The organism is Stenotrophomonas sp. Ste96, from assembly GCF_024519495.1.
GTDB classification, from domain to species: Bacteria; Pseudomonadota; Gammaproteobacteria; order Xanthomonadales; family Xanthomonadaceae; genus Stenotrophomonas; species Stenotrophomonas bentonitica_A.
Map to the genome: position 1 here is coordinate 1 of NZ_JALJRX010000010.1, position 57,671 is coordinate 57,671.

The window sequence follows — 57,671 nt, forward strand, 5'->3', positions numbered from 1 at the left end:
TCCTGCGCCGGCTGGGCACCTACAGCCGGAAGAACAAGCTGTACTTCGCATTCCGAGAACTTGGCAAGGCCGTCCGAACGCTGTTCTTGCTGCGCTACATTGATGACAACGAGATCCGCAAAACGATCCATGCTGCGACCAACAAGAGCGAGGAATACAACGGCTTCGTGAAATGGGTGTTCTTTGGCAGCCAGGGGATCATCGCTGAGAACGTCCAACACGAGCAGCGCAAGATCATCAAGTACAGCCAGCTGGTGGCCAACATGATCATCCTCCACAACGTGGAAGGCATGAGCCGGACCTTGGCCGAGATGAGGAAGGAGGGGATTGAACTGACGCCCGAGATCCTGGCCGGCCTGTCGCCTTATCGGACCAGCCACATCAATCGCTTCGGCGATTACCACCTGGATCTTGAAAGGGAAGTGGCGCCGCTGAGCTACACAGCCAAGGTGCTTGAACAGACCCCATAGATGGGGAGAGCCTGCCCGAGAGACGAGCAATCAACCTTGAAATTCAGTCGCTTAGGCAGCTTTTGGCCCTGTACGTAATGATTCCCTGCCGACCCTCTACAGGGCGCGCTCTGCCTTGTACGCTGCCGGAATGATCGAACGCCGGGCCACGCACTTGGAAGACTGGGTGAAGGCAGCCGATTACCTGCAGGTCTGTTTCGAAATGGTTGCCACGGAGGATCCTCATCAGCTGCGGGATGACTGCCTGGATGCCTGCAAGCGGATCGTTTGTCGAGCTCGAGACCTGATCAGGCAGGCCGACCCGGGCGCCCTGGAAACTTGGCATTTGCACACGCTCTGCCTCTTCGACAGACACTGCGTCCCCGTCACAGATCGATCTGCGCGATTTGACCAGATCCAGTCACAGGTCGTGCGGTCGACGGAACGTAGTGCTGTAATCACCAACACCCTCATGATGTGTCGGGAGGCTTGCATTGATCCGCCTGCACGAACCGCGGCACCGCAGGTAGCGGTGACCCGCCCCTTGAGGGCGGTGGAGACACCCGGCCGCAACGACGCGTGCGGGTGCGGATCGGGTAACAAGTACAAGAAGTGCCATGGGGCTGCCAACCCGCCATCCGCGCAGTAACAGAACCGGCGTGGTCTTCCCGGCCATCACTCGGCCCTTGCCGTCCCGACTTCATCTGGGCGACGATCCACTCGCCAAGGGGGCGCCCATGATCAGCCGAGTTCGCCGTGCACCACGCGAGGCAGCGAGGCTGCCGAAAAAGCAACGCCATTACCCCATTGAATGGCGTTCGGTTCTGGGCAGGGCATGGTCCAGATCGGGCAGGGGGGGGCGGCGGTGTTCGCGCTCCTGTACCAGGCCTGCCTGCTGTTGGATCTGCTGGACAGCGGGGATTTCTTCTATCTGGTCGTGATGGTGACGCTACCGTTCTCTCTGGTGGCCTTCGCAGCCGCCGACGCCCTGCAGGCTCCGCTTGGGCTCTCGTTCGAGACGCTCAACTTGGTAGCCTGGGCGTTTCTGGGCGTCTTCGGGCTTGTTGAGTTCTATGTGATCGCGACCTGTCTGATCAAGGCATTCTGGCATTGCTGCACCGGCACGGTGCAACGGCGCAGGAAGCTCTCAAAGGCCCGGCGCTTCGCCACTTCGTGCTGACGATCATGCGTAGCGACCTGCAACGGCTGGAGCAGCTTGAGCGATGTCCCCGGCATCGACTGCGGTGCGGAGCCCACCTGGTCGGTAGTGATCGCGTTGTCGATGTCAACGACACGCTTGGCGGATGGCGCCCGCTGTTCAGCGCCTGCGCTGCCCCCTCGCTCCCCACTTCGTTCCGTGGTTGGAATCGCGCGCACTTGCACTGACAGATTTCGCCGCCTCGTACACACAAGGAAGCACCCACAGTGACTGAATTCTCAACGACGGTCGTGCAGTACTGGGTAGCTGCTGCTGCACAGCGGGCAGCAGCTACCCAGTGCGCCGGGGCTTACCGCCTTCGTCAATCCCGGGCTGGATGTGCAGCGGCGCGCGATGATCCTGGAGACCGGCGACGGCAGCGTACATGCGGCGCTCACCCCGGAAGTTGCCGCGGCTGCGAAGCTCACGCCGCATCCCGCCACCCCCGTTTCGCCAGCAACCCTGCGCGAGGCCCTGCACAGTGGCGGCATCCGCCTGCATGCGCCCGATCTGGTGTACTACGCCAGCCCCGGCGCCGTGGCAAAGATGATGCTGAAGCCCGGCATTGAGGTGCGTCAGCTGGGTCCCGACGACGCGAAGGCGTTCGAGCACTTCACACGCCAGGCCTCCGAGCAGGACCAGGAAGATGCCTACGTGGAGCTCGATCACTGGTCTGTATTCGGAGCCTTCGGTGGGGGAGAACTGCTGGCAGCTGCCAGCATGTATCCGTGGGGCGGCGCGGCGATTGCGGACATGGGGGTGCTGACCTTGCCACGCGCACGCGGCACGGGCTTGGGGCGCGCATTGGTGGGTGCGCTGCGCGCCAACGCGGAGGAGCGTGATCACCAGCTGCAGTATCGCTGCCAGCATGACAATCACGCCTCCATCGCGCTGGCCCGCTCGAGCGGCTTGGTGCGCTATGGCACCTGGGAAGTCGCCCACGAATCGTGAGCACGTTGTTGGCCGCGCCCATCCGCGGCCAGTTCATGTGAATGCGTTAGCTGCCTGTTGGGTAATGGAAGACTTCATGACTGTATTGAACGTAGCGGTGATTGGCGGTGGCAACATCGGTGCGAGCCTGGCGTATGACTGCGCGCTCCGTGACTGCCTTGGGAAGGGAAGCGGAACTACGTCGAGAGGCAGACCAGCAAAAGACGGCGTATCATCGATTTCGCATAATGTATATTATGTAAAACAGCTGGCGGCTGCGGCGAGGTACCACGCGGGCCTCCTCAATCTACCGCTGGCCGTGCTCTAAATTGATGTCCTCTTGTTCCCACATAGGTCCCCTATTTGAATTCAAAGGCTTTTGCTCGCCACAACGTTACCAGTTCCAACGCACGCCCACCTTGCCGTCCCAAGCATCAAACGCACGGTCAAAGCTGCGCTGGTAGCCGATGTTCGCGTAGAGGCTGGTCGAAGCGCCCAACTGCCAGGTCGCCCCGGCGTTGAGCTGCCACCACGTGCCTTTCAGATTGGCTTCGAATGGCACGTAGCCCTCCGCCGAGGAGAACTCGGTCACCGGTTGGCCACGGAACTCATGCCAGCCATTGAGCCGCAGCCATCCGGTGAACAACCGCCGGATGCCGTCATGCGTGGGCTCCAGGGTCCAGGTGTTGGCCCATCGCAGGCCCAGACGGGCAGCGAGCGAGTCCATATTGCTGAACCGGATCAGCGCGGCGGGGTCGCGGTTGTGGTCCCGGTCGATCCGCTGATAAATCACCTGCAGCTGCGGCTCGATGATTTCATCTTCATCCTCCTTATCGATCTGGAACGGATAGCCTCCTTCCAGCGATGCCCCCCAGCCGAAACTGTCGCGCTCCAGCAGAATGCCGTTGCTCGACCTGGATTTGCCTTTGCCCCACGTCCCCTGCCAGACCGCATCCAGATACTGGCCTTCGTCCCAGTAGCGCGTCCAATAGAGGCCAAGTGAAGTGCCCTTGACCTGGTTGCGGCCGGCCAGCGTGCCATCGAAATGCGTCACATCGCTGCGCATCCTGCCCTGCCCCAGATACAGGCCAGCGTGGTCGCGCTTTCCGTCGTCATGCTCCACCGCATAGACATCCGCGCCGGCCTGGATGGCCAGAATGTCGTAGTCGTAGCGCGGGCTGCCACCGTAGATGCCGCGTCGGCTGCCTTCCACGTCACCGTTCTCGCCGATCACGCGCACCCAGCCGCCGTTGAAATACGCATCCCCGCGCAGGTCGGCGCGTTGACGCAGCTGCTCCTGCTCCCCTACCCGCTCGTGCAGGTTGCCGAGCGTGGCCCAGCCGTAGCGCAGGCCCATCGCCGGCAACGCGGTGTAGAGCGACACCTCGCTGCGGTACTCCGGTATGGGTGCCGGCTGCGGCACATACGGGTCCGGCTCTGGCGGCGCCGGTGACGGCGTCGGCAGCGGAGGTGGCTCGGGCGGTGTCGGATCCGGATCCGGCGGGGTCGGTCCCGGCGGCGGATCCGGGGGTGGAGGTGGCGGCGGAGGTGGAGGCGGCGGTGCGGGACACGGGGGCGAAGGCGCAACCGGACCGTTGCAGTCAATCGACGAACGCAGGAACCAGTCCTGCCCGTCGCCGGCGGCATAGCCGCCGCGGTGCAGCCGATACGCATACGGACCGGCCAGCACCGGCGCGCCGGTGAAGAAGGTATCCGGTGCGGTGGTTCCACCATCGAGCGCGGTCACCACGCGGATGCCGTCACCAAAGGTCAGCGCACCAGGGCCATCGGTATTGTGGATGTCCAGGCGGGTGCTGCCACTGGCGCTGCCGCCCTGTATGACCAGTTGGTCACTGGGCGAGCCATCGCTGTCCAGATAGGTGTTGAGTGCGATCACGCTGCCTGCGCCGCCGGCATACGAGGTGGTGTAAAGGAACTTGTAGTCGTTCGCACCGGCAGGCGGCAGGAACTCGATGCGCCCGTCATTGCGCACCCACTGCGACACCGTCGAGTTCTGCGGGATGCTCCAGGTGCTGCTGGCTTCAATGCCGGCATTACTCAGGTTCCAGGCAGCCCCGGTCCAGTGGCTGGCGGCCTGCAGCGTGATGTTGGCCTGTGCCGCAGAGTCCGCGCCGGCATCGCCCTGGAGCGTGCTGTTGGACGCGACCAGGTCCAGCAGGGTTGCTTCACCGGTGGCGCCGATGTCGGCAGCCCACAGCAGGTAGTCGTCCCCGCGGACCGTGGCGTCCTGCACGGTGGCACTCAACGGCCCATAAGCATAAAAGGCCGTTTGTTCGGTCATGAGCGAGCCACCGCGCATGCTGAACACGTTTTCCCAGCCATTGGACTGGTTCGCGGAGAGGACGCCATAAGCGGCGCCGGTGGCGATCACACTGGTGTTGGTGAGATGGACCTCGTTGTTGTCGGTGACCTGGGTGGGGCTGCCAAAATTGCGCATATAGATGGCGTCAGCGCCGCCGCTGTTGCGGACGGTCGAGTCGACAACGAAAACCTGCGCATTCCCATACGTGCCGATACCCACCGACCCCGCGCCGGACGTTTCGATGGTGTCGCCGGTCAGGTTGACCACACTGGCCAATGCACTGTTGGCGCCGGCATAGATGCCATAGCTCCCGGCCACCGGGTTGCTCCAGAGGGTGCCCGTGCTGTTGAGGGTGCCCGTGCCAACCACCGCCCCGCCTCTGACGGAGGTGCCCGAGGCAGTGCCGAAGATGGCATCCACACCCGCCATGCTGGTGCCAACCGTAAATGCATAGCGCTGAGCGTTGGTTGGCGAGGTAATGCTAATGCGGCTTGCGCCGGTCAGGTTGACGGTAGAGTTTTCGGCGACCCACACGCCGATGCCCACGCGAGGCCCGGTGACCAGGAAATTGCTCAGGCTCGCGCTGCCGCCCCGCTGCGCAACCAGACCGGTACCTGCCGTGCCGGTGGTGGCGGTGAAGTTCGCCGTAATGCCGTCCAGCACCTGGGTATTGCTGCCGCTATCCACTGTGACGCCGATGGAGTTGGCGCCATTGAAGGTCAGCGAGAGCGGGCTGTTGATCTCCAGCTGCCCGCCGCCGTACAGATAAACGCCCATGGCCCCAGACTGCTGGAAGGTGAACTGGTTGGTGCCGCTGAGCACCGCCTTGGCCGTCGGGCCTTGGACGCCCAGCCCGAACGAGTTGCCTGTCCTGCCGATATACAGGCGATTGAATCCGCTCAACTCTACCCGCGCGGTACCGTCGACGCCGATGCCGTTGCCCTGCGTGCCCGAGGAGAGCGCAGGATCGTTGTAGCGCATGTTGGCCATCTGGATCAGGCCCGCCGTGCCACCGGCCAGCTTGCCGATGCCCGCGCTGGTGACATTCCCAGCAAAGACAGACACCGTGCCACCGTCGGCATACAGCGCCTGCCCTCTTCCGCTGACCCGCAGGTTGATGCCGCGGGGCGCAGAAATCACGCCGCTGGTCGCGTGCAGGGAGAGCGCATTGGACAGGACCGAAATCGCGCCCGGGGTGGCAAGCGGCGAGTTCATGTCCAGCAGCACGTCACCGCCATTGGCCCGCACGCCATCATTGTTGCCGGTATCGATCGTGGTGTTCCCCACGACCGTAGTCGTGCCGGACGTCGCGGTAACCGTGCTGTTGACCGTGCCGGGGCCGACCACCGCCTGAGCAATCGCGACAGCCGGAGCGACGAGGACGCCAGCCAACACTGCCCCGATGGACTGATACAGACGTCGCCTGCGCGTGTTCATGGTGACTTCTTGTCCCGTGAGCGGGGCGCCTGGCTCACGGGCGCCTGGGCAACTGCGGCCAGCCTTTTCTTGTGGGGAACTCGGACGGACCTACCGCCCGGGCCCTTTTGATGCGCCATCCATGATCTTCTCGACCATCGCGTCAATATTGAAGCTGGCCGACGGCTGCCGCGGCGGGATGAGCAATAGTCGCGCGGGCCAAATGCGGGCGAAACCGCAAATGTACTTAGATTCGCTCGGTATTTTCAGCGGACGCTAATGCGATTGTTCGGCACGACCGCCAATCTTGAGCCGCTTTACGGCGAACACCCCACCTATCATCAGGTCACCATTCTCCATGATGGTGGTGATCCCACCCAGGGCATTCCAACGACGACTGTCATCAGGGAACGCCCAACGCGACTTGATCTCGCCCGTCGACCAGTCCAGGCCGACATACTGATAAACGCCCTTGTCCTTGTCCTTGTGCGCTGCGTACAGCAGCCCTGTGGGTGCCGAGACGACCGGCACCATGATGTCGGTGTTGTCGACCTCATGGTTGATCCAGCCCTTCTCGAACGCGTCTTTGTCCGGGTTCCAGATGAACTTCTGTATGCCCATCGGCGCCGGCCGGGTGATGCCCCCGGTAAACGCATTGCCTGGGCCGGCCGGAAGCGGCTTTGGATATGTGCTGTTGAGGAATGCAACGCCGTAGCCGAGCACATTCGGGGACGGCTCGATGGTCATCTGGCTGATGTCAATCCGGATCTGGTCGGCGATGCGGTTGGATTGCGTTCCGGGCTTCTGCTTGAAGCCTGCCGGAATCGCGTCCCGCCAGAACGCCACCGCGTTGCTGCCGGTTTCAGCGGCATCGGCAATCACGATGAGCTTGTCCGGGTCGCTGCCGAACCCCATCAACGTCGGGGTGGTGCCCGAACCCCGGGAAATCGCGCCCATCGCCAATGCCTTTTCGCCGGGCATGGAATCGTAGGGAGACGACCATGCCCCGTCCTTCTCATCGGTGGACAGCGTCGTTCCGTTCCAGATCACCTTGTTCATGTGCTTCTCGGTGACCACATAGATGCCGTTGTTTTCATCGATCACGATGCTGTTGTCTACCGCCTCGCCATTGAACGTCACCGACGCCTTCACATTCAGATCCCGGTCCAGCACGATCAAGGCACCCGGGGCGGCTGCAGCCAGGAAGCCGTCGTAGGTCATGTTCAACCCGATGATGCGGGTCACCGACTTGGCGACGTCTGCGGGCAGGCCCTTGGCGACATCGGCGGTCTTGACGATCCGCGGCGGGTCACCGACCACGTTGCCATCGGTTGTCTTCAGCACGTGGGTGCCACCGTAGACGCAGTAGTGATTGCCGTCTCGATCAAACAGGTTGTAGACCCCGTTGATGCCACTTTCCATATTGAGACCAGCGGCGCCGAGGCCCTTCAGTGCGCCGAGGATCTTAGTCTCGTCCTTGGTACGGTAAGCGGCATCGAGCTGCGTCAGTGCGGCATCAAGCGCGGCCGGTGTCGCCATCGCGGCGGACGCTTCAAATCCCGGGTAAGGAAGCAGCCCTCCCACGGCCTCGAAGGCATCACCGGTCACCCGGATCTTCTGCACTCCCACCGCACCGCTGGCAAAGGCGATCACCTCCCCGCCTACGCGCTTCAGGGTGGGATTGGAGGTCACCAGGGTGGGCACGGTCGCCACATCCGCCGCGGTGAGGTTTCGGCTACCCACAGGCCCGGCGATCAGCACGGAATCGGTGGCCGCTGGATTGAAGTGGGAGGTCGGGTAGACACTGTCCGCCAGCCACGGATTCGGCGGAGGCATATTGGGCGGTGTTGCCGCCGGCTTGACGGCTGGGGGGGAGGCCTCGGCCGCCGAGGTACGGTTCTCGCTCGTGGTCTCTCGGCTGCACGCAGGAAGCACCAGTGAAATCACCACAGCGAAATACACAGTCGGAGCTACATCCCAGATCCTGGTCGCCATCTGCGATTCCCTGAACGGCCTCGGTGGATGCCAGTCTCTGCGCGCCAAACCGCCACCACCACCGCAAAGGCACTGTGGGCCGACCGGTACTTCTACTTAGCAAAGCCCAGGGGGGGGCTAAGCGGACCGCTTTCGGCCAGAAGCTGACCTCCGCACTACCCCTGGTAACGAGCCCTAATCCCCTGCCCCCCATGTCCGCTCTCTGCCAAGAGCAGTCGTTGCGAAACGTAAACCGAAGGTGGGCCTAGTCGAGCTTTGTCGAGAAATCCAGATCACCCTTTGACACTTCAGCAATGGCAGTCTCGGTTCCAGCCGGTAGTGACACTCTCATCCCGAACCTAAGCTGCCTCTACTTCGCTGAATATCTGGAGCGGAATCCGCACCAGTAGCAAATTGCAAAGCGGGCACCCGCTGCATCCGGCGATACCGCCCGGGCAGTGGCGTTATCTGCTGGTCGGCGAGAAGTTCTGAGCTCCGCGCGTCTTTCGCCACTGGATCCACGCGACCGCGGCGACGAAGAAGACGCTGCACAGGTAACTGCCTTCTGGCCCTTGCGCGCCACCGGTCAGGGTGTCGAGGCCTTGCGGGCGCAGCGCCACCAGCAGCGCCGGCAAGTGCGTATCGATGCCGGTGACGGGCAGTTCGAAGCCGGTGGCGAGCAACCAGTTCCACCCCGCGTGCCAGCCCATCACGCCCCAGATATTGCCGGTCCGCAGCGCCCAGGCGCAGGCGAACAGCGAGAACAGGAACGTGCCGAGCATGACCCGGAGCGGCTGGTGCGGACTGAAATGCAGGAAGCAGAAAACGAGCGATACCAGCAGCACTGCCACCGTGACATTGGTCTTGCGCGCCACCACGGACAGCATCCAACCGCGGAAGATGACTTCCTCCACGCTCGCCTGGAACATGAAACCCAATAGCAGTAGACCGATGTGCAGCAGGCTGACGGGCGACCGCCAGGCCTGCCCCAAGCCCGCCGCCTGCATGCCGCCAGCCATCCAGATCGCGACTACGACCAGCGCGATCGTGCCGAATCCAACGGCCAGTCCGCGCAGGAAGGTTTTCAGCGGTGCCGGACCGGTCAGTCCGATACTCGCCAGCGAGCGCCCTTCAACGAAGCGTACCCAGGCGAGCACGGCCGCCAGCGTCGGCGCGAAGCCGATCCACAGCAGCGCATACAAGCCAGCGAGACCGATCGGATCGCCGCCCGGCGTCGACCAATGCTGTGACTGCATCCACCCGTCCAGCGCGATCACCGGCACCGCGTTGAACAGGATCATCAGGATCGGCGTCAGCCAGGCCCAGGGCAGCCAGCCGCGGGCCGGATCGGGCGAATACAGCGCAACGGAGGTCATGCAGGGCACCAGGTCGACGTGATCGTCGCTGCAAGGTGCCGTCCGCGCGCGGGCGTGGCAACCGGTTTGCGACCAAGCCACAGAAGCCGCCGACGAATCTCCCGGATCGCCGACGAAATGGCGCTGAGTCGTCGCCCGTGGTGTCCGCTTTTGAAAAAGCTGAGAGCGGCGGCCCGTGTGAACTACCGCACCCATCCCAACTGGGAAGACGAACTCCTCAAGCTCACAGGGACCAAGGCGTCGACATCACGCTGGACGTGGCTGGCGATGACGGCATCAACCGGTCCGTGCTCGCCACGAAGGCTGGGGGCAAGATCGCCCAGATTGGTTTCCTTGGGCGCTTTCGGGAGGCGGGTGATCAGGGTTTCCTGATTTGGAACAGTTCCGCGCGGGTCACTCTCTTCCCGCGCCTTTCGGCGAACCTGGACTGGCCTGGTCACGCCATATCCGCTTCCAGCCACAAGCAGACAAAGACGGCAGCCTGGGATTACTTCCGGCATTCGTCTCGACTCCGCAGCCGGATCATCCTAGCTGCTCAATCACGCTAGAGGATAGCCGATGTGTCGCAGTGCGCTGTGGGCGGTGTTGCTTCTGGTCGTACCGTTGGGTGCCTACGCGTCTGCACCGAAGGCGCAGGCCTGCGAGGACGACGCATCACCCGCTTTACGCGGATCGCAGTGCGCCTCTGTCGATGTGCCACTGCGCCATGCTGACCCATCAGGCGAGCACATATCGTTGTTTCTGCGGCGCATACCGGCCAGCGCCGATCATGCCAGACGAGGCGAAGTCTGGCTGCTCTCCGGCGGTCCTAGTGAGTCAGGGGCATCCCTGTATCCCTTGATCCAGACCTACCAGCGTGCATTTCCCGGATTCGATCTTGTGATTCCCGACCACCGGGGCACAGGCCGATCTTCGCGGATCTGTCCCGTCCAGGAATCACCTGAAAGCCCGGAAGGCAGGGGGCTGGCAGGAACGGAATGGGGACCCTGCATCGGCACTATGTACGCCAACCTGCAGCGGACGTCGGCCTTCTCCATTACCGAGGCCGCGCAGGACCTTGGCGTCCTGATGTCAGACGCGGATCGCGGCGGCCAGGTGCTGCTGTATGGCGTTTCTTACGGCACCCAACTGGCGCTGCGCGCGCTCCAGGTCAACGACCTTCAGGTGGATGGCCTCATTCTTGACGGACTGGTGCCGCCGGAAACCACTGAAAGGTTCGATCTCAGCCGGCGCACAGCGCTTGTTGACCAGGTAGGCCGGGAGAGCATGGATGAAGGCAGCCTCGAGCGCTATCGAACGCTGCTGGCGGCGAAGGATGCTGCTTGGCAGAAAGAGGTGCCGGGCGGCGATGTGCGTCGATTTTTCGCCGCGCTGCTGAGCTTCCCTTCGCTGCGCGATCGAATCCCGAGGATCGTGCAGCATCTTTCCGCTGGTGATGACCGCTCGCTGGTCGCCACGGCAAAAGACTGGAACATTGCGCTGGCGCAACTGGGACAGGGTGGAAACAACCAACCGGCCTTGCCGCTGGTGATGCTCATAGCCGCCTCGGAGAACAACGCTCGTCCGGAGCTGAGCCTGGCCACTGTCAATGAAGAGGCCAAGCACGCGCTGTTCGTCAGCCCCATTCCCGGCCTGCTGGTGAATGGCAGTGTTCCGCGCTACCCACGTGATGCATGGTTCGGAAAGAGTCCGCGCACCCTTCCGCGAACCCTGGTGATGCAGGGGAGCCTTGACCCGAATACCGCGTACGCCGGCGCCGTAGAACACGCTGCCACGCTGGCTGGGTCGGGGCCTGTCACGTTCCACACGGTGGACCGCGGCGCCCATCTGCTCGCATTGGTGGCTCCACGTTGCTTTGTAGCGGCTGTCGACAGCTTCATTGACGGTGCCAGGGTGAGCGAACACTGTGCAGAACCCGCGTCAGAGTGATGGCCAGGCAGACCAATGTGCCTGGACAGGAGCGCTGCCGCGGAAGCGCTCCCGGTAGTCGCCCGGCGCCACTCCCAGCAGACGAAGGAAGGCACGAAGGGGCTGCAGGTCCTCGTAGCCGTCACGATCCTTTGCGTCTCGTGTTCATGGATTTCGTTGCCCAAGCGTTCGCAGAGATTCCGCAGCTCAACAAGTAGTCATCCCGCGACGCGGTACGGTCGCCAGTCCCCTGCCCGCCTTGTGGCACGGGCCCACCAAACGGCCGCTGACCGAATCGCCCACATCACGATCCAGCAGGCCGTCCATGAGAGCCGGCAATCGGGGCCGCAATCGCCCCGGGAAGCTCATCCTCGGTCACTACCCCTTCAAAGCGCGGACGAGCAAACCAGTATCCCTGCATCAGCTCGATGCCGAGATCGGAAAGGCAGCGCGCCTCGTCAGCGGTTTCTATCCCCTCGGCGATCACGTCAATTGCCAGGGCTGCACACATGGACACCACACCGGCAACGATGGCGCGCCGTGAGGCGCTCTGGTCGATGCCGCGGATCAAGCCCATGTCCAGCTTGACCATGTCGGGCTGGAAGTCGGCCAGCAGGTTCAGGCCGGCAAAGCCGGCGCCAAAATCATCGATGGCCGTCTTGAAGCCGATGCGTTTGTACTCGGTGAGGATCTCGGCCAGCCACTTGCCGTCGTTGATCTGCTCGCCTTCAACGGTTTCGAAGATGATCCGCTCGACCGGAAAGTCGTGTCGTCGCGCAGCCTCCAGGGTGGAGCGGATGCACAGTTCGGGCCGGTAAATGGCGTTGGGCAGGAAGTTGATCGACAGATGCGAGGGCATCTTCAACCGGGCGGCGATCTCGATAGCCTTGGCACGGCATGCCTGGTCGAACACGTAACAGTTATCGGCGGTCACCCGGGACAGCACCGAGTTGGCCGGCTCGCCTGCCGGGCCGCGCACCAAGGCCTCATGGGCGAAGACCCGTCTTGTGCGCATATTGACGATGGGCTGGAACGCATAGCTGAACGCGAACGACAGCGGCTCGGCGTCACGACACAGCGCACATTGGGTACGCTTTTGGGCGGAGGGCATGCGCTGGGTTCCTGCACGCGATGGCGGGCGAGCATAGCCGATGCGTGTCAGGACGGCGTTGACGCCTGGGCGGTCACCCCACCGCGCTGCCGACTCCTGTGGGAAGTGTGGCCTTCACAGCTACCACGGCACCCCCAATGCAACTATGAGGGCCGCGACCTGCCCCCCATCGGTAACCTATGCCCCACCTTCGTCGTCTTTTTGGCCGTTGGCTGCGTCTGCGTCGTCTTGTCCGTTGGCGCTGGCGTGAGCGCCAGGCCTCGGCGCCGGCCATCGAGGCCACCGAGGGCCCCCTGCGCGCCGCGCTTTACAGCGTTGAACAGATGGAGGTGTACGGCCGCGCCCTTGCGCGCCAGCACCGGGTGCGGATGCGGCCTGGCGCAGAGCGCCTGCTCGATCGCCTGCAGGCCAACGAGCGTGTCCTGGAAGACGCCAACACGCTGCTCAGCAGCGTGGTGCGTGAACAGCGGCCGGTCACCCCCGCCGGGGAATGGCTGCTCGACAACTACTACCTGATCGAAGAACAGATCCAGACCGCGCGACGCCATCTGCCGCGCGGCTACAGCCGTCAGTTGCCTTCACTTGTCGCCGGCCCCTCGGCCGGCCTGCCCCGTGTGTATGAACTCTCGATGCAGGCCATCGCACACGGCGACGGTCGCATCGATGCCGATACCCTGGGCCGTTTCATCGCTTCCTACCAGTCGCTTGCTCCCCTGAGCCTGGGCGAACTCTGGGCCGTCCCCATCATGCTGCGCCTGGCCCTGCTCGAGAATCTGCGGCGCATGGCCGCCCGGGTGATGCGCGATGGCACGGACCGCAGCCTGGCGGCGCAATGGGCTGAGAACCTCAATCGCGCGGCGTCCGACACCCCGACCGAGGTGGTTCTGGTGGTGGCCGACATGGCCCGGTCCGAGCCGCCGTTGACCGGTGCGTTCATCGCCGAGCTGACCCGCTCGCTGCAGGGACGCGGCGGCGCGTGGGCGATGCCGGTCGCCTGGCTGGAACAGTGGGCCGCCGCGGCTGGCCAGCGCATCGATGAACTGGTCGCCGCCGAGGGGCAGCAGCAGGCGGCCGACCAGGTCTCCATCGGCAACAGCATCGGCAGCCTGCGCTTCCTCTCCACCATGGACTGGCGCACGTTCGTCGAAGAGATGAGTGTGGTCGAGCAGCGGCTGCGGGAAGACCCCATGGGGGTCTATGCGCAGATGGATTTCGGCACCCGCGACGCCTACCGCCACGTCGTGGAGAAGATCGCCCGCGGCAGCCGTGTCGCGGAAGAGCGCGTTGCCACGATTGCGCTGGACCTGGCACGGGCGGCTGTGCCGGTTGAAGGGCCGCGCACGCACGTAGGCTACTGGCTGGTCGGCGAAGGCCTGCCCGCCACCGTTGACGCCGTGGCCCAGGCAGCGCCGCGGCACCGCAAGGCACGGCAACTGGCGCATCGCGTGCCGCTTGCGCTGTACCTGCTGCCGATCATCCTGCTGGCGGTGCTGGCCACGGGTGGCCTCCTGGCCACCGGCGTTGGCTCGGCGCCCGTCTGGCTGGCCGCGCTGCTCGGGCTGCTGGTCTTCAGTGAGCTGGGCATCGTCCTGGTGAACTGGACCGCGACAGTGCTGGTCACGCCCAGGCCACTGCCCAAGCTCGATTTCAGCGAAGGCATCCCGGCCGCCTGCGCCACGGTCGTCGCGGTTCCGTCCATGCTCTCCAGCATCGATGGCATCGACGTGCTGGTCGAAGCGCTGGAGGTCCGCTTCCAGGCCAACCGCGATCCCCAGCTGCGCTTTGTGCTGCTGACGGACTTCCTCGACGCCGCAGAAGCCGAGATGCCGACGGACCACACTCTGGTTGCACACGCGGTGGAGCGGATCGAGGAGTTGAACGCTCGCTACGCGTCCGAACGCGGCGATCGCTTCTACCTGCTGCATCGCCCCCGGCAATGGAATCCGGGCGAAGGGGTGTGGATGGGCCACGAGCGCAAGCGCGGCAAGCTGGCCGCGCTCAATGCCCTGCTCCGCCATGGCGATGCGGCCGCGTTCATGCGCACCGTCGGTGACGTTGCGGCCCTGATCGGCGTCCGCTACGTCATTACCCTGGATGCGGACACCCAACTCCCGCGGGATGCGGCACGCGCGTTCGTCGCCACGCTGGCGCACCCGCTCAACCGCCCGCGCTTCGATCCTACGCTGCAACGCGTGGTGGAGGGTTACGGGATCCTGCAGCCCAGCGTCGGCACCAGCCTGGGCACGCGCCGCACCTCGCGCTTTGCCAGGATGTTCGGCAGCGAGCCGGGGATCGATCCGTACACGCGCATGGTGTCGGACGTCTATCAGGACCTGTTCGACGAAGGCTCGTTCGTGGGCAAGGGCATCTATGACGTTGAAGCCTTCGAGCATGCGCTCGAGGGACGCCTGCCCGAGAATCGCATCCTCAGCCATGACCTGCTGGAAGGGTGCTATGCACGCGCTGGCCTGGTCAGCGATGTGCGCCTGTACGAGGATTACCCCGAGCGTTACGTCGCCGACGCCAAGCGCCGTGCGCGCTGGATCCGTGGCGACTGGCAGCTGCTGCCATGGTTGCTGCCGTGGACACCGCGCCCGGGCTCGGCATGGGAACGCAACCGGCTGAGCCTGCTGTCGCGCGGCAAGTTGCTGGACAATCTGCGCCGGAGCCTGGTGCCGGTCGCCGCCCTGGCCTTGCTGGTCGCAGGCTGGCTGTATGCCGAAAACCCGGCGGCATGGACGGCGTGGGTGCTCGCGCTGTGGTTCGCGCCGCCGCTGATCGGCATGCTGCGCGATGCCCTGAGCGTTCCGGATGACACACCGCTCGAGGCGCACTACATCATGGTCGGCCGTGGCACGCTGCAGTCGTTGCTGCGCGCGTCCACCCAGATCGCCTGCCTGCCCTACGAGGCGCTGCTGGCCGGTGGCGCGATACTGCGCACGCTCTGGCGCATGGCCGTTACCCGCCGCCACCTGCTGCAATGGAACCCCTCCAGCGAGGTCGAGCGCCGCCTTGGCGGCGACCGCGGCGCGGAATGGCGGGTGATGGCACCGGGGTCGCTGCTGGCGCTCGTGCTGGTGGGGCTCGTGGCCAGCGTGCATCCGCAGGCACTGCCTGTCGCCCTGCCCTTGCTGCTGGCGTGGACCTTCGCGCCCGCATTGATGGCATGGCTGGGCCGGCCGCCGGCCGCGAGCGTGGCCGAGCTTTCCGTGACGCAGCGGGCCTTCCTGGGCCGGCTGGCCCGGCGTACCTGGTCCTTCTTCCAGGCCTGGGTACGCGAGCAGGATCATTGGCTGCCGCCGGACAACATCCAGGAGCATCCCTCGCTGGTGGTGGCGCGGCGCACCTCGCCGACCAACATCGGCCTGTCGCTGTTGGCCAACCTGTCGGCGTGGGATTTCGGCTGGCTGCAGCAGGATGCGGTCGCCGAACGTACCGCCCTCACGTTCGATACGCTGGACAAGCTGCCGCGCCACCGCGGCCACTTCCTGAACTGGTATGACACCGAAACCCTGGCGCCGCTGCCGCCGCGCTACGTCTCCACCGTGGACAGCGGCAACCTTGCCGGCCACCTGCTGACGCTGCGCCAGGGCCTGCTCGCGCTGGTGGACGCGCCGGTGCTGGCGCCGCACACGTTCGATGGCCTGGCCGATACGCTGGGCGTGCTGGAAGAGGAACGCCAGCGCCATCGTCCCGACGACGCGCACGTGGGCCAGGCACTCAACCACCTTCGCCAGCGCCTGGCATCAACGCGTACCGACCGCCCACGTGGCACGGCCCAGCTGCTCGCCCGGTTGCAGGAGCTGGCCGGCCTGGCCGATGCCGTACTGGCACAGTGGCCGGCACCGCCATCGCCCGAACAGGGTGAGCTGCACTGGCCGGCGCTGTTCGCCGCCGAATGCCATGCTGCCCGGGCATCGCTCGCCAGCATCCCTGCCGATGCCAACGCAGCCGACGAGACGCCGGTACCCAGCCTGCGCCAGCTCGCCGAGCTGACCGGCACGGTCGGCGCGGAGGCGCGCGCGCGCATCGAGCAGCTGCAGGCCCTCGCGCACCGCGCCGGGCAGTTCTCGCTGATGGAATACGGGTTCCTGTTCTACCGTACCCGCAACCTGCTCTCGATCGGGTACAACGTCGACGACCACCGCCTCGACAACAGCTTCTACGACCTGCTGGCCTCCGAAGCGCGTCTGTGCGCCTTCGTCGCCATCGCCCAGGGCCAGCTGGCGCAGGAGAGCTGGTTCGCGCTCGGCCGGATGCTCACCGAGGTCAACGGCACCCCGACGCTGCTGTCATGGAGTGGCTCGATGTTCGAGTACCTCATGCCGCAACTGGTGATGCCCAGCTATCCGGACACGCTGCTCGACCAGACCGCGCGGCATGCGGTGGAGGCGCAGATCGTCTACGGCCGTACGTTGAACCTGCCGTGGGGCGTGTCAGAGTCCGGCTACAACGCCGTCGATGCACGCCTGAACTACCAGTACCGCGCGTTCGGCGTGCCGGGGCTAGGTCTCAAGCGCGGCCTGGGCCAGGATCGGGTCATCGCGCCCTATGCCAGCATGATGGCGCTGATGGTGGCGCCGGAGGCGGCGTGCCAGAACCTCCAGGCCATGGAAGAACTGGGCTTCTCCGGGCGCTTTGGCATGTACGAAGCAGTCGACTACACCCCCGCCCGCGTGCCACCGGGGCAGGATCACGTTCTGCTGCGTTCGTTCATGGCCCACCACCAGGGCATGGGCCTGCTCTCGCTGGATTACCTGTTGCGCGACCAGCCGATGCAGCGCCGCTTCGTGGCCGATGTCGAGTTCCAGGCCACCTTGTTGCTGCTGCAGGAGCGCATACCGCGCATCGGCGTGTTCCATCCCCATGAGGTGGAAGCCCTGGGCGAGCACTCGGCCATGGCCGAGCACGAGACGGCCCTGCGCGTCCTGCGCGACCCGGGTGGCCCGCGCCCGGAGGTGCAGCTGCTCTCCAACGGGCGCTACCACGGCATGCTCACCCATGCCGGCGGCGGCTACAGTCGCCATGGCGACCTCTCGCTCACCCGTTGGCGCGAAGACGGCACCACCGATGCCTGGGGGTCGTTCTGCTACCTGCGCGACGTGGACAGCGGCGAGTTCTGGTCTGCCGCCTATCAGCCCACCTGCGTGCCGGTGGACAATTACGAGGCGATCTTCTCTGACGCCAAGGCCGAATTCCGCGGTGCGCGCCGCGGTTGCGAGAGCCACCTGCAGGTGGCCATCTCCGCCGAGGACGACATCGAGCTCAGGCGCCTGCGCCTGACCAACCGCAGCCGTCGCCAGCGCACGGTGGAGATCACCACCTACGCCGAAGTGGTGCTGGCACCCGCAGCCTCCGACGACGCACACCCGGCCTTCAGCAATCTCTTCGTCCAGAGCGAGATCCTGGCTGCCAAGCAGGCCCTGCTATGCACGCGCCGCCCACGTTCGCACGACGAAGTGCCGCCGTGGATGTTCCATCTGGTTGCGGTGCATGACGCAGAGGTAGTGTCGATCTCCTACGAAACCGACCGTGCGCGCTTCCTGGGTCGTGGCAACACGCCGCGGACGCCGCAGGCCTTGACCATCGATACCGACCTCTCCGGTACGGACGGCTCCGTGCTCGACCCGATCGTGGCCATCCGCGTCCGCGTCGTGCTTGAGCCCGAACAGACCGTCCAGCTGGACATGGTCTATGGCATCGGCGCCGACCGCGCCGGTTGCGAGGCACTCGTGGACAAATACCGTGATCGCCGGCTGGCCGACCGCGTCTTCGATCTGGCCTGGACGCACAGCCAGGTGGTGCGCCGGCAGATCAATGCGAGCCAGGCCGAGGCGTCGCTGTACGAGCGCCTGGCCAGCCACGTGCTGTATTCCAATGCGCTCCTGCGCGCAGGTGCCAGCGTCCTGCAACAGAACCAGCGAGGCCAATCCGGGCTGTGGGGGCATGCCATCTCGGGCGATCTGCCGATCGTCCTGCTCAAGGTCACCGACGCGGAGAACGTTGAACTGGTCAGGCAACTGGTGCAGGCCCATGCCTATTGGCGCCAGAAGGGGCTCAACACCGACCTGGTGATCTGGAACGACAGCAAGGCCGGCTATCGCCAGGAACTGCAGGACCAGATTCTGGGCATGGTCGCCGCCAGCTCGGAGACCGGCCTGCTCGATCGCCCTGGCGGCATCTTCGTACGGCCCGTGCAGAACATGAGTCACGAAGACCGCGTTCTGTTGCAGGCAGTGGCACGGGTGGTGATCAGCGACGAGGACGGTACGCTGGCCGCACAGGTGGGGCGTCAGCCCCTGCCCGTCCGCCGGATCCCGGCCCTGGTGCCACAGGTGGAGCAGCAGGAGCTGACACTGTCGATGGAGGCAACGCCCGGGCTGCCCGTGGTTGCCGACCTCGGACCCGAACCCGGCATGCCCCCCGGCGCCGGGCACGACGAAGAGCTGGACGACCCGTGGCCCTTCCTTCCGTACCGCGGCACCGGCCGATTCGACAACGGAACCGGCAGCTTCAGCGAGGACGGCCGCGAATACGTCGTGGTGGTGCGCGAAGGCGCCCCGACGCCCGCGCCCTGGGCCAACGTGATCGCCAACGCCCGCCTGGGCACCGTCGTCAGCGAGAGCGCACCGGGCTACACGTGGTTCGAGAACGCACACGAATTCCGCCTGACGCCCTGGCTCAACGATCCGGTGTCCGACACCGGCGGTGAAGCCTTCTACGTGCGCGACGAGGACACCGGCCGCGTCTGGTCGCCGATGCCGCTCCCGTGCCGGGGCATCGGCGCGTACCGTACGCGCCATGGATTCGGCTACACGGTCTATGAGCATATCGAGGACGGCATCGTCAGCGAGTTGTGGGTATTCGTCGACGTCACCGCCCCACTGAAGTTCTCGGTCCTGCGGTTGCACAACCTGTCGGGCAGGACACGGCGGCTGTCGGCCATCGGCTACGTTGAGTGGGTCATGGGTGACCTGCGTCCAAAATCACGCATGCATGTGCTCACCGAACGCGACCCGCAGAGCGGCGCGCTGCTGGCGCGCAACACCTACAACACCGACTTCGGCGGCCGCATGGCCTTCTTCGACACCGATGCCGAAGGCTGCGGCTGGACCTGTGATCGCCTGGAGTTCATCGGGCGCAACGGCGGCCTGCACGCACCGGCGGCGCTGCGGCGCGAACGTCTGGATGGACGGATCGGCGCGGGCCTGGATCCCTGCGCGGCGATCCAGGTGCCACTGGAACTGGCACCGGGCGACCGCAGTGAAACGACGTTCCGCCTCGGCGCGGGGCGCGACCGCGAGGAAACGCTCGCGCTGGCACGAAGCCGCCAGGGCAATCATGAGGCCATCGATGCACTGGACGCGGTGCGCATCCACTGGCGCAATGTGCTGGCCACGGTGCAGGTACGTACGCCGGACCCGGCGCTGGACGCACTGGCCAATGGCTGGCTCGTGTATCAGACCCTGGGCTGCCGCTACCTGGCGCGCAGTGGGTACTACCAGTCGGGCGGCGCGTTCGGCTTCCGCGACCAGCTGCAGGACGCGCTGGCCCTGATCCACACGCGCCCGGACCTGACCCGCGAGCACCTGCTGCTTTGTGCGGCACACCAGTTCGCCGAAGGCGATGTGATGCACTGGTGGCACCCCCCGCAAGGTCGCGGCGTGCGTACCCGCTGCTCCGACGATTACCTCTGGCTGCCTCAGGGCGCATGCCGCTACCTGGAGGTCACCGGCGACGCCAGCGCGCTGGACGAAGTGGTCGGTTTCATCGAAGGGCGCGCGGTGACACCGGAAGAGGAAGGGTATTACGACATGCCGACCCCATCGGTGCAGCGCGGCACACTGTATGCGCACTGCATTGTCGCGCTCGAGCGCGGCTGCCGCTTGCTGGGCGAGCGCGGCCTTCCGCTGATGGGAACCGGCGACTGGAACGACGGCATGAACCGCGTCGGCGACCAGCAGCGCGGCGAAAGTGTGTGGCTGGGATTCTTCCTGCATGACACGCTGCGCCGCTTCATCGTGCTGGCGAACGCGCGCGGCGATGACGCCCGTGCGCAGTGGTGCCAGGAGCAGGCCGACCGCCTGCGCCAGAACCTGGAACACCACGCCTGGGATGGGGCGTGGTATCGCCGCGCCTGGTTCGACAACGGCGCCACCTTGGGTTCGTCACAGAACGACGAGTGCCGCATCGATTCCATCTCGCAGAGCTGGTCGGTGCTGTCAGGCGTCGCCGCGCCGGAGCGTGCCTCGCAGGCGCTGGATTCGCTGTACACGCATCTGGTGCGCAAGGACGCCAAGCTGATCCAGCTCCTCGATCCGCCCTTCGACCAGACCACGGAAGACCCCGGTTACATTCGGGGTTACGTACCGGGGGTGCGCGAGAATGGCGGTCAGTACACCCACGCGGCCGTGTGGGCGGCGATGGCATTCGCGCAGCAGGGAGATGCGGTGCGTGCCTGGGAGCTGGCCGGCATGATCAATCCCCTCAACCACACGCTGGACCCGGCGGCGGTCCAGACCTACCGCGTCGAACCTTACGTATTGGCCGCCGATGTATACGCCGTGTCGCCGCACGTCGGCCGCGGCGGCTGGACGTGGTACACCGGGTCGGCCGGTTGGATGTACCGCCTGCTGGTGGAATCCCTGCTTGGCATCCGTCGCGAAGGCGATCGTCTGTCGCTGGCGCCGTGCCTGCCCGATCATTGGCCGTCATTCGAACTGAGCTACCGCTTCGGCCGCAGCCTGTATGAGTTCGAGGTGACCCGCACGGCGCAGGGTGAACCCACCCTGCATGTGGATGGCGTCCTGCAGCCGGACCTCACCGTCCTGCTCCGCGATGACGGCCATTACTACCGCGTTGTGCTCGACCTGGGCGCGCCCCCGGGATGAACGTGCGCGCCGAAATCCAGGTGCAGCTTGATGCGCTGGCCGACCAACTGGACCACTGGATGGCGCGCGTGCGCCACCCGGCGCAGTTCTGGCCGCAGTTTGAGCAGCTGACTGGCGAGATCCTCGACCAATGCGCGAACACGGAGAGGGACCACGCGCGTGCATGTATACAGGCCATGCTCGAACGCCACGCACTGGATCTCCCTTCCTGGCACCAGCGGGACGACACGCTCCCGCCGGGGACGCCGGGAGCGTGATGGCGCGAACGATCACGGCGCCCCGCCGGATGGCGTCGTCGCATTGCCCTCCTTCCAGCGCCACCGGCCGGGCAATGGCGCCTCGCCACACTGCCCAGCCACTCAGCGCCGCCTACACCGCCTCGACCTCCATCGCTGCCCCACCCCGCCGCTGCTCACGCCGGCGATGCACCCAGTAGTACAGCGTCGGCAGCACCAGCAGGGTCAGCAGCATCGCCGACAGCAGCCCACCAATCACCACCACCGCGAGTGGCTTCTGGGTCTCGGCGCCGATCGCGTGCGAGGTGGCCATCGGCAGCAAGCCAAACATCGCCAACAGCGCCGTCATCAGCACCGTGCGCAGGCGCTGCAGTGCGCCCTGCACCACGGCGTCGTAGAGCGCCATGCCCTGCTCGCGCAGCTGGCCGAACCGGGTCAGCATGATCACGCCGTTGAGCACCGCTTGCCCGAACAAGGCGATGAAGCCGATCGCCGCCGAGACCGACAGCGGAATACCGGTCAGCCACAGCGCCAGGATGCCGCCGATCATCGCCAGCGGTACGTTCGCCAGGATCAGGGCGGCACTGGTGACGTCCTTGAAGGCATCGAACAGCAGCACGAAGATGATCAGTACCGAGAGCGGCACGACCCAACCCAGACGGGCCATGGCGCGCTGCTGGTTCTCGAACTCGCCGGACCAGTCGATCCGGTAGCCCTCCGGCAGATCGATGGTCGCGTCGACCTGCCGGCGCATGTCGGCCACCACGCTGCCCATGTCGCGCCCGGCGATGAAGATGCTCACGGCTTTGACGCGCTGGGCGTTCTCACGCGAGATGTTGATCGCGCCGCTGGCCATGGTGAAGTCCGCCACATCCCCCAGCGTCACGGTCTGGCCGGAGGCCGTGCCCACCGGCACGGTGCGCAGGCGCTGCAGGTCGCGGTCGGCATCGGACAGGCGCAGGCTGATCGGGAACTGGCGCTCGCCTTCCCACAGCTGGCCGACCTCGCGGCCGCCGATGGCGGTCTCGATCACGGCATCGATGTCCTGCACGTTCAGGCCGTAGCGCGCCGCACGGTCGCGATCGATATCGATGCGCAGCTGCGGCAGGCTGCCGTCGCGGTCGATGAAGGCGCTCTCCACGCCGTCTACGTGTTTGACCTGCGCCAGGATCGCCTGGGCCTGGTCGGTCAGCACCTCCAGGTTCTCGCCGCTGACCTTGATCACCACCTGGCCTTTGATCTGCGAAATGCTCTCCAGGATGTTGTCGCGCACCGGCTGCGAGATCGAGAATTCGGGGCCGGGAATGCGCTCTTCCAGGAGGCGCTGCATCTGCGCCACCAGCTCGCGTTTGTCGATCTTCCGGGTCCACTCGGAGTCGGGCTTCAGCGCCACCAGTGCTTCGATCTGGTTGGCACCCTTGGCATCGGAGCCATCCTCCGGGCGGCCGAGCTTGGCCACCACGGTGGAGACCTCCGGGAGGGTCCGCACCAGGTCGCGGATGCGTCGGGACTGCGCCTGCGCCTCGGCCAGGCTGGTGCTGGGGTCCAGCGTGGCAGTCAGCCAGATCGAGCCCTCATCCAGCTCGGGCAGGAACTCCGAGCCCAGCCGCGTGCCCAGGGCCAGTGTCACCACCAACATCGCCACCGCGGCCAGCACGACCGCCCGGGGGCGCGCCATCGCGCCTTCCAGCCAGGGGCGGTACCAGCCGACCAGCCGGTTCATCACCGGGTTCTCGCCTTTCAGGCGCTCGCGGCGCAGCCACCAGAAACACAGCAGTGGCACCACGGTGAGCGCCAGGATCAACGCGCCGATCAGGGCAGACGTCACCGAATAGGCCATCGGTGCGAACATCCGGCCTTCCTGCCGCTGCAGGGTGAAGATCGGGATGTGCGCGGCAATGATGATCAGCATCGAGAAGAAGGTCGGCCGCCCGACCTCCGACGCCGCGGACAGCACGGTGGCCATGCGCTCGCGCCGGGTGCTGCCGGCCGGCATTGTCGACAGGCGTGAGACGATGTGCTCGGTCACGATCACCGCACCATCGATGATGATGCCGAAGTCCATCGCGCCCAACGAGAGCAGGTTGGCCGGCACGCCCCACAAGTGCAGGCCGAGGAAGGTGGACAGCAGCGCCAACGGCATCATCGCCGCCACGATCAGCGCCGCGCGGGCGTTGTAGAGGAACAGCCACAGCACCAGGAACACCAGTACCGCGCCCTCCACCAGGTTGCGGAACACCGTTTTCAGCGTGGTGGACACCAACCACGAGCGATCGTAGAACGGCTCCAGCGTGACGCCCTCGGGCAGGTGGTTGGCCTCTATCTCGGCCACGCGCGCGTGCAGCGCATCCAGCACCAGCGACGGATTCTCCCCCTTGCGCATCAGCACCATGCCGAACACGGCATCATCGTTGTCGTCCTGGCCGACCAGGCCCTGCCGGGGCAGCCCGGTGTCGACGATGCGGGCCAGGTCGCGTACCAGCACTGGCGTACCCTGTCGCTCTGCCACGACCACCGTGCCGATATCGGCGGGCGAGCGCATCAGCCCGACGCCGCGGATCAGGTACTGCTGCTGGCCGCGCTCCACGTAGCCGCCACCGGCATTGGCGCTGCCACGTTCGAGCGCCTCGGCGAACGCCTCCAGGCTGATCCCGCGATCACGCAGCCTGCCCAGGTCCGGTTCGACCTGGAACGTCCTGGCGAACCCCCCGAAGCTGACCACGTCGGCCACGCCCGGCACCGTGCGTAGACGCCGCTCCATCACCCATTCCTGCACGGTGCGCAGTTCGGTGGAACTCATGTGCGGCGCGTGCAGCACGTAGCGGTAGATCTCGCCCACCGCCGAGCTCATCGCCTCCATCTCCGGCTGCACGCCCTCGGGCAGATCCACGCCCTGGAGTCGCTCCATCACCTGGGCACGCGCGAAGTAGTCATCCGCGCCGTCGTCGAAGGTCAGGATGATCATCGACAACCCGAACTGGGTATGCGAAAACACGCGCACCGAGTGCGGAATACCCGACAGCGCCACTTCCAGCGGCATGGTGACCTCACGCTCGACCTCTTCGGCCGCGCGCCCCGGATGCAGGGTCACCACGGTGACCTGGGTATCGGAGACATCCGGGAAGGCTTCCACGGGCAGCTCGCGGAATGCCGCGAACGAGGCGCCGATGAAGATCAGCAGCGCCAGCATGACCATCAGCGGCTGGCGCAGGCAGTACGCAATCAGGCGATCGATCATGGGGCGCCCCTGCCTGCCGCGGCAGTGCCGGCAGATCGGTCATCAGTGCCAACGTTCTGGTCCAGCACCTGTTGCAGCAGCAGACCGCCGTCCACTACCACGCGGGCCCCCGCAGGCAGCCCCTGCCCTACCCACAGGCGGCCCTGGCCCAGCTCCTCAGCCTGCACGGTGCGTCGTGCGAACTGCCCGTTGCCCTCGTCCACGAACACCACCTGCTCGCGCCCGAGCAGCAGCACCGCACCTTCCGGCACCGACACTCCACCGTCCATCGGCACGGTGATCTCGGCACGCACGTACTGCCCGGCCTTGAAGCGACGCTCGCGGTTGTCCAGTTCGGCACGCGCCTGCACCACGTGGCGCTCGGTGTCGATGTAATCATCGACGTGGCCCAGCACCCCCTGTGTGGGCTCACCGGTGCCAGGCGCCACACGCACCTTCAGACCCGGCGTGAGACGGCCGGCCAGCGCTTCGGGAACATCGATGATCAGCCACAGCCGGTCAGGATCGCTCACCACGGCCAGCGGCACCTCGGCATCGGCGGAGACGCTCATGCCGGGGCTCATCCGGCGCTCGACCAGGACCCCATCGATCGGCGAACGCAGCGGCATGCGCTGGTCGATGCCGCGGCGGCTGCCGAAGCCACGGGTCAGTGCCTGCAGCCGCGCGTGCTCGGCTTCGCTGGCGGCCAGCGCGGATTCGGCCTCGCCCAGTTCGCGGCCGGAGGCAACCCCGGCCTCATGCAGCTCACGTACCCGTGACAGTTCATTGCGCGCCTGCCGCAGCTCGGCCGCACCTCGCGCACCTTCCGCCTGCACCTGCCCGAATTCGGGGGAGGTCACCCACGCCAGGACCTGGCCTGCCTTGATCTTCTCGCCCGGCGCCGCCTCGATGCGTGCGATCTGCCCCGGCAGCGGCGAGCGCAGCATGCTTGAGCGGGTGTCATCCCAGGTGACGCGCGCCGGCAGCTGCAGCACCGACGCCGACCCATCGGTCACGGTCTCGCTGCGCAGCACCCTCAGTTGGGGGCTGTCGGCGGCAAAGTGGATCGTTGCGCCGTCCACCGTGGGCGCCGCCGCTGCTTCGGGGCCCGCATCGCGCGCGCAGCCACCCGCCAGCACAGTGGCGACGATCAAGGAAAGCAGACGGGCCGAGCCGGCTGTGCGCGAAAACGTCATGGGGTATGTCCTTCGGAAACGGAGATGGCCGCGTTCCAGCGCGCCAGGGCGGAGGCATGCGCCAGGCGCGCATCGACCAGGTCGGATTCGAATTCGCGCCAGCTGCGCCGCGCATCCAGCAGGTCGGTCAACGTGGCGGCACCGCGGCGATAGGCCAGTTCCAGACCCTCCATGCTCTTGCGCGCCGCGGGTCCCTGAAGCTGTTCGTACGCGGTGCGGCGTTGTGCGGCCGCCGCCAGTGCGTGCCGCAGCTGGTCAAGTTCAGCGGCGGCTTCGCGGCGCAGCTGTTGCCGTTCCAGCACGGCGGCGTCGTAGTCCGCCTCCGCCCGTTGCTGTTCGCCGCGCCAGCGCGTGGCGCCGCCCAGCGGCACACTCATCGACAGTCCCCATGTCACGCCGCCGATGTCGGCCGGCTCGCGCTCGGCTTCGATCCCGAACTGCACGTCGCGCCGCCGCTCGCTGCGCGCCAGGGCTCGCGCGGCATCGGCGGCGATCACCCGCGCCTCGGCCGCACGCAGGTCAACGCGCTCGTCCAGCGTGGCCATCGCAGCGGTTGCCGCCGAGGCCGGGCGTGGCCACTCGTCGTCGGCATGCAGTGCATCGTCCGCATCGCTGCCCAGCAGCAGCGCAAGGACATGCCGTGCCTCGCGCAGGCCCAGTGCGGCCTCGCGGGCGGCATCGGCCACTTTCAGATCATCCACCGCAAGCCGCGCGCGCTCGATCGGCGCCATGGCGCCGGTGGCGACCTGCCGGTCGGCAGCGGACAGGCTCTCGGCCGAGGCACGGCGATCTTCCTCGGCGATGCGGCTCAGTTCCTGTGCGGCCTTCAACCCGAAGTACGCTTCCCGCAGCGCCACCTGCTGCTGGCGGCGGCTATCGAGCAGGCCCAGCTGGGCCGCCTCGACCAGGGCATCGGCCTGGCGCATGCGCCAGCCCCGCTTGCCGCCGCGCTCCCACGTCCAGCCCAGGCCGAGCGTGGAATCCACGCGCTTGTCCTTCCAACGGCCCGGGCCGATCCCCTCCTGGCGGCTGATCTTGGAGGTGCCCACGCTCAGCTCGGGGCTGGGCCGGCGCGCGGCGCTCTGCGCATCGCCCTGCGTGCCGCGCAGTTCGATCGCAGCGGCCAGCAGGTCGGGATTGTGCTGCGCCATGACGCGCTCCGCCTCGGCCAGGGTAAGCGCGGAGACCGTGGCAGGCGCGATCAGCAATGCCGCGATCAGCGCGGCACATCGGGTGGTGGTATTCATTGCCGACACGGTAAGGTGCAGCGCTTTCGTCAAACTTTCCCGAACCTTGCGTCAACCTTGCAATGCGCATTCTGCTGATTGAAGACGACGCCGCACTGGCCGATGGCCTGGTGCGCGCCCTGACCCGCGCCGGTCACGCCTGCGACCCTCTCGCGCGCGGCCTGGCCGCGCCGTCGGCGCTGGCCAGCGTCAGCTACGACCTGGTCGTGCTGGACCTGTCACTGCCGGACATCGATGGCCTGGAGCTCCTGGCGCGGCTGCGGCAGGACGGCTTCAGCGTGCCGGTGCTGATTCTCACCGCACGCGACGGCGTGGAGGACCGCATCCGCGGCCTGGACAGCGGCGGCGATGATTACCTGGCCAAGCCATTCGCGCTCGGGGAACTTGAAGCCCGTCTGCGCGCGCTTGCGCGCCGCCAGTCCACCGCCCCCGCCCTGCGTCAGCTCGGCGCGCTGCGCTTGGACACCGGGACCCGCGAACTGCGCGTTGGCGATGAGCCGTTGGAACTCACCGCACGTGAACTCGCGCTCATGGAAATCCTGCTGCAGCAGCCGGGCCGGATCGTGGCCAAGCAGCGCCTGTTCGATGCGGTCTACAGCTGGGATCACGACGCCAGCCTGTCGGTAATCGAGGTCCACGTCAGCCGGTTGCGCCGCAAGCTGCAGGCAGCCGGCGCCAAGGTTGGCATCCGCATGCTGCGTGGCCTGGGCTATCGGCTGGAAGCCTGCGATGACTGAGGCGCCCTATAGCCTGCGTGGCGTGCTGCTGCGGCGCCTGTGGCTGCCGCTGCTGGTGCTGCTGCTGGCCAGTGCCGTGGGCTCGTTCGTATTGGCCAGGCACTACGCCGAGCAGGTTTACGACCGCTGGTTGCTGGACTCGGCCATGTCGCTGGCGCAGCTGACCGAGGTCCGCGGCGACACCGTCCACATGGAGATCTCCCCCGCCGTCTCGCGCATGTTCACCTGGGACACCGTGGACCGGATCTACGGCGAGGTAACCCGTGCCGACGGCACGCGCCTGTATGGTGCAGCCGTCCTGCCTGGCGGCACGGCGCTGCAGGCCGAAGGCGCCGACGACAGCCCGGCCCGCACTTACTACGATGCCGTGATCGATGGGCAGGACGTGCGCGTTGTGCAGGTCGCGATGACACCCCCCGGCGCTGGCGCCCCGATCCTGATCCGCGTGGCCGAGACCCGCACCAAGCGGCTGCGCCTGGAGCATCGCCTGCTGTTGGCGAGCATCCCGCTGCAGGGCACGATCCTGCTGCTGGCGGCATGGCTGGCGTGGTCGGGCACGGGCGCAGCGGCGCGGCACACCAACGGTGCCGCGCGACGGCTGGCCAGCGCGCCGCTGGATGCGCTGGCGCCACTGGATCCACGGGAGGCCGCGCCGCGCGAGCTGTGGCCGGCGGTGGATGCCTTCAACCAGCTGGTGAACCGGCTCTCGGCGATGCAGGACGCACAGCAGCGCTTCATCAGCAACGCAGCGCATCAGCTGCGCACGCCGCTGGCCGGCCTCCAGATCGAGCTGGAAAGCGCGCTGCGTGAGCAGGATCGCGCAGCACAGCGCGATGCGCTGGCCGGCCTGTTGCGTGGGCTGACCCGACTGCGCCATCTCACCCATCAGTTGCTGATCCTGAGCCGCTCCGAAGACAGCGCCGGCGCGATGCTGGCGATGCGCCCGGTGGACCTTGCCGTGCTCGCCCGCGATGAACTGGAACGGCTGATGGACCGCGCCGTGGTCGCCGGTGTCGACCTTGGCTACGAGGGCCCCGATGCCGGCGTCATGGTGATGGGCGAGCCTCAGCTGCTGCGCGAGACGATCAGCAACCTGGTCGACAACGCGCTGCGCTACGGCGCACTGGAAGGGATGATCACGGTCAGCGTGGAAACCACACGGGGCCAGACGCGCCTGAGCGTCAACGACGATGGTCCCGGCATCGATCCGTCTTTGCGCAGCCAGGTCACCGAACGGTTCTGGCGGGGCGATGCCAGCGGCGATGGGTGTGGCCTGGGCCTGGCCATCGTGGCCGAGATCGCCGAACGGCATCGGGCCACGCTGGGCATCGGCCACTCGACGCTGGGAGGCGCCCAGGTCACGCTCGCCTTTCCGTCGCGTCCTGGGTGAACGACGTTACTGCGTCCAGTACACGGCCTTGAGCGCCGCGGCCAAGCGGGATGCCGCTTCCTGCTGGCTGAAGGGTGGCGTGCGCGGCGGGTCATACACCTCCGGGCGCGTGCCGGCGACGACCAGATCGATCGCATAGCAGGCACCGTTGTGGACTGCGCGGTAGCTCTCGGCGCTGACGTAATGGCTCATGGCGGCATCACCAGCCGTGAAGTGGGTGAACGGCACGCCGCCGATATCGACCGAGGCCGATGCCGCAGGGCCCGTTGCTTCGGCCGGCGGTTCCAGGCAGGACGTGACCTGCTTTGCCTCACCACTGCGGCCGATCCGCAGCTCGCCTGCCGTGACCCGATCCGATCCCTCCAGCACCAGCGCCACCAGCGGCGTCCCCTTGCTGTCCGGCGGTGCAAACAGCTTCCAACTGGGCGAGGCCAGGTAGTCACGCTGGAAATCGAGCGCAACCCGCACCCCCGCCACCGGACCCACCGCAATGCCCGGCTTCGCTTCTTCATAGACAGGTAACGGCCGCTCGTCCGCTGCCGCGGCGGGCACTGGATCAGCGGCCTTCGCCGCGCCCGGATCGGCGCCGCTCGGCAGCGCCACGGGTGCGGCACCGCCCTCGCCCTGCGGCGAGCAGGCACACAGCAGCGCCGTCAAACCCGCCGCCATCCACCCTGCCCTGTTTCGGATCTGCGTCTGCATGAGAGGCTCCTCTGGCAATGGCCCCAGACTGCCTCGTGATCCGTGAACGACGTGCCACGCCCTGGGGCGCTCGCGTTGGTGCGGCTGCCGGCGGGCAGGGGCTCCCTCCCCCACCCGCCTGGCCCTTTCCCTCAGTAGTCGTAACTCACGCTGACCCGCAGCGAACGGGGCGCCTGACGCACGGTTGCCGCGCCATACAGCGGATCCGGCTGTCCCGGATCCAGCTCGGCGTACGGCGATTTCCACAGCGCCACCTGGCTGTTGAACACATTGAACACGTCCAGGTTGAAGCCCAGCCGACCATCGGCCACTGCCGGGCGGTAGGACACCCCCAGGTCAAGCTGCTTCAGCCACGGTAGGCGCCCCTGGCTCCCGGGAGGCGCCGGCTGGCCGTTGTAGAAGTGATACGCGATGCCGTAGCCGGATGGGTCTTCGAAGTCCGGCCCGTACGAGCCCAGCGCACTGAACGGCGAACCCGAGAGTACCTTCAGGTTGGCCGACACCAACCATTCCGGGGTGAGCTGGTAATAGCCGTGCAGCTTGAACTGGTGGGTATGGTCGTTGCTCTGTGGCCCGTTGGTGTGCTCCATCAGCTGGGCGTAGTCCCACGCCTGCGTGGTGGACACCGCCGTCTGGCCGATCCCCGAGAGCAACTGGCCTTCAGTGGTCCCGTAGCTGCGTGACCAGGTGTAGTCGCCGCGGGCATACCAGCGGCCATCGAACGGATGTTCCAGCGAGAGGTTCACCGCGTAGTAGTTGCGCTTGAACTGCGGGAAGCCCATTTCCGCGTTGCTCAGCGGAACCGTCACGTAATTGCCGCCGGTATCGACCAGGTTGAAGGTGTTGGCGCGGCCGGGATTGATCAGCCAGCAGCTGACCGGGTTGCTGTCCTTGGTTACGTTGTAGCCCAGGCTGCTGGCCTTGCCGAGCACCGCATCGATATCGCAGTAGTCGTCCACGCCGCTGCGCAGCACGCGGTAGGTCGCTTTGGCCCCGTACACCCAGTCCTGGCCGAGCGCCTTGCTGAAGCCGAGGATGAACTCATCCTGGTAGGACGGCTCGATGCCGGAGGTGGCCACGGTCTTCGCATCCGGCAGCAGGCCATAGTTGTTGTTGGCCGAAACAGGATCGGAGAACCGGGTGAGGTCTGTCGGATAGCCGTTGCTGTCGATGCCGCCGTAGGTGTAGTACGTCGAGGTGGCCAGCGTCGCGCCAGCGGCGTTGAACGCCGGGTTCAGCGGCAGCGCCAGGTAATAGCGCCCCACGTTGCCGAACACCTTGAAGCGGCCGTCACCGTCGACATCCCAGCTGAAGCCCAGGCGTGGCGCCCACTGCCCACTGGTCTGCTTGATGTACGCGTCGCCATCGCGGTTGAAATTCGTGAACTGGTCCAGGCGCAGGCCAAGATTGAGCAGCAGCCGGTCGGTGACCTGCCAGTTGTCTTCAATGTACTGCGCCCGCTGCGACGCCCGTACCGAAGCCAGCGCGCTGTAGACATACTGGCGTACGTAATAGCCGTCCTCGCCATTGCGGATGCCACCTGTCGCCGGCACGCCCAGGCCGGTATTGATCGGCACGTTCGGGTTGGACTGCCCGTAGATCCAGTAGTAGCCATCGGCCGAGGCGACCGAGCCGCGGTTCAACGCGCGGGCGTTCTGGTTGTCGATGCCGAGTGTGATGCTGTGGTCGCCCCACACGTAGTTCGCATCCAGGCGCAGGTTGTTGCTGCGGTTGCCGCGATCCGGATTGACCAGCAGCGACGTGGTCTGCGCGTTGGTGATCGGCGTGCCACCGGTCAGCGCCGGATTCTGCAGGTTGGGGCTGTTGAGGTAGGTCAGGCTGCCGTCGTAGGCCGGGTTGCCGATGTAGTCATCCGTGCGCATTTCGCCGTATTGCGCGCTGACGGTGAGCCGGTCGGTCAGATAGCCGGTGTACTTGGCCGTCCACAGGTCGCCACCGGTCTTGGTGGTGTCGTCCGTGCCACGCTGGGCGCCACGGGTGAGCGTGTCGTAGTCATAGGCGAAGATGTCGCCACGGTATACATTGCGGCTGGAGGCGCCGGTCAGCTCCAGCAGGTGATTGTCGGTGATGTTCCAATCCACCTTGGCGTACCAGCGGGGGCGCTCGTACTCGTAGCGGGAATAGGAATTCGTCGCCTCCACGTTCTTGACATCCGTGCCTTCACGGCGCTCCAGCTCGTAGGAGCCGAAGAAGAACAGCCGGTCTTCGATCAACGGGCCGCCGGCATAGATGCTCTGCGTGCTGACCCATTCGCGGTCCTTGCTCTCCGGCGCATACAGCGCGCCATCGCCGGGATAACGCACATCGTCCTTGTCAGCACGCGTGGATGCCGGCTCCCAGGTGGCCTGGCCGCCAAAGTGCCACTGATTCGTTCCCCGCTTGCCGACCGCATTGATCACGCCACCATCGGAGCGGCCGTACTTGGCGCTGTAGCCACCGGTGTAGATCTCCTGCTGGTCGATGCTTCCGTACGGCAAGGTCAGCCCGCCCAGACCGCGCAGCGGATCGGTGCTGTTGAAGCCGTTGATGTAGTAGGCGTTCTCCGCTGCGGATGAACCGCCAAAGCTGACCAGCTGGGCGCCGGTTGGGCCAGCGTAGGTGCCGTTGCCGCTGTTGCCGATCACGCCGGGTGCGAGCTGGGCGATGGCCTCGGCCGAACGGCCCAGCGGCAGCCGCTGCAGTTGCTCTGCGGTGATGACCGTACGCGAATCCACGCTGCTCACATCGATCGCGGCGGCGGCACGGTCCGCGCTGACCTGGATGCCATCCAGGCGGGTGACATCGCCGAACGATACTTCGGTACTGGTACCAACCGTCAGTGCGACGTCCTGGCGGGTCTGCAGCACCTTGCCGTCGGCGTCGCGCGCCTCGACCAAATACCGGCCGAGCGGAAGCTGGCTGATGGTATAGCGACCGCGCGCGTCGACGGTCACTTCGCGGGTGAGGCCGGTATCGCTGCGAACGAAAATACGCTGCGCCGATGGCGGCGCCTGGCCGGCGATCGCACCGGTGGTGGACTGTGCATGCAGGGTCGGGGAGGCGGTGGCTAGCAACACCGCCAACGCCAGCAATCGCGGGCGCAGGGAAGAACGAGCTGTCGTCATCGAAGGTCGTACGGGTAGTGGGGGAAGCCATGTCTGTGACCGCCTCGGGGCGGAACGGACATCGCACATTCATTAACCCCGCTCGCGCCCCAATGCAGAAATGCGCAGGCGTTATGTGGTGTTTGCCGATGGCGATATCGACAACGACGAAACCATGACACGGGTCACCGCGCAGGCAGGTTCTGCGTGGTTACGCGTAGCGGGCGCAGGTGTGCGGCGCGTGACTCATCACTGCTGGGTCTGCCGTCATGAGCAATCTGCATCAGTGTCAGCTCACCCGCGGCCGCGCGGCTTCCTACAATCGAGCCTGTCTGCTGCCCTCTCCAACTGTCTGGATGTCCTGATGCGCCTTGCTCTGTCCCTTGGTCTGCTGGGCGTGGTTGCCCTGCTGCCGGCCTGCACGCCGGCCCCCTCTCCCGCTGACGCTGCGGCGCCCGCGGCTACCGCACCGGCACCTGCGGAGATCGCCTGGCGCCATGGCGACGTCGACGACGCGTTCGCCGAGGCGCGCGACAGCGGCAAGCCCGTGCTGCTGTACTGGGGCGCGGTGTGGTGCCCGCCCTGCAACCAGCTCAAGGCCACGCTGTTCAAGGATCCGGCCTTCATCGCGCTGACCCGTCAGTACGTGCCCGTCTATCTGGATGGGGACGAGGAAGGCGCACAGGCCTGGGGCGAGCGCTTCGGCGTGCGCGGCTATCCGACCCTGATCGTGCTTGACCCGCAGCGCAACGAGCTCACCCGCCTGGCCGGTGGCAACGACAGTGAAGCCCTGACCCGCGCCCTCACCCTGGCTGCCAGCCGTCGCACCGCCGTGAGCGAGGTGCTGCAGCATGCCTTGACGGCACCACAGGATGTCAGCGCGGAGGACTGGCGCGTGCTCGGCGATTACGGCTGGGAAGTGGATGCCAATCGCCTGGCGGGCGAGCGCGATGCAGCGTCACTGCTGCAGCAACTGGCCACTGCTGCGCCCGAACCGGCGCTGCAGCGGCGGTTCGCGTTGCTGGCGCTCGGTGCAGGCAAGCCGGCCAACGCGCCGACCGCCGCGCAGCGCGACAGCACCCGCGCCCTGCTGGATGCCGTTCTCGCCTCCCCTGCGGAAGTGCGGGCCAATCGGGACCTGCTGGGCTATCAGGGCCCTGCCCTGGTGGCCGGCGCCAGTGCCACCCCGGACCAGGCCCAGCAACTGGGAACACAGCTGCTGGGCGCGCTGGATGCCGCCGATCATGCCCTCGGCAACAAAGCCGATGCGCGGCTCGGCACCGTCATCACCGAGCTTGCCCTGCAGCGCCAGCAGCATCCCGACCAGGACATTCCAGCGGCACTGAAGGCCAAGGCGCAGCAGCGTGTCGCGGCCGCCGATGCCGCCGCGACCACACCACACGAACGCCAGGCCACGATCAGTACCGCCGTCTATGTACTCCGCCAGATCAAGGACGATGCCGCGGCCGAGAAGCTCCTGCTGGCCGAGCTGGACCGCAGCCAGACACCCTATTACTACATGCCCGAACTGGCCGAACTGGCTGAAGAGCGTGGCGACAAGGCCTCTGCCATCTCCTGGCTGCACAAGGCCTACCAGGGTGCGCAGGGACCGGCCACGCGCGTACAGTGGGGCGTTCTCTACGTTGAGGGGCTGCTGCGCTTGAGCCCGGACGATGCGCCGGCGATCGAGACGGCCGCCACCGAGGTCATCGCCGATCTGGCTGCCCAGCCAGCCGGCTACCACCAGCGCACCCGCCAGCGGTTTGAACGGTTGGGCAGTGCGTTGCAGGCGTGGGGCCGCGACCATCACGGCGCGGAAAGCCTGGCCCGGCTGCAGGCACGGATGACCGAAACCTGCGCGAAGGCCGCCAGCTCGACCGACAGCAGCGCAGGCTGCGAGCGGTGGCTGAAAAGCTGACCCGGCAGGTCAACCCTTCGTGAGGAGCAAGGCGCCGCCCGTCGTTGGGCGGCGACCTCCAACGAGAGCATCAGCGGCGCGGATGCGCCAGCGCAAAGTCCAGGCCGGCGCATACCGCCGCGACCTGCGCATCGTTGCATTCCTGCGGCGACGTCCGCGGGCTGTCCGGGTAGACCTCGGTGGTGGTGGCGTACAGCGCGTCGGTGAAGCCAGCGCAGGCGCCGATCGAACGCGATTCGCCCCAGACCACGCCCGGCGACTGCAGCGGCATGCCGATCAGCTCGCCATTGGCATCGGCCGGGGCGATGTGCGTGATCTTCTCCACTGCGGCGATCAACGCCTGCTGGAACGCCGGCTGGGGATCTTCGCTGTTGCCGATCACGTAGAAGCCATCGGGAATGATGTCCGGCACCAGGGCGATGCCATCGCGGGCGCAGCGCGCCGGATCGAACTCATGCAGGTCGCTGTCGGTCGTTTCGTGCAGGTCCAGGTGCACCAGCAGGTCATCGCCACGCGCGGCCATCCAGCGCATCAGCGACGCCGCTTCTTCGATCTGGCCATCACCACGGAAGCTGCGGTTGGGATCGATCGCATCGGGATTCCAGCGCTGGATGCGCTCATAGCCCCACGGGCTGACGCAGGGCGCCACGATCAGATTGATACGGCCTGCATACGCCTCGGCGTTCTGATCCAGGAACTGCAGCGCGCCATGCACGCCGCTGGTTTCGTAGCCGTGCACGCCACCGGTCACCAGCGCGGTCGGCAGTGCCGGATCCCACTCATGGCTGACCACCGCAAACAGCGGGTAATGATCCGGCGCGTAGTCCAGCTGCCCGTACTGCACCACATCGAAACGCTCGCCCAGGCGCTCGAGCGCGGCCACGACATCGTCGTGGTAGCTGCGCTGGCGCTGCTGGGCTGCGCGCCACCGGGCGCGTTCGGCGTCACCCCAGGGCTGGCCCGGCGTGCCGATGGGATAGAAATGCGTATTGCTCATGGTGGTACTCCAAGGATGTCATCCGGTCGCCGGACAGCTCACGCCGTCAGCGACACTGCACTGGATATTCTATCTGTGGCCGTGTGCATCCGGCTGTGCGGACTCCCAACGCTGACAGGTAAAGGGAGCCGGTTGCCCGGCTCCCTTTCCGTTCCGCTTTGGCCGTCAGGCCGTCTGCGCCGCTTCATACCCGTTCAAGCGCATGTCGCTGGACGCGCGCCCCTGGGTCAGCGAGCGCAGCGACGTGGTATAGCCACCAAGCCGCGCCAGCGGGGCATAACCCAGCACCTCGGCCTGCCCATCCTGGTCCTCGATCGAGGCCACCCGCCCACTGCGGCGGTTGAGGTCGCCAACCACATCGCCGACGTTGCCCGACGGTGCACGGATGGCGATCTCCATCACCGGTTCCAGCAGCTGCGTGCCCGCCTGGGCCAGCGCCGCTTTCACCGCTTCACTGCCGGCGCGATGGAAGGCCATGTCCGAGGAGTCCTTGACGTGGGTCTGTCCGTCCACCAGCGTCACCTCGACACCGACCACCGGATGCCCCAGCGGACCTTCGCCCAGTGCGGCACGCACGCCCTTCTCCACCGCATTGACGAAGCCACGCGGAATCGCGCCGCCCACGGTGCGATCGACGAAGGTCACCTCGCCATCCTCGCGCGGGGTGAGGTCGATCAACACCTGGGCGAACTGGCCCTGGCCACCGGTCTGCTTGGCGACCTTGCCTTCCACCCGCTGCACGGCGCGCTTCGGCGTTTCCTGGTAGGCCACGCGCGGCTCGCCGGTGCGGATGTTGACGCCCCACTCCGTGCGCAGGCGCTCGACCATGACCTCCAGATGCAGTTCGCCCATGCCCCAGATCAGGGTTTCACCGCTGTCCGCATCGGTCTCGACGCGGAACGACGGATCCTCCTGCGCCAGGCTGGCCAGGCCTTGGCTGATGCGGATCAGGTCGGACGCCTTTTCCGCGGTCAACCGCCACGCCAGCACGGCCTGCTGCGCCTGGATCGTATCGAGCAGCAGCGGGCGCGAGGGCGCACTCAGCGTTTCACCGCTGACCGCATCCTTCCAGCCCAGCACCGCCACGATGTCACCGGCCACGGCCTGCTTGATGTCGTGGGTCTGGTCGGCCTGCACCCGCACCAGGCGGCTGACGCGTCGCCCGTGTACGTGCTGCGAGCTGGCCAGTGCGTCGCCCACCTTCAGCGTGCCCGAGTACACCCGCACGAAGCTCAGCGCACCGTGGTTCTGGTGCGTGATCTTGAACAGCAGCGCCGCGAGCGGGCCATCCGGGTCGGGCGGCAGCCGCACGTCGGTGCCGTTCTCCGTGGCGACCACCGCTGGCCGATCCACTGGCGAAGGCAGATAGTCGACCACCGCATCCAGCAGCGTCTCCACGCCCTTGCTCTTGAACGCCGAGCCTGCCAGTACCGGCACGCCCGCACCCGCCAGCGCGCCGCGACGGATCGCCGCGCGCAGTTGTGCGTTGTCGATCGCCTCGCCTTCCAGCCAGGCCTGTGCCAGCACGTCATCGGCATCGGCCACGGCTTCGATCAGGGCCTCGCGCTGCGGCAGCCACTGGGCAGCCTCATCGGCCGTCCAGGCGTGACGCAAGGCGCCGCCCTTGTCGTCCCACTGCACGGTGCTGCGGTCAACCAGGTCCACCCAGCCGCTGAACTGGCTTTCGGTGCCGATCGGTACGCCCAGCGCCCACGGGGTGGCGCGCAGCTTCTCGCGCAGCTGCGTGAGCACGCGCTCGAAGGAGGCACCGGTGCGGTCCATCTTGTTGACGAAGGCGATCAGCGGCACCCCGTGGCGACGCGCCTGGCGCCAGACCGATTCGGACTGGGGCTGCACGCCGTCCACGGCGGAGAACACCGCCACCGCGCCGTCGAGCACGCGCAGGGAACGTTCCACTTCGATCGCGAAATCGATATGGCCCGGGGTGTCGATCAGGGTCAGGTGATGGATCGGCTCATCGCGTGGCGCCCAATGCGCCTGCACGGCGGCTGCGCCGATGGTGATGCCGCGCTCGCGCTCGATCGCCGAAAAATCGGTGGTCGCCGCGCCGTCGTGGACTTCGCCGACGCGATGGATCTCGCCGGTTTTCCACAGCAGGCGTTCGGTGAGCGTGGTCTTGCCGGCGTCGATGTGGGCAATGATGCCGAGGTTGCGCCGGAGGGAAAGGGTCTGGTGCGGGGTATGGGTGTTCATGGAATGGGTCTCGCTGCCAACATCAAGGAGCCGCACGCCGCCGTTGGCTAACGGGCGTGCGGCCAGGTTTGGGGCTCGGCGATCTGGTGCATGGCACGTTCTCCTTCAAACAGTTCTGGTACGTGGAAACGAAAAGAGCGCCCGGTGGGCGCTCTGCTTGGGGTCCAGGGTGGCCGGTATTCCGGTCAGCAGCCTCGCACTCCGATTGGCAGACGCGCCCGTACCGCGTAAACGCGGGTCAGGGTAAAAAACGTCAGAAGCGGCATCGAAGTCATGGGGTCACCTGGGGTGTAGCCGGCATTGTAGACCTCTGATGGGCCGCCACAAGCCCTCATTGGATGCATCGGCGCAACAATGAAGTCCACTTGGTCCACATGCCTGCCATGGATAGGACGGCAATGGTTGCCGCCCATTCGAACATGCGAATGTGTCGCAATTGCGTATGCGGCGCAAATCCTTAAAATGGCGGCTTATGCGTCGCTTCGGCGACGCCCGCGAGGCCGGCACTGCCGATGAGGCATCGAGCCGGCGCCCGCGCCCCTTCCTCCGCGTTGTCGAGTTGTTGCCCATGTCCTGCTCTCTGCCCCTGAATCCGCGCCGGTTGCGCCCCAACCTGCTGGCCCTGGCCTGCGTGGCCGCCGCCCTCGTCCCCGCCGCGCACGCCCAGACCGCCACCGATCTGGATGCCGTACGCGTCAACGCCTATCGCGCCGCCAACAGCACCAGCGGCGCGACCAAGACCAGTACCGCCCTGGCGGAAACGCCGCAATCGGTATCAGTGATCGAGCGCGCCGAGCTCGACGCCCGCGGCGTGCAGTCGCTCAACGATGCGATGCGCTACGTCGCTGGCGTCAGCCTGGAAAGCTCGGGCATCGACAACCGCGTGGACGACTTCCGCATCCGCGGCTTCGATGCCGGCAGCTGGTCCAACAACGTCACCCTGGACGGGATGCGCGCGCCGCAGGGCAGCCAGTGGAACCGCAGCATGTTCGACAGCTGGAATCTGGAACGCGTGGAAGTACTCAAGGGTCCGTCCGCCGTGATGTATGGCCAGGTGGCCCCCGGCGGCATGGTCAACCAGGTCAGCAAGACGCCGATGCCGGACCAGGCGCAGCAGCTGCGCCTGGGCGTGGATGCGAATGGCCAGTACAGCGCCGCCTTCGACGTCGGTGCCGGCACCGCGGGCGAGGATCACCTGTTCCGCCTGGTCGGCCTGTATCGCGACGGCCAGACCCAGATCAAGCGCACCGAACAGCAGCACTGGTTCCTCGCCCCCAGCTACACCTGGCAGCTTGCCGAACGTACCCGCCTGACCCTGCTGGGCATGTACCAGAAGGACGATGGCGGCTCGACCTACCAGTTCCTGCCGGCTGCCGGCACGCTCAACCCGACGGCGTCGGGCTACATGAAGAACAGCACCTTCATTGGCGAGCCGGACTGGAATACCTTCGACCGCACCCTGTGGACCGCCGGCTGGATGTTCGAGCACCAGTTCAACGACCACCTCACGCTGACCCAGAGCGCGCGGCGCACCCATGTCGATTCGCTGTTCCGCAGCGTGGTCACCTTCGGCGCACTCAACGCCGATGGCCGCACCCAGAACCGTCGCGGCGTGATGGGCACCGGCGACTCCGATGGCGACACCTTCGACACCCGCCTGCAGGCCCGTTTCAGTACCGGCGCGGTGGATCACACCGTACTGCTCGGTTGGGACTGGCAACGTGCGGACTGGGAGGGCGTGCGTAGTGCCATGAGCAGCCCGCGCCCGATCGACATCTTCAATCCGGTCTATTCGACCTACCGGCCGACAGTGACCACGGAAACCCCGACCGCCGGCATCAACCGGCAGAGCGGCGTGTATCTGCAGGACCAGCTGGCGCTCGGCAACTGGCGCATGACCCTGGGCGGCCGCTACGACTGGACCAAGGACGACAGCAGCAGCGCCAACCGCAATATCGCCACCGGCATCTCCACGCCGGGCGGGCGCAATGTGATCAAGAACGAGGCCTTCACCGGTCGCGCGGGCGTGCTGTACGTATTCGAGAACGGGCTGACCCCGTATGTGAGCTACGCCGAATCGTTCCAGCCCTCGACCAAGTCGCCGTTGGACAGCTTCACCCAGACCGCGTTCGAGCCGGTGACCGGTTCGCAGTGGGAGGCGGGGTTGAAGTACCAGCCCGCCTCGGTGGACGGCCTGGTGACGCTGTCGCTGTACGACCTGCGCCAGCAGAACATGATCGTGGACGATCCGGTGGCGTCGCATCGCAACTGCGGCGCCACGGGCACGGCGACCTGCTCAATCCAGGGCGACGAAGGACGGGTGCGCGGCATCGAACTGGAAGGCCGGATCACCCCGATCGAGGGCTTCAGCCTGATCGGCGCCGCCTCGCGGATGGACTCGGAGATGACCCGCTCGGCGCCTTACAAGGGCAAGGAACTGGCGATGGTGCCCGATTACAGTGCCTCGTTCTGGGCGGACTACACCTTCCAGGCCGGTGCACTGCAGGGCCTGAGCCTGGCGGCGGGCGCGCGCTACAACGGCGTGAGCTACGGCGACAGCGCCAACCTGTACCGGATTCCGTCCTACACCCTGTTCGATGCGGCGATCCGCTATGACGTGGGCCAGATCGGTGGCACCCAGGTGCAGCTGGCACTCAATGCCAGCAATCTGTCCGACAAGCGTTTCGTGTCGACCTGCACCGGCGTGTCGTCGTGCTACTACGGCAGCGGCCGCACCGTGATGGCAACCGCGCGCTTCGGCTGGTAACCGACCCTCCCGACAACGGTAGTGCCGGCCGCTGGCCGGCACCCGTCATACCTTCAACGCGCCGGGAGAAATACCCGGCGCTAGGGATCGGTCACCACGACCAGCGGGACATCACGCTGCGGGTGACGCAGCACCAGCACCGGTTGCTGGTAGACCCGCTCGATATGCTCACGGGTCAGCACCTCGGTCGGTGTGCCATCGGCCGCCACGCGGCCCTGTTCCAGCAGCACGATCCGGTCGGCATAGGCGGCGGCCAGATTCAGATCATGCAGCACCACGATCACGCAGGCGCCGGCATCGGCCAGTTCACGGACCGCGCGCAGCGTGCGTTCCTGATGGCGCAGATCCAGTGCGGCGGTGGGTTCGTCCAGCAGCAGCACCGGCGTGTCCTGGGTCAGCACGCGGGCGAAGGTCGTGCGCGCCGCCTCGCCACCGGACAGATGCTCTACCTCCCGCTCGATCAATGCATGCAGGTCCGCACGCGCCAGCGCGTCGGCGATGCAGGCTGCGTCTTTCACCGGATCCGGCGGATGCGGCAGGCGGCCCATCGCGACCACTTCGTGCACACGGAACGCAAAACGGACCGCATGCTCCTGCGGCATCACCGCGCGCTCGCGGGCCAGCGCTTTGGCCTTCCACGCGGCCAACGGCTGCCCCTGCAGCAGCACCTCACCCTGCTCGGCCGCCAGATCACCTGCGGCCACCGCCAGCAGCGTCGATTTGCCCGCACCGTTGGGACCGACCAGTGCCGTCACCGAGCCGGGCAGGAAGTCCAGCGTGATGTCATCCAGGATGCGCCGGGCACCGCGGCTGAGCTGCACCGACCGCAGCTGCAACAGCGCGCTCATGAACCGCTCCGGTGACGCTGGCGCATCACCAGCCACAGGAAGAACGGCGCGCCGAGCGCGGCCGAGAACAGCCCCAGCGGAATCTCCGACGGCGGATCCAGCGTGCGCGCGGCGGTATCGGCGACCACGATCAGCAGGGCACCGGCCACGGCCGAGACCGGCAGCAGCCAGCGATGGCCCGGACCGACCAGCAGACGTACCACGTGCGGCACGACCAGGCCCACGAAACCAATCGAGCCGGCGAAGGCGACCGCAGCGCCCACCAACAATGCACTGAAGGCAATCAGCTTGAGCCGGGTGCGTTTTACATCCAGGCCCAGGTGCTGGGCCTGGCGCTCACCGAGGGCGAGCATGTCCAGTGGCGTCGCTAGGCGCAACAAGGCGATCGTGCCGAGCACGAAGACCGGCGCCACTGCGATCACATCCATCCAGTCGGCCTGGGCCAGCGAGCCCATCTGCCAGAACACCAGCGACTGCAGTTCGCTCTCGCTGGCGATATAGGTCAGGAAGCCGATCACGGCCGAGCAGAACGCGGCGATCGCGATGCCGACCAGCAGCAAGGTCGCCGTGCCGCTGCCCTGCCCCGGCCGTGCCAGCAGGTAGGTCAGCGTGATCGCGCCACCGGCACCGGCAAACGCCGCCAGCGGCAACGTCCACGCGCCGAACGCACCGGCACCCAGCACGATGGCCGAGACCGCACCCAGGGCGGCGCCCTGGGTCACGCCGACAATGCCGGGGTCGGCCAGCGGATTACCGAACAGGCCCTGCAGGCTCGCACCGGCCATCGCCAGTGCGGCGCCCACCATCGCGCCCAGCAAGGCACGCGGAATCCGCAGCTGCCACACCACGGCCAGATCGCGGGTGCTGACGCTGGCCGGATCGACCAGCCCCAGCTTCACCCCGATCGCCTGCAGCACCTCCATCGGTGGGAGCCGCAACGGACCCACCGCGAAGGATGCGATCACCGCAATCAGCAGACCGACCGCGGCCCATATCAGCACCGTCGCGCCACGGCGACGCGCAGGACTCGACACCACCATGCCTTACGCCCTCACGGGCGCGGCACCGTGGCGAAGGCGGCCGCCAGCGCGACCGCGCCACTGCCGGAAGCGACGCTGGCCGATTTCAGTTCCACATCCGGCATCACCCACACGCGGTTGGCCGCACCGGCCGGCGTCTGGCGCAGCGTCGGATACGCGCGCCACAGACCCGCCTGGCCACCGAACAGGGCCAGATCGTTCTCGGTCACCAGGATCACGTCGGGCGCTGCCGCCACCACGCCTTCATTGCTCAATGCGGAATAGTTGGCCACGCCGGCTTCATCGCCGATGTTGATGCCACCGGCCAGCGTGATCAGCTTGCCCGAGGCGCTGTCCGAGCCGGCCACCGTCGGCGCCCCGCCGGCACCGGTCGCGGAAACATGGATCACGCGCGGATGCCACGCCAGCGCGGCACCACTCGCTTTGGCCGCATCCAGCTGAGACTGCACCTTCGAGGCCAGCGCTTCACCCTGCTCGGCCATGCCCACCGCCGCGGCGACCTTGCGCACCTTGTCGGCCGCTGGCTGCAGATCGTCGACGATCACCGCCGCCTCGCCCGCGCCACGCAGCTTGGCGGCGAGATCGGAATGGCGACGCAGGCTGTTGCCCAGGAACAGGGTGCCCTGCAGGCTCAACACGCCTTCCACGCCGGTGGTGCGGTTGAACAGGAATTGTTTGGGGGCCTTGCGGCCGGACTCGGTGGCCGAGCGCAGCGGCGCGGCGTACACCTGATCATCCAGGCCAAGGGCTTCGAGCACGGCGATGATGTCATCCCCACCGGCGATGATCTTCGAGGTATCGGTCACCGTCGTGGCCACGCCATCGTCGGAGGTGACCTGCGCCGGCAACTGCTGGGTGGCGCCCTCGATGTCCGGCACGTCCACGCCCACCACGCGCTGCCAACCCTCCGGCAGTGCTTCGGCGGACTGCGCGACGGGTGTCGCAGCGGTGTCGGTGGCAGGGGCGGCGGGCTCTTTCGAGCAACCGGCGATCACCGCGACCAGGGACAGGGCCAGCAGGCTGCGGCGGACATCATTGGACTTCATGGCAGTTCCTCTTCAATCAGAACGGCGGGGCTGTCCGCCCCGCCGTCAAAGCAACGCAGTGCGCTGAACTCAGTTCGCGCGGGTGCTGATGCGGGTGATGCGGTCGCCCTTGGGGTCCTGGGCATCACGCGACTTGTTGACGGCAAACACGTTGCCCTTGCCATCCTCACGCACATGGTTCGGGAAGGTGCCGCCATCCAGGTTGCCGACCACCTTGCCGTTGCCATCGACCACCGTCACCGTGCCGGCGCCGCGATTGGTCACGTAGGCCAGCTTGGAGACGGGCTCGAAGGCCACGTTCAGCGCACCCGCGCCGACCGGCACGTCGTGCAGCACCTTGCCGCTGGCGACATCGACGATCAACAGGTTGTCGGTGCCCTGCGAGGCCACGTACAGGCGACCCGCCGCGGCATCATAGGCAACGCCGGAGGCGCTGATCGAGTTGCCCAGATCGATCACCTTCTCCACCTTGCCGGTGGTGGTGTCGATCACTGCCGCTTCGGGCGTGCCGATGCTGACGGTGAACAGCTTGCCGGACGCTTCATCCAGCACCAGGCTCATCGGGACGAACTTCTTGTCGTCCACGCCCGAGGCCAGGGTGATCGGCTCCAGCGGCTGCAGGGTACGGGCATCGAACACCGAGAGATGATCTTCACCGGCGGCCGAAGCGAACACCTTGCCATGACGTCCATCGACCACGATGTCGCGGGCATGCGGTACGGCGCCGACATCGAACTGGCGCACCAGCGACAGATCCTTCTGGCGATACACGGCCACGGTGTCCTGGCGGGTGTTGGTGACCCACACGTTGCCGTTGGCATCATCCACGCCCACGCCATACACCGCGAACACCGCACCGCCCTTGCCACCCGGAACTTCAGCCGGGGTGATCCTGGCGGTGACCTTCAGGCTCTTCGGGTCCAGCTTGAGCAGCTGCGACTGGGTCACCGGCGGGCGACCGACGGCGGCAGTGACGAACACCGCGTTGCTGGCCGCGCTGTACGCGGACTGATACAGCCCCTGGACCAGCTTGGCCGAGGTCTGGTTGAAGTTCTGCTGGCCGCTCAGCGGCAGGTTCGGCGAAACGCGCAGCGACAACACCGTCGCCGCGGACGGCTGGCTGGCACGCACGATCACCGGCTGCTGGCCGGGCACGGCATCGGAGGGAATCGCTACCTTGCCCTTGAAGTTGCCCTCGGCATCGACCACGTACGGGGTGGCATTGAGCACCGTCTCGCCACGCAGCAGGGTGACCTGCTGGCCCGGCACGAACTGACGGCCGATCACCTCGGCATCGCTGCCCGGCACCACGTTCTGGCCGCGGCTGACCACTTCGCCGCGGAAGCCGTTGGCCGGGGCATCGAAGACAGGCTGGGCGAACAGCGACGGGCTGGCCAGGGACAGCGCGAGTGCCAGGGTAGCGACACGCGGGAGGGATTTCAGGGTGTACATCAGCAGACTCCTTCTGTTGGGGGCGCGCCGGTTGGCGCGTTGTCACAGTGCTTGCCTTGGCGTGGCCGCGGTCCGTTGCGGCGGTGGCACAAGGCCACGGAACTGCCTGGGTATCGAAAAATCAGGGCGCCGGCGCGGGCGTGCCGCTGCGATCGGCGATGCCGTACAGCTGGCTCAGCGTGGCCTTGAGCGAGGCCGGCAGCATCGGCCCATGGCCAAGGCCGGGGAACTCGCGGTACTGCACCGTCAGACCGGGCACTTTCGCCAACCGGCTCGCCAGCTGCTGCGCGGCATCCGGGGTCGCGCCGCCGATGCGGCGCAGGTGCGCGACCACGCGCGGATTGGTCATGTCGCGCACACCGCGGTTGCCGGTGCGCTCGTCACCGCCGAGCATCACCGTCACCTGCGCCGGCTGGCTCTGGTTGTTGGCGATGAACTGGCGTTCCATGTCGCCCAGCGGTGCGCCCTGGCTCCACCACAGTGACGGGCTGGCCGACACGTAATGCTGGAAGGCGGCCGGCCGGGTATACAGCGTACTGACCACGAACAGACCGCCGAGCGAGTGGCCCCACAGCGACTGCCGCTGCAGATCGATGCTCGCGCGGCGCTGCACTTCCGGCTTGATCCGGCGTTCGATCAGATCCAGAAACGCATATGCACCGCCACCGCTGGACTGCGACGTGCCGTTCTCATCGTCGGCGGTGTCGATCCATGCGGTGTAATCGCGGGTACGGGCGGGCGAATCGATGCGCAGGTCGTTGTCGTAACCGATGAATACCAGCACCGGCGCGGCGTGCGCGGCCAGGTCGGCCAACATGGCCTGGTCCAGCACCATCGCCGCGGCATTGCCATCCAGCATGTACAGCACCGGAGCGGGCGTAGCGGTCGCCTTGGCCGGGACACCGATGTTCACGCGCCAGCGGCGGGCCTTGTCGGGGCTGTCCAGCACGAAATGTTCAAAGCGATAGCTCTGCGCCGGCTGGTCCAGCACCGTCTCGCCAACCTTCTGTTCGGGATTGCGCTGCTGCGCCGCCGCGGGCGACAACGCGGCCATGCCGATGGCGGTGGCCACGCCCAGCGTGCGCAGCCACGGCGATACGGAAGAGATCAGGGAGGAAGAAACGATCATGACAACCCGAAGCGAGAGACAGTGCTATCCCGCCAGTGTAACTCAAATGAGAATGGGTATCACTGACGTTGCGCTGAGCGCCCTGCCATCGCGCTCGCCATGCACGGGCTCAGCGCGCGCAATCGCCCGACGCCTTGCGTGCCGCACCCACCGTCGCACCGCCCTTGCCGGGGACGGACATCCAGCCCTTCAGCGGGAAAGTGTCCGGCAGCGACGCTGCCATCGGCGCCGAGCCGATCACCAGCTCCCGCCAGGTACCCACCGGCTCCAGCTCGGCCAGCCGCGCGGCCTGGTCGTCATCGGTACTGATTACGTCATCCGCCCCGGAGGGCGCCTTGGCGGTCGTCCCGGTCTTGGTGGCCCTGACCCGCAGTTCGCCACTGGTCGCACTGGTCACCGCCACCGCGTAGTGCTCCTTGCCATAGGCCCACGGCGTTTCGTGCTGCACGGTAGCGGTCTGTCCTGGGGCAGGCAGTGCCAGCGCATCGCCCGCGGCCGCCTGCACCATCGCCATGCCGCCCATCACCGCCATGTACATCCCGTACGCACGCATCTGCTTCTCTTCCTGCGTCTTCGCCTCGGGCGCGCCTGGCCAGTTCGCCTCCAGATTGAAATGCGCCTTGCCGTTGCACAGCGTCAGCACCACCGGCGTGCCCTCGCCTTCGCCCAGGCTGATCAGGCTGTCGCCGTTGCGGAACTGCTGCACATGGGCCAGCAATGACGCACCGCTCGGCGGCACCTGGTTCACCTCGATACGCGACGCCGCCTTGAGACGCTCGTTCATCGAGATCGTCGTGGCAGCAGCGGGCAGCGCTGCGCCGATCGCGGCAGCAAGTACAAGCACAGGCAGGAAAACGCGCATGGGATCCAATCCAAGAGGGCGGGACATCATACGCGTCCGTCCATCGCTCACTCGCACGCCCATGGCCCTGCACCGCGCAAAACGCTCAGCTACGCGTCACCATCGCGGTGATCGTCGCCGCCAGCTCCTGCACGGCCTGCTGCGCGGTGATATCGCCCGTGGTGGCGGCATAGGAGAGCCCTTCGGCCGCGCCCAGCATGCCCCACAATCCCGCCTGGGCCAGCACGCCCGAGGGTGCGAACGGTGACAGCAGCGCGCGGCACTGCTCGAGAAACACGACGTCGTACTCGCGCTTGATCCGTGCCAGTTCGGGCGAACCGGCCAACGCCGCGATCACGCCGGGAATCTCACGCCCCTGCTTCATCACGCAGGCGACGTAGGCATCGGCAATGACCTGCGCCTTCTCGGCGAGCGTCGGACCGCTGTCTGCAAAGCGCGCTTCCATCACCACGCCCTGGCGCGCATCGAAATCCTGGTACAGCGCCGCGAGCAGACCGGCCCGCGTACCGAAATGGTCATACACCACCGGCTTGGTCACCCCGGCCTGCTCGGCCAGCCGCCCCAGGGTCAGCGCGTCGGTGCCTTCCTCGCGCACCAGCCGCCACGCTTCCTCCAGCAACTGGCGCAGGCGATCGTCGCGGGTCATGCGGCGGCGAGGCGCCACCGGAACGGCAGAGTCGAGCGGGCTTGACATCGCTATATACCAATCGTAACTTACAGTTCGTAACTTACCGAAAGTATACAACCTCCTCCCCTTGGACGCCCATGCACACCCTGATCGTCACCTCCCACCCCCATCCCGACGCCCTGACCCAGGCCGTCGCCCGCCGCATCGCGGACGGCCTATCCACCGCCCGCGGCGCGACCGTGGAACTGGCCGACCTCCATGCCGAGGGCTTCGACCCCCGCTACACCCGGCACGACCTAAACGGCCACCACCGCCTGAGCGCGTTCCCGGCCGATGTACTGGCCGAACAGGCCCGCCTGGACCGCGCCGACGCACTCGTGCTGGTGTTTCCCGTTTACTGGTGGAGCATGCCGGCGCTGATGAAGGGCTGGATCGACCGCGTCTTCACGGGCGGCTGGGCCTATGACGACAGCAGCGGCCAGGGCGTGCTCAAGAAACTGGGGCACCTGTCCGTCCATCTGGTCGGCCTGGGGGGCGCCGATGCGCGCACCTGGCACAAGCGCGGCTACACCGAGGCTATGAAGACCCAGATCGACACCGGCATCTTCGATTACTGCGGCGCGCCGGTGCTCTCGTCCACCCTGCTGCTGGAGACCGACACCGGTGATGCTCAGGCCCACCTGCACAGTGCGTTCGCGCTGGGCGAGCGGATCGCAACGGCAGCGACGGCAGCGCGGTGAGCGGTGAGCGGTGAGCAGTGAGCGGAGAAGAGAGCACGCGATGCGACGAGGCTGAAGTACCGACACGAGCATGATGCGCCGCACGCTTCATGAATCGCGACAGCACCCCGCGCATCAACTGTGACGTGCAGCAGGCGCCGGCGACCGCCGGCGCTTTACTCTCCGGCAACCGCCTCGCCCCGCACGCCACCTTCGCCCGGACCCTGCATGAAGTACTTCCTTGTTCTGTTGCTGTTGCTGCCCACAACGCAAAGCCACGCCCTGACCTTGACCAACCCGGCGTGGCGCGTCGAGATCGATCCTGCAACGCTGGCGGTGACCGCCACCCAGGCCGACGGCACCACTACCCGCATCTCTTCGGCGGGCGGCGCCGGCACGGTGTCGGCGCTGAAGCAGACCGCCGCTACCGGTCGATGGCGATGGGGCGATGCAACGCAGGTACGGGCCGAGCTGGTCGGCGATACGCTGCAGATGCACTTCAACCGGACCACCGAGGGCAGCGTGCACTGGCCGCGACTGCCCGCCGGTCCGCACGCCCTGCTGCTGCCGTTGCACGAGGGCTACTACCTTCCCGCCGATGACACCGTCTGGCGGGATGAACTGCTTGATGCCTACGGCGAGATCAACACCACCGAAGACCTTACCCTCCCCGTGATCGGCCTGGCGTGGCCGGATCGCGTGCTGTCAATCCTGTTCGCGACACCGTTCAACAACACCGTTCACTTCAGCGCCGATGGGCCAGGCGTCGCGGTCGCCGCCGAGCACCATTTCAATGCGCTCAACGTGTCTGAGCCGTATACCGTCATCGTCAGCCTGGATGCGCCGGATTGGCTGGCGCCGGCCAAACGCTACCGGGCGTGGCTGCAGGCGCAGGGCGGCTTCGTGCCGCTGAAGGACAAACTCGCCGCGTTGCCGGACGGTGAGAAGCTGATCGGTGCCAGCCACCTGTATCTGTGGGGTGACCGCCTGCTGGTGGAACAGGACGTGCGCGACTGGGCGACGCTGAAGGCGCTGCTGCCACGCGCGTGGATCCAGAAGGATGACGAGGCGTTGGAGGCGTTGGCGGCCGCACACAGCGGCCCCTATGTGCAACAGGTGTTGGTGGCCGCGATCAATGCCGCGCTGGCGGAACAGTTTCCCGGTGACACCGCCCAGGCCATGCAGCAGCGCCGGCACCAGCTGGATGCCACCCTGGGCACGGCGCTGCAGCCCGAGGCGTTGCGGGGCGACAGCGCGTCGCCGCGGATGATCCGCGCCCTGCAGGCCGCGGGCCTGCCGCGGCTGTGGCTGGGACTGCCGGACTGGACGGCGGGCTGGGCGAGCCCGGGCGGCGTGGAAGCAGGCGTACAAGCGGGCTACCTGGTGGCGCCGTACGATTCCTATGACACCGCCCTGCCCGACGGCAACGACAATCCGTCCTGGCTGTCAGCCCAGCTTGGGCAGGACGCGTTCGAGCGCTGCGGAATCATGAAACCCGATGGCCAGCGGATCAAAGGGTTCCAGGGCAGCGGGGTGTATACCAACGCAGCCTGTATCCGGCCATTGATGGAACGTCGGGTGCGGGACCTGCGCGCCACCACGCCCTACAACAGCTGGTTCCTGGATGTCGCAGCGACCGGCATGCTGTTCGATGACAGCGACCCGGCCAAGCCCACCCCGCAGGCGCAGGATGCGGCCAACCGCAACGCGGCCCTCGCCTGGCTGGCCGACACCCAGGCACTGGTGGTCGGCTCGGAAGTCGGCTCGGCCGTGGTCAACCGGCATATCGTCTTCGCGCACGGCGCGCAGACCGCCGGGTTTGGCTGGCGCGACCCGCAGATGCGCCGCGAGCGCGACTCGCCGTACTACCTCGGGGCATGGGCGCCGGAGCACCAGCCGGCCTTCTTCTTCAAGCAGAGCCGGCTCAAGCCCCGCTACCAGCAGCTCTACTTCAACCCGGCCCGTCGCCTGCCCTTGCTGCAGGCAGCCTTCCACGACAGCGTGGTCAGCACCCATCACTGGACCCTGGACAGCCTCAAGTTCCGCGAGAGCCGCAGCACCACCGAGCTGCTGCAGCAGCTGTACAACGTACCGCCCCTGCTCAACCTCAGCGTGGCGACCGCCCCGTCACGGATCGCCTACCTGCGCCAACTGGACGCGTTCTTCCGTCCCGTGCATGAGCACTTGTTCGACCAGGCGCTGACCGACTTCCGCTGGCGCGATGCCGCCGGGCAGGTGCAGCAGACCACATTTGCCGATGGCAGCGTGATCGTGGCGAATTTCTCCGATCAACCACGACAGGTGGATGGCCGTCCGCTTCCGGCGCGCAGCGCCACCGCCCACCTGGCCGACGGCCGTACGCTGGAGTTCATTTCGCCGGCGGGGCCGTAGGCCGGCACGCCACCCGAGCTGTACGCCCGCGGACCCGTATCCCCCGGACCCGGGCGCGCCCACTGCTCCGGTGAGCGCGCCAAGGCGTCACTCCTTCGCCGCTTCCGCCTTCCACGCAGCGACCTTCGCCCTGGTCTGCGTCAACAGCGCATCCAGCGCCGTGCGGTCATAGCCCTGGCCGCGCAGCACGACGTACTGGATGCCGCGCGTGGCCTCGATATCCTCCAGCGGATTGCGCTCCAGCAACACCAGGTCGGCCGCCTTGCCGGGCGCGACCGCACCGTAACGATCCAGGGTGCCGAACCAGGCCGGGCCCGCGCGCGTGGCCGCGGACAGGGCCTGCGCCGGGGTCAGCCCTTCCTTGACGAACAGCGACAGCTCGTCATGCAGGCCGATACCGGGATAGTTGAACGAGTTGAGGAAGCCCGCATCGGTACCGGCCATGATCGTCACGCCGGCCTGCTGCAGCATCGGCAGCACCGCGGCGACCTGGTGGTACTCGCGATGGCGGGCGTCGATCTGTGCCGGGGTCGCCTTCGCCGCGCGCTCGACGCGCCAGGCGTAGGTGGCCTGCAACTTCGGGCCGATGTAGGCCAGGTAGGGATCGTTGCGATGGTCGTCCTGGTCCAGGAAGTCCAGGATGCGCCCGCCATTGAGGGTCGGCGTCACGAACACGCCCTTGGCCGCGAAACCGCGATAGGCGGCCATGGCGGTGTCACGGTCGAAGCCCGCATCCAAGCGCGCGTTGGCCTGCGCGCGATCGATGCGCTTGGCGCCGAAGTCCGCGGCGATCGCGGCCTCATCCTTGACGCCTGCCTTGTAGGCGTAGTCCAGGTGTTCGATCGAGCTGATGCCCGCATCAACCGCCTGCTGCACGGTCAGTGCCATCGGAATATGCCCGGATGCACGCAGACCGTTGGCGCGTGCACCGCGCACGGCCGCCAGGAACAGTTCCGGGGTCAGGGTGCTGTCGGTAATTTTGACGAAGTCGACGCGGTCGCGCTTCAAGCGCACGAACGCCGCATCCAGGTCGGCCTGCGAGCCGACTTCGATGGTGCCCTTCCAGACCGGCTTGATGCCTTCGATCTTGGCGCCCGAGGTGAACAGCTGCGGGCCGGCCAACCGGCCGCTGGCGATCTCGCCGCGCCACTGCAGCACCTGGTCGGGCAGATCGCCGGAGGCGTCGCGGATGCTGGTGATGCCATGGGCGATGTACAGCGGCAGCAGCGCCTTGTTCTCCTCAATGAGCTCCGGGCCGCCCCCGAAATGCACGTGCATGTCCCACAGGCCCGGGATCAGATAGCGCCCCTTGCCGTTGACCTCCTCGCGGGCCTTCCACGCCTTGCGCATCGCACGATCACTGCCCATCGCCACGATGTCCTGGCCGCGTACCACGACGGTCTGGTCCGGCACGGTGGAGGCATGCTCCACATCGACCACGGTCGCATGCCGGATCATCAGGTCGGCCTGCTCGGCCGCGAATGCAGAAGGGGCCAGTGCAAGCAGCACCGGAAGGGCAAGACGCAGGGACATGGGCAGTGCACCGCAAAATGGAGAACCGGGCCACCTTACGGTCGGGCCCGGTCCATTCACCAGTTAAATTTTGGAATGCGCGTCATGCGCATTCCAGATGAGCATGCTGCTTCACATCTCGCCCTGCATCGCCGGCCGTGCCTGCAGCTGTGCCAGCCACGCCGCCACGGCCGGGTGCGCGTCCACGGCGGCGCCCACGAAGGTCCCGTAGCCGACCACCTTGCCCACCACGAGATCTACCAGCGAGTAGGCCTCACCCAGCATCCAGGGCTGCTGCGACAGGCGCGCCTCCAGCACGTCCAGCAATTCATTGGCCGCGCGGATGCCAGCTGCGGCATGGTCGGCATGGCGCAGCGCATCGTCCGTGGTGGCCAGCCACACGCGCCCGATCACCGCGCCATAGGTGACATATGCCCAGGTGCACCACGACATCGCCTCCAGCCGCGCCGGTGTGCCGTCCTGCGGCCAGAGCCCCTTGGCCACGCCGTAGTGCTCGCCCAGCCACAGGTGGATCGCCAGGGCTTCGAACATCGGCGTGCCATCCACCACCAGGCACGGCACCTTGCCGTTGGGATTGATGGCCAGGTAGTCGGCCGTGCGCTGCTCGCCGGCGCGGATGTCGATCCTGACCCGCTCATGAGGGACGGCCAGTTCGGCCAGGGCGCAGGCGATCGGGGTCGCGCTGGACATCGGGTGCCAATAGAAGACGAGGGACATCTGGAACTCCTTGAGGGTGGTCAGGGGTGCGACCGAAGCGGTCCTGCACCGTGGCCCCAAGGCTAGCCACCCTTGCGGACAGAACCCGCCCGCAATGGCTGCTACGCTTTCCTGATGCTGACCGCCTCCGCCCGCCTGCTGAGCCTGCTGTCCCTGCTGCAATCGCGCCCGCATTGGGGCGGCGGCATGCTGGCCGAGCGCATGGGCATCCACCCACGCACGCTCCGCCGCGACATCGACCGGCTGCGCCAGCTGGGCTACCCCATCCACGCCAGCACCGGTGTCGCCGGAGGGTACGCGTTCCGTCCGGGCCGGGCCCTGCCACCACTGCTGCTGGACGACGATGAAGCACTGGCCGCCGCGATCGCGCTGCGCACCGCGGTGACCGGCACCATCAGCGGGATCGAGCAGACCGCGATCACTGCGCTGGTCAAGATTGAACAGGCGATGCCACCGCGCCTGCGGCCCCGGCTGGAGGCACTGCGCTCAGCGATCCTGCCCACCGATCAGATCGGACCGTTGGTCGATGCCGGTCGGCTGACCGCCCTGGCCGCTGCCTGCCGCGACCAACTGCAACTGGCCTTCGAGTACATCGACCGCACAGGTCAGCCGAGTTCTCGCCAGGTGGAGCCACAAGGCGTGGTGCACACTGATCGGCGCTGGTATCTGGTTGCCTGGGACCCCGCACGCGACGACTGGCGCACCTTCCGCATCGACCGGATCACCAGTACGCCCGTGGTGGGCGCGCATTTCGCGCCCCGCGCCGGGCCCGGCGACGGCGACCTGCGCCAGTGGGTGGCCCGCTCGCTCTCGCTCGGGCAGTACCCCGATGAGGCGCGGATCATCCTGCACGCACCTCTGGCTACCCTGCGCCAGCGCATCCCTGCGTCGGCCGGGGTACTCGAGGGTGTGGATGACCAGCGCTGCCTGCTGCGCTGTGGCGCCAACCCGATGGGCTCGGTGATCTATTGGCTGCTGGCCATGGACCTGGAGTTCGAGGTGCTGGGGCCACCCGCACTGATCGACCGGCTACGCGCCGCTGGCGAGCGGGTGGCGCGCAGCCTGACCCCAGGCGTCGCCGACGCCGTGCCGACGCCCGCGGACGTGTAGCCACCGGGCATGGCCATGGCGGCCGCGGTCATTGCGCTTCACAATGGCGCCATGACTGCCAGTGAAAAACCGAATCGGGCCCTGTTCGACCTGGACCTGTTGCGCGCCATGGTGATGGTGGCCGATTGCGCCAGCTTTACCACGGCGGCCGCCCGCCTGCATTCCACCCAATCCACCATCAGCCAGAAGATCCGCCGGCTGGAGGAAATGGCCGGCCATCCGCTGCTGGTGCGCGGCAACCGTGATGTGCATCCCACCGATGCCGGCGAGATCGTCCTGGGTCACGCGCGCCAACTGCTGGCGCTCAACGATCAGCTGCTGGAGGCCCTGGCCGGTACCACGGTGGCCGTCACCGTGCGGCTGGGCGTACCGGAGGACTTTGTCAGCGCCGCGACCACCCAGCTGCTCGGCGCCTTCAACCGCGAACATCCCCAGGTGAAGCTGGAGGTCACCAGCGGCCTCAGCCGCGATCTGGCCCACGGCTACGATCATGGCGAACTCGACCTGATCCTGGTCAAGCAGCGCCGCAACAGCCGCGCCGCGGTGGCCTGCTGGCCCGAGACCATGGTCTGGATCGACAGTGCCCGCAATGGCTGCATCGGCCTGGATCCGGTGCCCCTGGTCACCTTTCCGCCGCGCGGACTCTACCGCGATGACATCATCGACGCGATCGAAGCGCTCGGGCGCCGCTGGCGGATCAGCTTCACCAGTTCCAGTCTGAGCGGGATCCAGGGCGCGGTGGCCGATGGCATGGGCATCAGCCTGCTGCCGGCGCGTGCCTTGAGCCGCGAGCACACCGTGCTGGGCGCCGAACAAGGCCTGCCACCGATCGATACGTTCGAGATCGCCCTGCTCCATCGCGCCACTGCCGACCCGCTGGTCAAGATGCTGGCGATGCGCCTTGGCGAACTCCTCAACCACGAGCGCGCCCGAAAGAACGTCACGCCGGCCTGAGCACGCAGTCGATCCGGATCACGCACCAGTGGATCGACCACGACGTCAGGCTGTATCGCCAGTGGCAGGCTGTCCTTACTTGAGCTGCAGCGGGTAGCGCTGCCAGAGCACGTGCACCAGGAACCCGGTCAGTTCCGGGTCCTTGCTGGTGATCGACGCGCGGATCTTGTCCAGCAGCACCATGTCGCTGCAGTTGCGCACATCGGCGTGGCCAGCCTGGCCGGCGCGGCGGGCCCGGTAGCGGGCGGCGCGCTGTGCATCGGTCATCGCGTAGCCGAAGGTGGGCGGACGGCCGCGCTTGCGCGGCAGCGTCAGTTCCAGTGTTCCGGGGTCTTGTTCATCGCGCATGACGGACGAGGATGCAAACGGGGGCGCGCACGATATCGTGAGACATCACTTTAATCCAGCGTTTTCCGTGGATTTCTGCATTTGCGACGCAAGCGTCAGCGCCACGCCTCTGCAACACGCGCGCCCGCCCACACCAGCAGCATCCCGCCAACGAGGCTCACGCCCAGGTACAGCGGCACCATCACGCTGCGGTCGGTGCGGGTGAACACCAGCGATTCGAGCATCATCGAGGAGAACGTGGTCAATCCGCCCACGATCCCGACGATCAGGAACGCGCGCCAGTACAGCGCCGCCGTGCCACGACTCTGCAGCCAGATCATCACGTAACCGGCGACGAACGCACCGGCCAGGTTCACCGTCAGCGTGCCCCACGGAAAGCCATTGCCGAACTGGCGCAGCATCGCATCGCCCACCATGAAGCGCAGTGCGGCGCCCAGTGCGCCGCCCGCCATCACCAGGCCCAGCTGCTGCCACCAGACGCCGATGCCGTCCATCACTCGCTGCCCTTCTCCGCGCGTGCCTGTTCGCGCGCGGCACGCAGGCGGTCCAGCTTTTCCTTCAGCTTGATCTCCAGCCCGCGCGGCACCGGCTCGTAATACACGCGCTCGCCCATCGCATCGGGGAAGCCGGTCTGGTCCAGCGCGATCCCGCCGTCGGCATCATGGTCGTACTGGTAGGTCTTGCCGTAACCCAGCTCTTTCATCAGCTTGGTTGGCGCGTTGCGCAGGTGCAACGGCACCTCCTGGGTGCCGGTCTCGCGCACTTCCTGTTTGGCCTTGTTGAACGCGGCATACCCGGCGTTCGATTTGGCGGTGCTGGCCAGGTACAGGACCAGCTGCGCGAAGGCCAGCTCGCCTTCCGGACTGCCCAGGCGCTCATAGATATCCCACGCCTCCAGCGCCATCGACTGCGCCCGCGGATCGGCCAGGCCGATATCCTCGATGGCCATGCGGGTCAGCCGCCGGGCCAGGTAGGACGGATCACAGCCGCCGTCGAGCATCCGGGTCAGCCAGTACAGCGCGGCATCCGGGTTGGAGCTGCGCACGGACTTGTGCAGTGCCGAAATCTGGTCGTAAAACTGCTCGCCGCCCTTGTCGAAGCGGCGGGTGCGGTCGGCCAGCACCTGCACCAGCATCTCCGGGCTGATCCGCCCGCCATCGCCGCTGGCCAGTTCGGCCGCGATCTCCAGCAGGGTCAGCCCGCGCCGCACATCGCCATCGGCGGCGGTCGCGATCTCCAGCAGCGCCTCGGGCGCGACCTGCAGATGCTCCGCGCCCAGGCCGCGCCCGGTGTCCTGCAGCGCCCGCTCCAGCGCCTCGACGATGTCGCTTGGCGAGACCGACTCCAGCACGTGCACGCGGCAGCGCGAGAGCAGCGCCGAGTTCAGTTCGAAGGACGGATTTTCGGTGGTGGCGCCAACGAACACGATGGTGCCGCGCTCGATGTGCGGCAGGAACGCATCCTGCTGGGCTTTGTTGAAGCGGTGCACCTCGTCCACGAACAGCACCGTGCGCCGGCCTTCGGCGAAGCGCTGTGCAGCCTCGGCCAATACCTGGCGTACCTCGGGCAGACCGGACAGCACGGCGGAGATCG

37 protein-coding genes (1 of these 37 running past the window's edge) are annotated in these 57,671 nt (G+C 66.9%); 14 read left to right on the forward strand and 23 right to left on the reverse strand.

Features of this window, described 5'->3' with window-relative positions; translation table 11 throughout:
- The 3 genes from OC373_RS17420 to OC373_RS17435 all read left to right on the forward strand — a co-directional run.
- A partial coding sequence (locus OC373_RS17420; RefSeq protein WP_261998186.1) for a transposase occupies positions 1-470 on the forward strand: 470 nt, incomplete at its 5' end.
- A gap of 790 nt (positions 471-1,260) precedes the next feature.
- Entirely contained in the window at positions 1,261-1,629 is a 369-nt protein-coding gene (locus OC373_RS17430) for a hypothetical protein (protein WP_261998187.1), read from the forward strand.
- Positions 1,630-2,001: 372 nt separating this feature from the next.
- A complete protein-coding gene (locus OC373_RS17435) occupies positions 2,002-2,598 on the forward strand; it encodes a GNAT family N-acetyltransferase (RefSeq protein ID WP_261998188.1) in 597 nt (198 codons plus the stop codon).
- 373 nt (positions 2,599-2,971) lie between these two features.
- Here OC373_RS17435 and OC373_RS17440 read toward each other — a convergent pair whose 3' ends face one another.
- The 3 genes from OC373_RS17440 to OC373_RS17450 form a co-directional block, all read right to left on the reverse strand.
- Entirely contained in the window at positions 2,972-6,337 is a 3,366-nt protein-coding gene (locus tag OC373_RS17440; RefSeq protein ID WP_261998189.1) for an autotransporter outer membrane beta-barrel domain-containing protein, read from the reverse strand.
- Positions 6,338-6,592: 255 nt separating this feature from the next.
- A complete protein-coding gene (locus OC373_RS17445) occupies positions 6,593-8,311 on the reverse strand; it encodes a hypothetical protein (protein ID WP_261998190.1) in 1,719 nt (572 codons plus the stop codon).
- A 443-nt stretch (positions 8,312-8,754) separates the two neighbouring features.
- Positions 8,755-9,666, reverse strand: coding sequence for a type II CAAX endopeptidase family protein (locus OC373_RS17450; RefSeq protein WP_261998191.1), 912 nt, complete (start codon positions 9,664-9,666; stop codon positions 8,755-8,757).
- 558 nt (positions 9,667-10,224) lie between these two features.
- Between OC373_RS17450 and OC373_RS17455 the strand changes: the two genes are divergently transcribed.
- Positions 10,225-11,595, forward strand: coding sequence for an alpha/beta hydrolase (locus OC373_RS17455; RefSeq protein WP_261998192.1), 1,371 nt, complete (start codon positions 10,225-10,227; stop codon positions 11,593-11,595).
- 283 nt (positions 11,596-11,878) lie between these two features.
- On the opposite strand, the gene OC373_RS17460 is transcribed toward OC373_RS17455, so the two are convergent.
- Positions 11,879-12,685 carry an EAL domain-containing protein gene (locus OC373_RS17460; RefSeq protein ID WP_261998193.1) on the reverse strand — a complete coding sequence of 269 codons (807 nt, stop codon included), beginning with the start codon at positions 12,683-12,685 and terminating at the stop codon, positions 11,879-11,881.
- A 179-nt stretch (positions 12,686-12,864) separates the two neighbouring features.
- Here OC373_RS17460 and OC373_RS17465 point away from each other — a divergent pair, with 179 nt between their 5' ends.
- Positions 12,865-21,576 carry a glycoside hydrolase family 94 protein gene (locus tag OC373_RS17465; protein WP_261998194.1) on the forward strand — a complete coding sequence of 2,904 codons (8,712 nt, stop codon included), beginning with the start codon at positions 12,865-12,867 and terminating at the stop codon, positions 21,574-21,576.
- Positions 21,573-21,833, forward strand: a complete 261-nt coding sequence (locus tag OC373_RS17470; RefSeq protein ID WP_070427379.1) for a hypothetical protein — start codon at positions 21,573-21,575, stop codon at positions 21,831-21,833. The genes OC373_RS17465 and OC373_RS17470 overlap by 4 nt, the downstream gene beginning before the upstream one ends.
- A 112-nt stretch (positions 21,834-21,945) precedes the next feature.
- On the opposite strand, the gene OC373_RS17475 is transcribed toward OC373_RS17470, so the two are convergent.
- From OC373_RS17475 to OC373_RS17485, 3 genes are read right to left on the reverse strand one after another with little or no spacing between them, the layout of a single operon-like run.
- Positions 21,946-25,050 carry a CusA/CzcA family heavy metal efflux RND transporter gene (locus OC373_RS17475; RefSeq protein WP_261998195.1) on the reverse strand — a complete coding sequence of 1,035 codons (3,105 nt, stop codon included), beginning with the start codon at positions 25,048-25,050 and terminating at the stop codon, positions 21,946-21,948.
- Entirely contained in the window at positions 25,047-26,225 is a 1,179-nt protein-coding gene (locus tag OC373_RS17480) for an efflux RND transporter periplasmic adaptor subunit (protein ID WP_070427377.1), read from the reverse strand. Before OC373_RS17480 ends, OC373_RS17475 begins: the two co-directional genes overlap by 4 nt.
- Complete coding sequence (locus OC373_RS17485) at positions 26,222-27,472, reverse strand: TolC family protein (protein ID WP_070427376.1); 1,251 nt, start codon at positions 27,470-27,472, stop codon at positions 26,222-26,224. Before OC373_RS17485 ends, OC373_RS17480 begins: the two co-directional genes overlap by 4 nt.
- A gap of 62 nt (positions 27,473-27,534) precedes the next feature.
- On the opposite strand from OC373_RS17485, the gene OC373_RS17490 reads away from it, so the two are divergent.
- Both OC373_RS17490 and OC373_RS17495 read left to right on the forward strand, forming a co-directional pair.
- Complete coding sequence (locus OC373_RS17490; RefSeq protein ID WP_070427375.1) at positions 27,535-28,209, forward strand: response regulator; 675 nt, start codon at positions 27,535-27,537, stop codon at positions 28,207-28,209.
- Positions 28,202-29,599, forward strand: a complete 1,398-nt coding sequence (locus tag OC373_RS17495; protein WP_070427374.1) for a sensor histidine kinase — start codon at positions 28,202-28,204, stop codon at positions 29,597-29,599. Before OC373_RS17490 ends, OC373_RS17495 begins: the two co-directional genes overlap by 8 nt.
- A gap of 6 nt (positions 29,600-29,605) precedes the next feature.
- Here the strand turns inward: OC373_RS17495 and OC373_RS17500 are convergent, their stop codons facing one another.
- Positions 29,606-30,256 (reverse strand): hypothetical protein, encoded by a 651-nt coding sequence (locus OC373_RS17500; protein WP_261998196.1) that lies wholly within the window; start codon positions 30,254-30,256, stop codon positions 29,606-29,608.
- A gap of 176 nt (positions 30,257-30,432) precedes the next feature.
- On the reverse strand, positions 30,433-33,426 hold the full coding sequence (locus OC373_RS17505; protein ID WP_070427372.1) for a TonB-dependent receptor: 2,994 nt from the start codon (positions 33,424-33,426) through the stop codon (positions 30,433-30,435).
- A 343-nt stretch (positions 33,427-33,769) separates the two neighbouring features.
- On the opposite strand from OC373_RS17505, the gene OC373_RS17510 reads away from it, so the two are divergent.
- Positions 33,770-35,323 (forward strand): thioredoxin family protein, encoded by a 1,554-nt coding sequence (locus OC373_RS17510; protein ID WP_070427371.1) that lies wholly within the window; start codon positions 33,770-33,772, stop codon positions 35,321-35,323.
- A gap of 70 nt (positions 35,324-35,393) precedes the next feature.
- Here the strand turns inward: OC373_RS17510 and OC373_RS17515 are convergent, their stop codons facing one another.
- The gene (locus OC373_RS17515) at positions 35,394-36,320 is read right to left on the reverse strand and encodes a M14 family metallocarboxypeptidase (RefSeq protein WP_070427370.1); all 927 of its coding nucleotides are present in this window, start codon (positions 36,318-36,320) and stop codon (positions 35,394-35,396) included.
- Between the two features lie 165 nt (positions 36,321-36,485).
- Positions 36,486-38,534 (reverse strand): elongation factor G, encoded by a 2,049-nt coding sequence (gene fusA / locus OC373_RS17520; protein ID WP_261998197.1) that lies wholly within the window; start codon positions 38,532-38,534, stop codon positions 36,486-36,488.
- Between the two features lie 568 nt (positions 38,535-39,102).
- Here fusA and OC373_RS17525 point away from each other — a divergent pair.
- Positions 39,103-41,301, forward strand: a complete 2,199-nt coding sequence (locus OC373_RS17525) for a TonB-dependent siderophore receptor (protein ID WP_083279949.1) — start codon at positions 39,103-39,105, stop codon at positions 41,299-41,301.
- 80 nt (positions 41,302-41,381) lie between these two features.
- Here OC373_RS17525 and OC373_RS17530 read toward each other — a convergent pair whose 3' ends face one another.
- The 7 genes from OC373_RS17530 to OC373_RS17560 form a co-directional block, all read right to left on the reverse strand.
- The gene (locus tag OC373_RS17530) at positions 41,382-42,149 is read right to left on the reverse strand and encodes a heme ABC transporter ATP-binding protein (protein ID WP_046272435.1); all 768 of its coding nucleotides are present in this window, start codon (positions 42,147-42,149) and stop codon (positions 41,382-41,384) included.
- Positions 42,146-43,189: an iron ABC transporter permease gene (locus OC373_RS17535; protein ID WP_070427368.1), complete on the reverse strand. Its 1,044-nt coding sequence runs from the start codon at positions 43,187-43,189 to the stop codon at positions 42,146-42,148. Before OC373_RS17535 ends, OC373_RS17530 begins: the two co-directional genes overlap by 4 nt.
- 11 nt (positions 43,190-43,200) lie before the next feature.
- Positions 43,201-44,235 carry an ABC transporter substrate-binding protein gene (locus OC373_RS17540; RefSeq protein ID WP_070427367.1) on the reverse strand — a complete coding sequence of 345 codons (1,035 nt, stop codon included), beginning with the start codon at positions 44,233-44,235 and terminating at the stop codon, positions 43,201-43,203.
- A gap of 69 nt (positions 44,236-44,304) precedes the next feature.
- On the reverse strand, positions 44,305-45,687 hold the full coding sequence (locus OC373_RS17545; protein ID WP_046272436.1) for an ATP-binding protein: 1,383 nt from the start codon (positions 45,685-45,687) through the stop codon (positions 44,305-44,307).
- 121 nt (positions 45,688-45,808) lie between these two features.
- On the reverse strand, positions 45,809-46,816 hold the full coding sequence (locus tag OC373_RS17550; protein WP_261998198.1) for an alpha/beta hydrolase-fold protein: 1,008 nt from the start codon (positions 46,814-46,816) through the stop codon (positions 45,809-45,811).
- 109 nt (positions 46,817-46,925) lie between these two features.
- A complete protein-coding gene (locus OC373_RS17555) occupies positions 46,926-47,678 on the reverse strand; it encodes a hypothetical protein (RefSeq protein ID WP_261998199.1) in 753 nt (250 codons plus the stop codon).
- An 85-nt stretch (positions 47,679-47,763) separates the two neighbouring features.
- Entirely contained in the window at positions 47,764-48,324 is a 561-nt protein-coding gene (locus OC373_RS17560) for a TetR/AcrR family transcriptional regulator (RefSeq protein ID WP_237393533.1), read from the reverse strand.
- A gap of 119 nt (positions 48,325-48,443) precedes the next feature.
- Between OC373_RS17560 and OC373_RS17565 the strand changes: the two genes are divergently transcribed.
- Both OC373_RS17565 and OC373_RS17570 read left to right on the forward strand, forming a co-directional pair.
- Positions 48,444-49,046, forward strand: coding sequence for an NAD(P)H-dependent oxidoreductase (locus OC373_RS17565; RefSeq protein WP_070427364.1), 603 nt, complete (start codon positions 48,444-48,446; stop codon positions 49,044-49,046).
- A gap of 207 nt (positions 49,047-49,253) precedes the next feature.
- On the forward strand, positions 49,254-51,416 hold the full coding sequence (locus tag OC373_RS17570; RefSeq protein WP_261998200.1) for a glycoside hydrolase: 2,163 nt from the start codon (positions 49,254-49,256) through the stop codon (positions 51,414-51,416).
- Positions 51,417-51,503: 87 nt separating this feature from the next.
- Here OC373_RS17570 and OC373_RS17575 read toward each other — a convergent pair whose 3' ends face one another.
- Positions 51,504-52,949, reverse strand: coding sequence for an amidohydrolase family protein (locus OC373_RS17575; RefSeq protein ID WP_261998201.1), 1,446 nt, complete (start codon positions 52,947-52,949; stop codon positions 51,504-51,506).
- Between the two features lie 111 nt (positions 52,950-53,060).
- Entirely contained in the window at positions 53,061-53,666 is a 606-nt protein-coding gene (locus OC373_RS17580; protein WP_026070032.1) for a glutathione S-transferase family protein, read from the reverse strand.
- Between the two features lie 114 nt (positions 53,667-53,780).
- Here OC373_RS17580 and OC373_RS17585 point away from each other — a divergent pair, with 114 nt between their 5' ends.
- Both OC373_RS17585 and OC373_RS17590 read left to right on the forward strand, forming a co-directional pair.
- Positions 53,781-54,776 (forward strand): YafY family protein, encoded by a 996-nt coding sequence (locus OC373_RS17585; protein WP_070427360.1) that lies wholly within the window; start codon positions 53,781-53,783, stop codon positions 54,774-54,776.
- 51 nt (positions 54,777-54,827) lie between these two features.
- Positions 54,828-55,730, forward strand: coding sequence for a LysR substrate-binding domain-containing protein (locus OC373_RS17590; protein ID WP_070427601.1), 903 nt, complete (start codon positions 54,828-54,830; stop codon positions 55,728-55,730).
- 75 nt (positions 55,731-55,805) lie between these two features.
- On the opposite strand, the gene OC373_RS17595 is transcribed toward OC373_RS17590, so the two are convergent.
- The 3 genes from OC373_RS17595 to OC373_RS17605 form a co-directional block, all read right to left on the reverse strand.
- Complete coding sequence (locus tag OC373_RS17595) at positions 55,806-56,078, reverse strand: hypothetical protein (RefSeq protein WP_019184750.1); 273 nt, start codon at positions 56,076-56,078, stop codon at positions 55,806-55,808.
- A gap of 95 nt (positions 56,079-56,173) precedes the next feature.
- Positions 56,174-56,572, reverse strand: coding sequence for a fluoride efflux transporter CrcB (gene crcB, locus OC373_RS17600; RefSeq protein ID WP_019184751.1), 399 nt, complete (start codon positions 56,570-56,572; stop codon positions 56,174-56,176).
- Positions 56,572-57,671, reverse strand: the 3' portion of a protein-coding gene (locus OC373_RS17605; RefSeq protein ID WP_261998202.1) for a replication-associated recombination protein A. Its footprint extends 202 nt past the window's final position; only the last 1,100 of its 1,302 coding nucleotides appear in the window; its start codon lies off the right edge, out of view — the gene reads right to left on this strand; its stop codon occupies positions 56,572-56,574. The genes crcB and OC373_RS17605 overlap by 1 nt, the downstream gene beginning before the upstream one ends.

Excerpts from the sequence above, each read along its gene's own strand:
- OC373_RS17445 (WP_261998190.1), bottom strand. The coding sequence starts at position 8,311 with ATGGCGACCAGGATCTGGGATGTAGCTCCGACTGTGTATTTCGCTGTG.
- OC373_RS17580 (WP_026070032.1), bottom strand. The coding sequence starts at position 53,666 with ATGTCCCTCGTCTTCTATTGGCACCCGATGTCCAGCGCGACCCCGATC.
- OC373_RS17465 (WP_261998194.1), top strand. The coding sequence starts at position 12,865 with ATGCCCCACCTTCGTCGTCTTTTTGGCCGTTGGCTGCGTCTGCGTCGT.
- OC373_RS17485 (WP_070427376.1), bottom strand. The coding sequence starts at position 27,472 with ATGAATACCACCACCCGATGTGCCGCGCTGATCGCGGCATTGCTGATC.
- OC373_RS17550 (WP_261998198.1), bottom strand. The coding sequence starts at position 46,816 with ATGATCGTTTCTTCCTCCCTGATCTCTTCCGTATCGCCGTGGCTGCGC.
- OC373_RS17495 (WP_070427374.1), top strand. The coding sequence starts at position 28,202 with ATGACTGAGGCGCCCTATAGCCTGCGTGGCGTGCTGCTGCGGCGCCTG.
- OC373_RS17530 (WP_046272435.1), bottom strand. The coding sequence starts at position 42,149 with ATGAGCGCGCTGTTGCAGCTGCGGTCGGTGCAGCTCAGCCGCGGTGCC.
- OC373_RS17480 (WP_070427377.1), bottom strand. The coding sequence starts at position 26,225 with ATGACGTTTTCGCGCACAGCCGGCTCGGCCCGTCTGCTTTCCTTGATC.
- OC373_RS17510 (WP_070427371.1), top strand. The coding sequence starts at position 33,770 with ATGCGCCTTGCTCTGTCCCTTGGTCTGCTGGGCGTGGTTGCCCTGCTG.
- OC373_RS17460 (WP_261998193.1), bottom strand. The coding sequence starts at position 12,685 with ATGCCCTCCGCCCAAAAGCGTACCCAATGTGCGCTGTGTCGTGACGCC.
- OC373_RS17450 (WP_261998191.1), bottom strand. The coding sequence starts at position 9,666 with ATGACCTCCGTTGCGCTGTATTCGCCCGATCCGGCCCGCGGCTGGCTG.
- OC373_RS17505 (WP_070427372.1), bottom strand. The coding sequence starts at position 33,426 with ATGACGACAGCTCGTTCTTCCCTGCGCCCGCGATTGCTGGCGTTGGCG.
- crcB (WP_019184751.1), bottom strand. The coding sequence starts at position 56,572 with ATGGACGGCATCGGCGTCTGGTGGCAGCAGCTGGGCCTGGTGATGGCG.
- OC373_RS17475 (WP_261998195.1), bottom strand. The coding sequence starts at position 25,050 with ATGATCGATCGCCTGATTGCGTACTGCCTGCGCCAGCCGCTGATGGTC.
- OC373_RS17595 (WP_019184750.1), bottom strand. The coding sequence starts at position 56,078 with ATGCGCGATGAACAAGACCCCGGAACACTGGAACTGACGCTGCCGCGC.
- OC373_RS17455 (WP_261998192.1), top strand. The coding sequence starts at position 10,225 with ATGTGTCGCAGTGCGCTGTGGGCGGTGTTGCTTCTGGTCGTACCGTTG.
- OC373_RS17570 (WP_261998200.1), top strand. The coding sequence starts at position 49,254 with ATGAAGTACTTCCTTGTTCTGTTGCTGTTGCTGCCCACAACGCAAAGC.
- OC373_RS17590 (WP_070427601.1), top strand. The coding sequence starts at position 54,828 with ATGACTGCCAGTGAAAAACCGAATCGGGCCCTGTTCGACCTGGACCTG.
- OC373_RS17560 (WP_237393533.1), bottom strand. The coding sequence starts at position 48,324 with ATGACCCGCGACGATCGCCTGCGCCAGTTGCTGGAGGAAGCGTGGCGG.
- OC373_RS17545 (WP_046272436.1), bottom strand. The coding sequence starts at position 45,687 with ATGTACACCCTGAAATCCCTCCCGCGTGTCGCTACCCTGGCACTCGCG.
- OC373_RS17470 (WP_070427379.1), top strand. The coding sequence starts at position 21,573 with ATGAACGTGCGCGCCGAAATCCAGGTGCAGCTTGATGCGCTGGCCGAC.
- fusA (WP_261998197.1), bottom strand. The coding sequence starts at position 38,534 with ATGAACACCCATACCCCGCACCAGACCCTTTCCCTCCGGCGCAACCTC.
- OC373_RS17490 (WP_070427375.1), top strand. The coding sequence starts at position 27,535 with ATGCGCATTCTGCTGATTGAAGACGACGCCGCACTGGCCGATGGCCTG.
- OC373_RS17440 (WP_261998189.1), bottom strand. The coding sequence starts at position 6,337 with ATGAACACGCGCAGGCGACGTCTGTATCAGTCCATCGGGGCAGTGTTG.
- OC373_RS17555 (WP_261998199.1), bottom strand. The coding sequence starts at position 47,678 with ATGCGCGTTTTCCTGCCTGTGCTTGTACTTGCTGCCGCGATCGGCGCA.
- OC373_RS17575 (WP_261998201.1), bottom strand. The coding sequence starts at position 52,949 with ATGTCCCTGCGTCTTGCCCTTCCGGTGCTGCTTGCACTGGCCCCTTCT.
- OC373_RS17540 (WP_070427367.1), bottom strand. The coding sequence starts at position 44,235 with ATGAAGTCCAATGATGTCCGCCGCAGCCTGCTGGCCCTGTCCCTGGTC.
- OC373_RS17585 (WP_070427360.1), top strand. The coding sequence starts at position 53,781 with ATGCTGACCGCCTCCGCCCGCCTGCTGAGCCTGCTGTCCCTGCTGCAA.
- OC373_RS17430 (WP_261998187.1), top strand. The coding sequence starts at position 1,261 with ATGGCGTTCGGTTCTGGGCAGGGCATGGTCCAGATCGGGCAGGGGGGG.
- OC373_RS17525 (WP_083279949.1), top strand. The coding sequence starts at position 39,103 with ATGTCCTGCTCTCTGCCCCTGAATCCGCGCCGGTTGCGCCCCAACCTG.
- OC373_RS17515 (WP_070427370.1), bottom strand. The coding sequence starts at position 36,320 with ATGAGCAATACGCATTTCTATCCCATCGGCACGCCGGGCCAGCCCTGG.
- OC373_RS17535 (WP_070427368.1), bottom strand. The coding sequence starts at position 43,189 with ATGGTGGTGTCGAGTCCTGCGCGTCGCCGTGGCGCGACGGTGCTGATA.
- OC373_RS17565 (WP_070427364.1), top strand. The coding sequence starts at position 48,444 with ATGCACACCCTGATCGTCACCTCCCACCCCCATCCCGACGCCCTGACC.
- OC373_RS17435 (WP_261998188.1), top strand. The coding sequence starts at position 2,002 with ATGATCCTGGAGACCGGCGACGGCAGCGTACATGCGGCGCTCACCCCG.